This is a genomic window from Streptomyces sp. NPDC051109 (assembly GCF_044455885.1).
Classification (GTDB): domain Bacteria; phylum Actinomycetota; class Actinomycetes; order Streptomycetales; family Streptomycetaceae; genus Streptomyces.
Map to the genome: position 1 here is coordinate 1 of NZ_JBITFF010000010.1, position 57,671 is coordinate 57,671.

Sequence of the window (57,671 nt, forward strand, 5' to 3'; positions counted from 1 at the left end):
TGGCGATCAGGCCTTCCTGGATACCGACCAGCGCGGTGGCGTGGGTCAGGTTCGGGAAGTACCCGATACGGACCTCGGACGCGGAGAGCTTCTTGGTCCCGTCAGCGGCGGCGGCCGCCTTCTTGTCCTCCGGCTTGTCGGCCTGGGAGCCGTAGCCGCAGGAGGCGAGCACGCCGATCAGCAGCGGCAGGGCGGCAGCGGCGGCAACGCCGCGTCGAACGCCGGAACGGGAAAGCGCAGTAAGGGTGTTACGGGTATGGCCGGTGGCAGGCACGGGAGGACTTCCTCTCGTCGCGTCATCTCATGACGCACGTCTTCGTCTGTGCAGCAAGGACAGGTATAGCTGGTGGGGGGTGAGGGCGCGCAGGCAGTGCGCGTACGTCATCGCGCACATCGCGCCACTCCTCCCTCGCCGCTGCCGAGGCGGCCGCTGCCTACGCGGCCGCCTTCCTTGGCGAACGTGGAGTAGATGTCCGAGGAGGGCATCGGTCAGAAGTCCCATCCTTCGTCATCCGCCTGGACGGTCGTCCGGGCCTGGGAGGCGAAGGACTCGCCGGCCATGCCCGCCGCCAGGGTCGTGCCGTCCGCCGGGTCGATGAGCAGGAAGGACCCGGTGCGGCGGGAGTCGGCGTACGCGTCGAGCGCGAGCGGCTCGGCGGTCCGTACGACGACGCGGCCGATGTCGTTGGCCACCAGCTGCCCGGGGTTCGGGTGCTGGGACAGGTCGTCCAGGGTCAGCCGCGAGGGGATCTCCTTGACGATGGCCTTGACCGTGCGCGTGGTGTGCTTGAGCAGCACCCGCGCGCCGACGGCCAGCGGCTGGTCCGCGACGTGGCAGACGGTCGCGATCACGTCCTGCGTGGTGGCGGGCGGGTTCGCGGACGGCGCGATCAGGTCGCCGCGCGAGATGTCGATGTCGTCCGCGAGACGGACCGTCACCGACTGCGGTGCCCACGCGATGTCCACCGACTCGCCCAGGGCGTCGATGCCCTCGATGACCGAGGTGCGCCCCGACGGCAGGACGGTGACGGCCTCGCCGACGCGCAGCACGCCGGAGGCGATCTGGCCCGCGTAGCCGCGGTAGTCGGGGTGCTCGGCGGTCTGCGGGCGGATCACGTACTGCACCGGGAAACGCGCCGGGCAGGCGGTGAGGTCGTGGCTGACCGGGACGGTCTCCAGGTGCTCCAGCACGGTCGGGCCGCCGTACCAGTCCATGTGGGCGGAGGGTTCGACCACGTTGTCCCCGGCGAGCGCCGAGATCGGGATCGCGGTGATCTCGGGGACGCCGAGGTCGGAGGCGTACGCGGTGAACTCGGCGGCGATCTTCGCGAAGACATGCTCCTCGAAGCCCACCAGGTCCATCTTGTTCACGGCCAGCACCACGTGCGGGACCCGCAGCAGGGCCGCGACGGCGGCGTGCCGGCGGGTCTGCTCGATGACGCCGTTGCGGGCGTCGACGAGGACGACGGCGAGGTCGGCGGTGGAGGCGCCGGTGACCATGTTGCGGGTGTACTGCACGTGGCCGGGGGTGTCGGCGAGGATGAACCGGCGGCGGGCGGTGGCGAAGTAGCGGTAGGCGACGTCGATGGTGATGCCCTGCTCGCGCTCGGCGCGCAGGCCGTCGGTCAGCAGTGCCAGGTCCGGGGCGTCCTGGCCGCGCTGGGCGGAGACGGCCTCCACGGCCTCCAGCTGGTCCGTGAGAACCGACTTGGAGTCGTGCAGCAGCCGTCCGACCAGGGTGGACTTGCCGTCGTCGACGGAGCCGGCGGTCGCGAAGCGCAGCAGCGTGGTCGCTGCGAGGTCGGCGAAGCCGGCGACCTGATCAGTGGTGGGGGTCATGGCTAGAAGTACCCTTCGCGCTTGCGGTCTTCCATCGCGGCCTCGGACATCTTGTCGTCGGCGCGGGTCGCGCCCCGCTCGGTGAGCCGGGAGGCGGCGATCTCGGTGATCACGGCGTCCAGCGTGGTCGCGTCGGAGTCGACGGCGCCGGTGCAGGACATGTCACCGACGGTCCGGTAGCGGATGAGACGCGTCTGCGGCGTCTCGCCGTCCTTCGGGCCGCCCCATTCGCCGGCGGTCAGCCACATGCCGTTGCGCTGGAACACCTCGCGCTCGTGGGCGAAGTAGATCTGCGGCAGTTCGATGTCCTCGCGGGCGATGTACTGCCACACGTCCAGCTCGGTCCAGTTGGAGAGCGGGAAGACGCGGACGTGCTCGCCGGGGGCGTGGCGGCCGTTGTAGAGCTGCCACAGCTCCGGGCGCTGGCGGCGCGGGTCCCACTGGGAGAACTCGTCGCGCAGGGAGAACACGCGCTCCTTGGCGCGGGCCTTCTCCTCGTCGCGGCGCCCGCCGCCGAACACGGCGTCGAACTTCAGCTGCTGGATGGCCTCCGTCAGGGGGACGGTCTGGAGCGGGTTGCGGACCCCGTCCGGGCGCTCGCGCAGCTTGCCGGCGTCGATGTACTCCTGGACGGAGGCGATGTGCAGGCGGAGGTGGTGCTTGGCCACCGCGCGGTCGCGGTAGTCGAGGACCTCGGGGAAGTTGTGCCCGGTGTCGACGTGCAGCAGCGTGAAGGGCACCGGCGCGGGCGCGAAGGCCTTGAGCGCCAGGTGCAGCATGACGATGGAGTCCTTGCCGCCGGAGAAGAGGATCACCGGCTTCTCGAACTCGCCCGCCACCTCGCGGAAGATGTGCACGGCCTCGGATTCGAGGGCGTCGAGGTGCGACAGCGCGTAGGGCGCGGAGCCCAGGGAATCGTCCGCGGCCTCGTGGACGTGTGCGACGGTGGCCGTCATGCCAGACCCCTCTCGGTGAGCAGCGCGTGCAGGGCCGAAGCCGACTCCTGCACGGTCTGCGTGTGCGACTCGATGCGCAGGTCCGGGGAGTCCGGAGCCTCGTACGGGTCGTCGACGCCGGTCAGACCGGAGATCTCGCCCGCCGCCTGCTTGGCGTACAGGCCCTTCACGTCACGCTCGGAGCAGACCTCGACCGGGGTGGCCACGTGCACCTCCAGGTACGAGGTGCCCTCGGCGGCGTGCCGCTTGCGGACGGCCTCGCGGCTGTCCGAGAACGGCGCGATCACCGGTACGAGCGCCTTGACGCCGTTGCTCGCGAGGAGTTCGGCGACGAACCCGATCCGCTGCACGTTGGTGTGGCGGTCCTCCCGGCTGAAGCCCAGGCCGGCGGAGAGGAACTCGCGGATCTCGTCGCCGTCGAGGACCTCCACGCGGTGGCCTTCGGCGCGCAGCCGCTCGGCCAGCGCGTACGCGATGGTGGTCTTGCCCGCGCTCGGCAGCCCGGTCAGCCACACGGTGGCGCCCTGGTCGCTCACGCTCATCGTTCTCGTCTCCGTCGGTTCTGTGACAGTCGGTGCTTCGGGAGTCGCCTTTCGGGACTCGCCGCTTCGGGACTCGCTTCGGGGCCCGGTCATCAGCCGTGCAGTCCGCACTCGGTCTTGGCCCGGCCGGCCCAGCGGCCGGCCCGCGCGTCCTCGCCCTCCGCCACGCGGCGGGTGCAGGGGGCGCAGCCGACGGACGCGTAGCCGTCCATCAGCAGCGGGTTGGTCAGGACCCCGTGCTCGGCGACGTAGGCGTCGACCTCGTCCTGGGTCCAGCGGGCGATCGGGGAGACCTTGACCTTCTGCCGCTTCTCGTCCCAGCCGACCACCGGGGTGTTCGCCCGGGTGGGGGACTCGTCGCGGCGCAGGCCCGTCGCCCACGCGTCGTACGCCGTCAGGCCCTCTTCCAGCGGCCTGACCTTGCGCAGCGCGCAGCACAGGTCCGGGTCGCGGTCGTGCAGCTTCGGGCCGTACTCCGCGTCCTGCTCGGCCACCGTCTGACGGGGGGTGAGGGTGATGACGTTGACGTCCATCACGGCCTCGACCGCGTCACGGGTGCCGATGGTCTCCTCGAAGTGGTAGCCGGTGTCGAGGAAGACCACGTCCACGCCGGGAAAGGCCCGGGAGGCCAGGTGGGCGACCACCGCGTCCTCCATGGAGGAGGTGACGCAGAACTTCTTGCCGAAGGTGTCGGCCGCCCAGCGCAGGATCTCCAGCGGGGACGCGTCTTCGAGGTCGCGCCCGGCCTGCTCGGCAACGCTCTTCAGGGAGACGGCCTCGGGACTGCCGGCGTTGAGACGGTCGTCTTGAGTGGTGGTCATATCCCTTCCCCTCCCGCGGTGTCGGACGTGACTCCCCGGGCCAAGAGCCCGAGGTACTTCAGCTGGAAGGCCCGGTTGCAGGCCCTGCACTCCCAGGCGCCGTGACCCGTCTCGTTCGGAAACAGGTCCTCGTCGCCGCAGTACGGGCAGTAGAACGGGGCCGCGCGCTCGCTCACGAGAGGTCCTCGTCCTTCGCACGGGTCACCCAGGCGGCGAAGCGCTCGCCGTCCTCGCGCTGCTCCTCGAAGCGCGTGACGACCCGCTCGACGTAGTCCGGCAGGCCGGCCGAGGTGACCTTGAGGCCGCGGACCTTGCGGCCGAAGCCGGCCTCCAGGCCGAGGGCGCCGCCCAGGTGGACCTGGTACCCCTCGACCTGCTTGCCGTCGTCGTCCAGGACCAGCTGGCCCTTGAGACCGATGTCCGCCACCTGGATGCGGGCGCAGGCGTTCGGGCAGCCGTTGATGTTGATGGTCAGCGGCTCCGCGAACTCCGGCAGGCGGCGCTCCAGCTCGTCGATCAGCGAGGCGCCGCGCGCCTTCGTCTCGACGATGGCCAGCTTGCAGAACTCGATGCCGGTGCAGGCCATCGTGCCGCGGCGGAACGGGGACGGCTTGACCCGCAGGTCCAGCGCCTCCAGCGCGGCGACGACGGAGTCGACCTTGTCCGCCTCGATGTCGAGGACGATCATCTTCTGCTCGGCGGTGGTGCGCAGGCGGCCGGAGCCGTGCTGCTCGGCCACGTCCGCGATCTTGGTGAGGGTGGCGCCGTCCACGCGGCCGACGCGGGGTGCGAAGCCGACGTAGAAGCGGCCGTCCTGCTGCCGGTGGACGCCGACGTGGTCGCGCCACTGGCCGGTGGGCTGCTCGGGCGCGGGGCCGTCGGTCAGCTTGCGCTTCAGGTACTCGTCCTCCAGGACCTGGCGGAACTTGGCCGGGCCCCAGTCGGCGACGAGGAACTTCAGCCGGGCGCGGGTGCGCAGGCGGCGGTAGCCGTAGTCGCGGAAGATCGAGATGACGCCCTCGTAGACGTCCGGGACCTCGTCGAGCGAGACCCAGGTGCCCAGGCGCACGCCCAGCTTGGGGTTGGTGGAGAGGCCGCCGCCGACCCAGACGTCGAAGCCGGGGCCGTGCTCGGGGTGGTTCACGCCCACGAAGGCGATGTCGTTGATCTCGTGCGCCACGTCGAGCAGCGGCGAGCCGGAGACCGCGGACTTGAACTTGCGGGGCAGGTTGGAGAAGTCCGGGTTGCCCACGATGCGGCGGTGGATCTCGTCGATGGCGGGGGTGCCGTCGATGATCTCGTCCTGGGCGATGCCGGCGACGGGCGAGCCGAGGATGACGCGGGGCGTGTCACCGCAGGCCTCGGTGGTGGACAGCCCGACGGCCTCCAGGCGGCGCCAGATCTCCGGGACGTCCTCGATCCGGATCCAGTGGTACTGCACGTTCTGCCGGTCGGTGAGGTCGGCGGTCCCGCGCGCGAACTCCTGCGAGATCTCGCCGATGACGCGCAGCTGCTCGGTGGTCAGCCGGCCGCCGTCGATGCGGACGCGCAGCATGAAGTACTTGTCGTCCAGCTCCTCCGGCGCCAGGATCGCGGTCTTGCCGCCGTCGATCCCGGGCTTGCGCTGGGTGTACAGACCCCACCAGCGCATGCGGCCGCGCAGGTCGTTGGGGTCGATCGAGTCGAAGCCCGTCTTGGAGTAGATCGTCTCAATGCGTGTCCGCACGTTGAGACCGTCGTCGTCCCTCTTGAACTGCTCGTTGCCGTTGAGGGGGGTGTGGTGTCCAACGGCCCACTGACCCTCACCGCGGTGACGGCCGCTCTTGCGGCGCGCGGCGGCTGCGGGAGCTGCGGCTGCGGGCGTTTCGGGGGTGGCGGCCATGGCGGTACGTCCTTCTTCGGCGGCTCGTTGCAAGGGCGGGGGGAGGGGCGGCGAGTGCCCCTGTGATCAGCCCTGCCGCTGAGCAGGTGCGGCTGATCGCCGCCCGATTTCCCGGTTGTGCCGGTGGTCAGGGCGGTGTTCTGCCTTCAGGGGACTGCGGGCGGCTGCGCCCCCGCTACGACGGTGTGCGGGGCGCTGTGCCGGGGCTGCGCGGCGGTGGCTGGTTCCGTCAGCGCGCCGAACAGATGGCGCTGGACATGCGGCCGAGGTCGACGTGCCGCCGACTCACCAAGGCAATTCCAGCTCCATTCATGGCGGAAGCGTGTCATGTGCCGATTGGAGGAGTCCACTACTGTCCATTATTCGGACGATGTAGTCCCGCATACCGAGACGACGTGACGCCGGTCACGTGGTGGCGGGACGCGGGATCCAGCCGGAAGGAGTTGCTCCACGCTACTCGCCCGCGGGCGGGGCGACGGGGCGCAACGGCGTCGGCCCCGTGATCCCGTCGGCCCCCGGCCCCTCCCGGCGGAGCCTGTCGAGGGCCCGGGCCGAGGCCCTGTGAACGGGGAACGGCACCAGCGGCGGGAGTCGGAGGTCCGTCCGGGATGCGCACGCCCCGCCCCCGCGCTCCCGCAGCCACGCCCCGCGGGGCGGAGGGTTCCGGTGGGGCGTCACGCGCCCGGCCAGGGGCCCGGGGTAGGGGTGTCCTGCTTCTGCTCCGTCTCCGTCTTGAAGAGCTTGAAGCCGCGGCGCAGGTAGTTGTCCATGGCCGTCGGGCCGTCCTGGCTGCAGGTGTGGAGCCAGACCCGCGTCGTCGCCTCGCGCCCCGGCCAGCGGTCCGCCAGGGACCAGGCCGCGTCGACGCCCAGCGTCAGCAGGTGGCCTCCGATGCGGCGGCCCCGGAAGTCCGGGAGCAGCCCGAAGTACATGATCTCCACCACCCCGTCGTCCTGCGGGTCGAGCTCCACGTACCCCGCCGGCGTCCCGCGCTCGTACGCCACCCACGTCTCCACGCCGGGACGGCCCAGCTGCTCCACCCACTGCGCCCGGGTCAGGGACAGCCGGTCCGTCCAGTGGATGTCACCGCCCACCGAGGCGTAGAGGAAGCGGCTGAACTCCGGCGAGGGGACCTCCGCCCGCCGGACACTGATCTCAGGCCCTGGGACGGCCGCCCGGACCAGATCCTGAGGTGAGGCCATTTCCAGGGACCACGTGGTGAGTGTGATGGTGCTCATGCAGGTCAGGGAATCACGCCCGCCCCCGGACGGCCCAGCCGGGCCCTGATCACCGCCGGCGCCGTCGAATGCGGCAGCAGGGCCGCCGGGTCCTCGGGGCGGATCAGCTCCACCTCCACGTCGTCCGCGAAGCGGTACGGGCGGTGAGTCAGCACCCCGCCCAGGTGCCGCCGTACCCGGGACAGCTCCGCACGCACCGTCACCGTCCGTGTCGGGTCCCCGAACAGCTCCGCCGCCAGCTCCGCCGCCGACCGCCCCCGCGGGCTCGCCGCCAGCAGGAACAGCAGCTCCGCGTGGCGCGGGCTCAGCTCCTGGGACCAGCTCCCGGCGGCCCCGTACACCGTCGCCGACCACGCGCGCGGGCGGCTCAGGTCCAGGACGACCCGGCTCGCCGCCGCGGCCGCCCCCCGCGCCTCCGCGACGCGCAGCAGCCAGCCGCCCGGCAGCGGCTCCACGAGGCAGTCCCCGAGCTGCGCCACCCACACCCGGCCCGGCCCGAACCCCTTCGGCAGCGCGATCCGGTCCGCCGGGGCCAGCCCCGTCACGGCCGCCGTCCAGCCGTGCGGGTCGACCGCCAGGGCCTGCCCCGGCAGCCGGGCCAGCAGCGGCGACGCGACCGCCCGCAGCCGCTCCAGCGACTCCAGGTGCCGGACCCGAAGCTCCCGCTCCGCGAGGCGGGCCACCGAGCTCACCCACGCCAGCGTGGCCGGGTGCATGGTGGCCAGCGGCCCGCTGACGTCCACCACGCCCAGCAGCCGCCCGTCCCGCGGGTCCCGCACCGGCGCCCCCGCACAGGTCCAGTCGTGGTGGCTGGAGACGAAGTGCTCCGCCGAGAACACCTGCACGGGCTGCCGGGCCACCAGAGCCGTACCCACGCCGTTCGTGCCGACCACCGCCTCGTCCCAGTCGGCGCCCACCGCGAACCCGAGCCGGTCCGCCTTGCGCAGGATCGAGGAGGCCCCCTCCCGCCACAGCAGCCGCCCCTCCGCGTCGGCGACGACCATGATGTGCAGCGCCGTGTCCAGCGCCGGCAGCAGCCCCTCGCGCAGCACCGGCAGGACCTCCCTCAGCGGCGAGACCTGCCGCCGCTCCTCCGTCTCGGCCGCCGACAGCATCCGCGAGCGCGCGTCCCGGTCCGGGTGGACCCCGCCGGCCAGCATCCGGCGCCAGGACTCGGCGATCTCCGGGCGGGGCTCCGCCGGCGGCCGGTCCCCGGCCAGCGCCGCCGCCCGCACCCCCTTGAGCAGACGCGCGGCCTCCCGCGCGTCCATGGCCGAGATGCGTGCCACATCGACCGTGCTGCCTGCGGTGTAGGCCACCGGAACCTCCCCGTGCGGAACGAAACGCAGAGAACGCAGAGAACGCAAAGAACGCCGAGAACTCAGAGAACATCGAGAACGCCGAGAACGCCGAGAACGCCGAGAACTCGGAGGACTCGGAGGACTCAGAGGGTTGCAACGGTATGCAACTCTCGCCAAGTCCCGGTCACCCGACCGAAACTGTCGGGACGTCGCCTCGCGGCGTGACAGCTCCTCCTCGGGGCTTTCCGGATCAGGGGTGGTGCCGAGTCGGCGCGGCGCCACCCCTGATCCCGGTCAACGGGCCCGGATCCCGGCTCGGACCTGTTTGGGGACAGGTCCCGGAACCTAGCCCGCGATCCGCGCCCGTTCGACCAGCGCGCCCAGGTGCAGGCTGTGCGGCAGAGTGCCGAAGGCCGCGCCCCAGTCGCCGCCCAGGCGCGAGGCGCAGAACGCGTCCGCCACCTCGGGCGGCGCCCAGCGCACCAGCAGCGACCCCTGGAGCACCAGGGCGATGCGCTCCACCACCCGGCGCGCCCGCGCCTCGATGCCCTCCAGGTCCGCGAGTTCCGTCAGCAGCCCTTTGATGGCCGAATCCAGCCGGTGGTCGGCGCCGCGCGCCTGCCCCACTTCCTGCAGGAGCGCATTGAGCGCCATCGGCTCCCGCTGCAGCGCCCGCAGCACGTCCAGGGCCTGCACGTTGCCCGAACCCTCCCAGATCGAGTTCAGCGGGGACTCGCGCAGCAGCCTCGGCATCCCGGACTCCTCGACGTAGCCGTTGCCGCCCAGACACTCCAGTGCCTCCGCCACCATCGGCGTACACCGCTTGGTCACCCAGTACTTCGCGGCGGGCACCGCGATGCGCAGGAAGGCCCGCTCCTGCTCCGTCCCCGCGTCGTACGCGGCCGCGAGGCGCAGCCCGAGCGTCGTCGCCGCCTCCGACTCCAGCGCGAGGTCGGCCAGCACGTTGCGCATCAGCGGCTGCTCGATGAGCCGTGCTCCGAAAGCAGAGCGGTGCTCCGCATGGTGCACGGCCTGCGTCAGCGCCTGCCGCATCAGCGCCGCCGAGCCCAGCACGCAGTCCAGCCGGGTCGCCGCGACCATCCCGATGATGGTCCGCACCCCCCGCCCCTCCTCGCCGACCCGCCGCGCCCACGTCCCGTCGAACTCCACCTCGGCCGAAGCGTTCGACCGGTTGCCCAGCTTGTCCTTCAGCCGCTGGACCGCGAACGCGTTGCGCGTGCCGTCCGGCAGCACCCGCGGCACCAGGAAGCACGTCAGAGCGTCCGTTCCGGAGGAGGACGCCTGCGCCAGCACCAGGAACCCGTCCGACATCGGAGCCGAGCAGAACCACTTGTGCCCCGTCAGGAGGTACTCGCCGGCCGCGTCCAGCGGCTTCGCCGCCGTCGTGTTCGCCCGTACGTCGCTGCCGCCCTGCTTCTCCGTCATCCCCATGCCGAACAGCACCCCGGCCTTCTGCCCGGCCGGCCGCAGTCCCTCCTCGTACGCGTGCGAGGTCAGCCGCGGCTCCCATTCGGCGGCCAGCTCCGGATCCGTCCGCAGCGCCGGTACGGCCGCATGGGTCATCGACACGGGGCAGCCGTGCCCCGCCTCGGCCTGCGACCACACGAAGAATCCGGCCGCGCGGCGCAGATGCCCGGCCGGCCGGCCCCACGCGTCGGTCAGCCCGGCGCCCACCGCGTGCCCGAGCAGCCGGTGCCAGGCCGGATGGAACTCCACCTCGTCGATCCGGTTGCCGTACCGGTCGTGCGTACGCAGTTCCGGAGGGTTCTCGTTCGCCTGCGCGCCCCACGTCTGGGCCTGCGCCGAGCCCGCCGCACGCCCCAGTTCCGCGAGTTCCTCACGCACCTCGCCGAGGAGTTCGGGGGCCGCGGCCGACAGGTGCCGCTCCACGCCCTCCCGCAGCGCCCGGTCGGTGCCGTAGACGTCGTAGCCCACCAGGGGAGGGGCCTGGTTGGTGACTGTGTGGGTGGTGGCTGCCATGCGGATACCGTAAGGACGTGCAGCCAGCAAAAGAAACACCCGAGCGGGTCCACGAGCGGGTCCCCGGGCGACTCCACCGGGCCCGTGCCCTGTACCGCAACGTCTCCAAGCGCAAGATGGCGTGGCTGCTGCTGAAAGACACCGTCAATTCGTGCATCGAGTACCGGATCCTCGGCCTGGCCGCCGAGGCGGCGTTCTTCACGCTGCTCTCGCTGCCCCCGCTGTTCCTCGGCCTCCTGGGCCTCCTCGGGTACGTCGACGGCTGGACGGGCGGCACCTTCGTGGCCTCCATCGAGGAGAACATCCTCAACGCGGTCGGCACGGTCCTCTCCGACCGGGGCGTCAACGACATCGCCAAACCGATGCTCGACGACGTCACCAAGGCCGGCCGCCCGGACCTGATCTCCCTCGGCTTCGCCTTCGCCCTCTGGTCGGGCTCGCGCGCCGTGAACGTCTTCATCGACACCATCACCGTGATGTACGGGCTCGACGGCCAGCGCGGCATCGTCAAGACCCGGCTGCTCTCCTTCCTGCTGTACGTGGTCGCCCTGGTGATCGGCGCCGTCGTACTGCCGCTGATGGTGGCGGGGCCCGACGCGGTCGTCCGCTGGGTGCCCTGGAGCACCGAGGTGATCGCGGTCCTCTACTGGCCGATCGTCACCCTGCTGTCGATCGCCTTCCTGACCACGCTCTACCACGTGTCCGTACCCGTGCGCTCCCCGTGGATCGAGGACGTCCCGGGCGCGCTCGTGGCGCTCGCCATGTGGGTACTGGGCTCGTTCCTGCTGCGGATCTACCTCACGAACACCGTCGAGGGCCCGACCATCTACGGTTCGCTGGCCGCGCCCGTCGCCGTCCTGCTGTGGATCGGCGTGTCGGCCTTCGCCGTGCTCGTCGGCGCGGCGGTGAACGCCGCCATCGACCGGGTCTGGCCGTCCGTGGCGACCGCCGCGGCCCGCGAGGCCAACGAGCGGGCCCGCGAGGCGGAGGCCGCGCAGCTGATCGCGCGCGCCGCCGCGTGGCGGGCCCTGGCCGAGGGCGAGTCGGAGGACGACGAGGAGGGGGGCGGCGAGATGCCCTCCGAGTTCCCGGAGCGCTGGTCGAAGTTCCTGCCGCCCGAGGACTACTCGGCCCGGCTGCGCAAGCACTGACCGCGGGCTGCGGACTGCGAGCCGCGAGCCGCGGGCTGCGAGCCGCGGCGGCCGGCCGCGGCGTAACGTGGCGGCCGTGTACGAGGAACGGCCGTCCGCGCTGGTGCCGGGCGCGATCGTCTGGCGGCACACCGCAGCCCCCGCAGCCGCCGGCGGGCCGGTGCTGCCCGACGGCTGCATGGACCTGCTGTGGGCCGACGGGCGGCTGCTGGTCGCCGGCCCCGACACCGGGCCGCACCCCGTCGGGGAGGTGCCGGGCGGGGCCCACGGCGCGATGTCGGGGCTGAGGTTCGCCCCCGGCACGGCGCCCGCGCTGCTCGGCGTACCGGCGTACGAGCTGCGTGACCGGCGGGTCGAGCTCGCCGACCTCTGGCCCGGGCCGGAGGTGCGCGAGCTCGCCGAGCGGATGAGCGCGTACGAGGACCCCGGCTCGGGGCTGGAGCGGCTGGCCCGCGGCCGCGCGGCGCGGAGCAAGCCCCCCGACCCCCTCGCCGCACGGGTGGCGGCCGGGCTCCGCGCGGGGGAATCCGTGGCCGCCGTGGCGGGAGCCGTGGGCCTCGGCGAGCGCCAGCTGCACCGGCGCTCCCTCGACGCCTTCGGCTACGGACCCCGCACGCTCGGGCGCGTGCTGCGCCTCCAGCGGGCGCTGGAGCTGGCTCGCCGGGGGCTGCCGCAGGCCGAGGTGGCGTACCGGGCCGGGTACGCCGACCAGGCCCACCTCGCCCGCGAGGTGCGGGCGCTGGCCGGGACCACCCCGGGGGCGTATGCGGCGGCCTACGCCCCCGCGGCGGCGAACAGGGAGACCCCGCAGCCGTCCGGGTCGAGCACCACGGCGTAGCGCTGCCCCCAGAAGGCGTCCCAGGGCTTCAGGTGGCCCTCGTACCCGGCGTCCGTCAGCTCGGCGTACACCGCGTCCACCTCCGCGGGGGACCCGCACTGGAATGCGAGCCCCAGCCGGTCGCCACCGGAGGGGCGGGTCCAGGACGGGTCGAAGGAGCGGATCACCTCCTCCGTGTCCCAGCCGATCCGGAGCCCGCCGGGCAGGACGGCCTCCACGTGCGGCTGCTCCTCCGCCCCGGCCGGGACGTCCAGGCCCAGGCGGCGGTAGAAGGCGAGCGAGGCGGCCATGTCGGAGACGACGAGGCCGATCATGTCGAGTCGGGGAGTCGTTCGGGGAGTGGTTCGGGGAGTCATGCGGCCAGGCTAGGAGCGGCCCGGCCCGCCGGTCTTGAACGAATCGGACATGTACCCGGCCGAGGTGGCCGGAAAAGAATTGGCGTGCGCCGGAGCGCACTTGCTACGGTGATCGAGTTCCCGCCGAACCGCGCGGAACCGACCAGTTCGTGCATGACCCGGAGGTGAGTTCATTGATGACTGTCGTCACGCAGGGCGCCGCCCGCACTCAGAAGACCATCAATGTCACTTCCGTGGTCTCCGGCTGACCTCACACCTCTTCGCGCGCCGCTGAGCGCGCGCTGCCGGGGCCACCCTGTGAAGGGTTCCCCTTGTCTTTCTCTTCTGCCCGCCTTTCCTCCTCCTCTTCTGCGTACGCGTCCGCCCTCGCCCCCTTCGGCTGGGACGAGGCGTGGGAGGCCGAGTTCGCCCCGTACACCGGACAGGGCCTGGTGCCCGGCCGCGTGGTGCGGGTGGACCGCGGCCAGTGCGACGTCATGACGGCCGACGGCATCGTCCAAGCCGACACCGCCTTCGTCACCCCGCACGACCCGCTCCGCGTCATCTGCACCGGTGACTGGGCCGCCGTCGAGGCGTCCGGCAACCCCCGGTACGTCAAGACGTACCTGCCGCGCCGGACCGCCTTCGTACGGTCCACCTCCTCCAAGCGGTCCGAGGGGCAGATCCTCGCCGCCAACGTCGACCACGCGATCATCGCGGTCTCCCTGGCCGTCGAGCTGGACCTCGGCCGCATCGAGCGCTTCCTGGCCCTCGCCTGGGAGTCCGGGGCAGTGCCGCTGGTCGTCCTGACCAAGGCCGACCTCGTACCGGACCCGGTGACGCTCGCGCACCTGGTCCAGGACGTGGAGACCACGGCGCCGGGCGTCGACGTCCTCACCGTCTCCTCCCACACCGGGGAGGGCACGGACGTGCTGGCGGCGGTCGTCGCGGGCGGTACGAGCGTGCTGCTCGGCATCTCGGGCGCGGGCAAGTCCACCCTGGCGAACGCGCTGCTCGGCACCGACGTCATGGAGGTCCAGGCCACGCGCGACGCGGACGGCAAGGGCCGGCACACGACGACCACCCGCAACCTGCTGGCACTGCCCGGCGGGGGCGTCCTCATCGACACGCCCGGACTGCGGGGCGTCGGCCTGTGGGACGCCGGGACCGGCGTCGGCCAGGTCTTCGCGGAGATCGAGGAGTACGCGGCCGACTGCCGCTTCCACGACTGCGCGCACGAGGCCGAGCCGGGGTGCGCGGTCCTCGAAGCGCTGGAGACCGGCGAACTGCCGCAAAGGCGCCTGGAGAGCTACCGCAAGCTGCTCCGGGAGAACCAGCGGATCGTCGCCAAGACGGACGCCAGGCTGCGCAACGAGATCCGCCGGGACTGGCGGATCAAGTCGGCGGAGGGCCGGGCGAATTACGCGGCGAAGCGCAACGGCCGCTACTGAGCCCGCCCCCGGGCGCCTGCCCCCTCCCCCGAGGAGGGCAGGCGCCCGGGTCCGGCGGTCCGGGTCCGGAGGTCCGGGCGCGGCGGTCCGGGTCCGGGTCAGGCGTCGTCCAGGCCCCAGGCGAACACCCGCTCCGGGTGGATCCGGATCACCTCCGGGCTGAAGTGCGGGCCCAGCGCGTGCGGGCCCACCTCCAGCGTGGCGCGGCCTCGGATCTCGACCCCGCGGACCTTCCACGGCCGGGTGCTCGCCAGATCGTCCACCACGAGCGCGAGCCGCGGGTTGTTGCCGAGGTTCCGCCACTTCTTCGTCGACCCCATGGCCATGCCGCCCACCAGGATCGTTCCGTCCTCCTGCGGGAAGAACCCCACCGGGTTCGCCTGCGGCTGCCCGGCCGCGTCCACCGTCGCCAGCCGCCCCAGCCGCTGCGACCGGAGGTACGCCAGCTGCGCCTCGCTGAAACCCTTGAACTCCGTCATGGGACCCACCCTCGCAGCGCCCCGCACCACCCGCATCGGGCCTCCGGCCGAACAGGCGTAGACCCATGGCCCTAGGCCGCGCCTCCCGGATCCGAAAGACGCGCTTCCGGATCAGGCCCGGATCAAACGGCCCGAGTCAGCCCGCCACCACCGCCCCGAGCCAGGCGCCCGCCACCATCAGGCACGCGAGCAGTTCCACCAGCACGCTCGTGCCCACCGCCCGCATCACCGCCCGTACCGAGGCCCAGGCCTCGCCGTGCGTGCCCAGCCGCAGCCGCTCGCACACGTAGACGCCCCCCACGAACCCCGGAACCGCCCCCAGCACCGGCACCACCACGAAGCCGAGCAGCGCGCCCGCGCCCGCGTACACCGCCATCCGGCGGGTGACCCCCACGCCGCGCAGCCGCCGCGGCGGCAGCTGCCACTCGACCACCTGGACCACCAGCAGCAGGGCCGTCGCCGAGACCAGCAGGGACCACGCCAGGGTCGACCGCTCGTGCAGCGCCCACCACAGCACCCCCGCCCAGACCAGCCAGCTCCCCGGAACACCCGGGACCAGCACCCCGACCACCCCGAGCAGCAGCACCAACCCCACCAGGAGCAGCTGAGGCAGATCCATGCGCTCAGCCTGACCGACCGGGGCCCATCGGGCCACCCAGCCGCCGGGCCATCCAGCCGCCGGGCCACCCAGCCGCCGGGCGGCCCGGCTACCGGGCCACCCAGCCCCTTTCGTACGCGTGCCAGCCCAGCTGGAGCCGCGTCGTGACCCCCGACAGCTCCATCAGGCCCTTGACCCGCCGCTGCACCGTCCGCAGCCCCAGCTCCAAGTGCTTCGCCACGCTCGCGTCCGTCATCCCGGCCAGCAGCAGCGTCAGGATCTCCAGGTCGGTGGTGTCGGGCACGCCCCCCGACTCCTCCGCCGCGCCCGTCGCCCCCAGCCGCAGCGGAAGCGCCTCCCGCCACACCGCCTCGAAGAGGCCCGTCAAGGACTCCAACAGCCCCGAAGCGTGCACCACCAGCGCCGCCGGCTCCGCCCCGCGCGCCGTCAGCGGGACCATCGCCAGGGACCGGTCCGCGATCACCAGCTTCGTCGGGACGTCCCCCGTCACCCGGACCTGTTCGCCCCGGGCGAGCGCCGTCGACACCTCCCTGATCCCCGTCGGCAGGGCCAGTACCTCCCGCTCGATCACCACCCGGTACGCCACCCCCCGCACGGCGGCCCGGTCCTCCGCCTCGTTCTCCATCCCGCTGACCACCTGCGGCCGGCTGCTGACCAGGGCGCACACCTCCTCCGCCGCGCCCAGCTGGAGCTGGTGGAAGCGGTGCGCCACCGCACTCGCGCCCGTCACCACCTCCACCAGGTCGTGCACCGCCGGCTCGGCCGCCTCCGCCCGGTACTCCTGCGCCAGCAGCGCCGCCGTCAGCTCCGCCTGCTCCAGCTCGTGCCGCTGCTGCGTCAGCAGCGCCCCCAGCGCCACCCCCGGCGGGGCGGCCACCCAGCGCCCCGGCCGGGTCGAGGACTGAGCAGCCAGCCCGTGCCGCTCCAGATGCCGCAGGGCCCGCTCGGTCTGCGGCACCGGCAGCGTCAGCCGGTGCGCCAGGTCGGGCACCTCCGCCGCGCCCAGCGCCACCAGCGCGCGGTACGCCGACTCCTGGCCCTCGTCCAGGCCTATCGCGTTCAGCAACCGGTCCACCCACCCTCTCCACGGTGCTCCTGGCGGGAAGCGGCCACGGCGCAAACCCGCCGCGGACATCATCGCCGCATCCCCCGCCCCTCTGCCAAGGTGACGCCACCGCAGCACCAACATCCGCCGGTCAGACGCCACTTGCGGGCGGCTTTGCCGTGCAATGCAGCCGTTGGCCGGAATTCACCTGGGGAGAGCGATGCGCCCGATATCGCGTACGGCGGTGGGAGCGGCCACCGCGGCCGTCCTGGCCGTCACCGCCATCGGCCCGTCGGCGGCACGGCCGAGCGACGGAGCACCTGGAGGCGCGGGGAAGAGACCCGTCACGGGGAGCGAAGCGGCCGGAAAGCAGCCCACGGCCCCGGTCACCGTGACCCTCGTCACCGGCGACCGGATCCTGGTCTCCACCGACCCGGCCGGGCGCAGTGCCGCCACCGCGATGCCGCGCGAGGACGGCTCGCAGCCGCTCGTGCAGACCCGCCAGAACGGCAATGACCTCTACGTCTACCCCGAGAGCGCGGTCAGGGCCCTCGCCGCCGGCCGGGTCGACGAGGAGCTCTTCAACGTCACCGGCCTGATCCGGCAGGGCTACGACGACGCCCGCACCAAGAAGCTGCCGCTCATCGCGGTCTACGACGGCTCCGCCGACCTGGCGCGCAGCGCACCCCCGGCCCCGCGCGGCGCCGAGCGCTCCCTCGTCCTCGGCTCCATCGGGGCCGTCGCCCTCGCCGCCGACAAGCAGCAGGCCGCCGCCTTCTGGGCGGACGTCACCGACACCCGCTCCCGCGCCGCGGGCGGGATGAAGAAGCTGTGGCTCGACGGCAAGGTCCGGGCGAACCTGGAGCGGTCCACCAAGCAGGTGAACGCCACCGCCGCGTGGGCGGCCGGGTACGACGGCAAGGGCACCAAGGTCGCCGTCCTCGACACCGGCACCGACCTGGAGCACCCCGACCTCAAGGGCCGCGTCGCCGCGTCCAGGAACTTCACCGACTCCGACACCGACGCGGACCGCCAGGGCCACGGCACCCACACCATCTCCACCGTCGGCGGCTCGGGAGCCGAGAGCGGCGGCGCCAAGAAGGGCGTCGCGCCGGGCACCGGACTACTCAGCGGCAAGGTCCTCAACGACCAGGGCTACGGCCTCGATTCGTGGATCATCGCCGGCATGGAGTGGGCCGTCGAGAGCAAGGCCGACGTGGTCTCCATGAGCCTCGGCGACCCCTCGCGGACCGCTTGCGACGACCCCATGTCGGCCGCCGCCGAACACCTCGCGCAGAGCAGCGGCACCCTCTTCGTGATCGCCGCCGGCAACTCCGGCCCCGGCAACAACACGGTCTCCTCGCCCGGTTGCGCGCCCAGCGTGCTGACCGTCGGCGCCGTCGACCGCGACGACACCACGGCCTCCTTCTCCAGCCGCGGCCCCGCCGGACTCCAGCACGTCCTCAAGCCCGAGATCGCCGCCCCGGGCGTGGGGATCTCCGCCGCCGCCGCGGGCGGCCGCGGGGTGTACGCGTACCAGTCCATGTCCGGTACGTCGATGGCCACTCCGCACGTCGCCGGCGCCGCCGCGATCGTCAAGCAGCGCCACCCCGACTGGACCGCGCGGCAGGTCAAGGCGGCCCTCGTCGGATCCGCGAACTCCGCCGTCCCCGGGGACGTGCGCCAGAGCGGCGGCGGCCGCCTCGACGTCAAGGCCGCCGTCGACACCACCGTGACCGGCGCACCCGCCGTGCAGGGCGGCTCGTACCACTGGCCGCAGGAGCGCGGCGACCGGACGAGCGTCGACATCCCGTACACCAACAGCGGCGCCCGGCCCGTCACCCTGGACCTCGCCGTCGAGAAGGTCACCGGCAACGACGGCTCGGCCGTTCGCAGCCGGATCGCGGGCCTGGACCGCCGTACGGTGACCGTACCGGCCGGCGCCACCGTCAAGGTGCCGCTCGCCCTCGATCCGGCGGCCCGGCTGGAGCGCTCCCAGTACGGGGACGTCACCGGGCGCGTCGTCGCCACCGCGGACGGCGTGCACGTCTCCACGCCCTTCTCGCTGTACGTGGAGCCGGAGACCGTCACCCTGCGCGTCAAGCTGACCGACCGCGCGGGCAAGCCCGCCGCCGGACCCTCCTCCCTCGACGTCATCGGCACCGACGACGCCAGCGGGGAGCGCCGCTTCAACGACGGTGCGGCGGACCAGGTCTACCGGGTGCGCCCGGGCTCGTACTTCCTCTCCGCCTTCGTCGGCACGCCCGACACGGGCGACGGGGCCGCGCTGTTCGACTCGCTCACCTACCTCGGCCGCCCCCAGGTGGAGGTCAAGAAGGACACCGTGATCGTGCTGGACGCCCGCAAGGCCGCCCGGCTCGCGATCGCCACCGACCGGCCCGCCGAGGCCCGCAACACCACCCTCGCCTTCTCCCGGTACTGGGACGGGTCCTGGCTGCACGCGGGCACGGCGATGGGCGGACGGACGATCCGCGGCTACTACGCCTCGGTCGAAGGCCGTGCCGGCGAAGGCGAGTTCGAGTTCGGCAGCTACTGGCGCGCGGCCGCGCCGCTGATCTCCGAGCTGAAGGTCGCCGGCCCCGGCGGCCCGGCCCTGCACCCGATCACCGCCTCCACGGGCAGTGACAACCTCGACGGGACGGGCGGCGCGCCGCTGGTCAACGCGGGTTCCGGTACCCCCGAGGAGCTCGCCGCAGCCGGGGTCGAGGGCGCGATCGTCCTGGTCAAAGCGGAGGACGGCTCGCTGTACGAGGTCGCGAACCATGCCAGGGCGGCCGGCGCCAAGGCCGTCCTCGCCTTCCGCGACGCCCCCGGCCGCTGGGTCGGCTCCACCGGCTACGCGGGCGGCTCGCTCCCGGCGCTGACCATCGAGCAGCCGGAGGCGAAGGCGCTGCTGGCGCGGCTCGCGGCCGACAAGGTCACGCTGAACTGGAAGGGCAGCGCGAAGAGCCCCTACGTCTACAACCTGGCGCAGGTGGAGAAGGGCGAGGTACGGGGGGACCGGACGTACCGGGTGCGCGACCGCGACCTCGGCTCCGTCGAGTCGACGTACCACGCGATGGGCGTGGCCGCCGACTTCACCGACATGACCGGCGCCTACCGGCCGCTGGGCAGCGCCGTGTACTTCGGCGGCCTGGACACGGTGGCCGTGCCGGGCAGGCGCACCGAGTTCTACTCCGCCGGGGACACGGCCTGGGACCACCTGGTCTCCAGCAGCTTCCCCTGGGGCGAGTTCATGACCGACCAGCAGCGCACGTACGCCAAGGGAGGCAAGCGCAGCGAGAGCTGGTACGACGGGGTCATCGGCCCGGTCGCGGGCCGCGACCTCGCCGGCCGGCCGCAGCTGGCCGCCGAGCGGCAGGGCAACCTGATCGGCTTCGCCTCCGCGATGTGGGGGGACACCGGGCACTACGCGCAGGCGGGTTCCTTCGGGGACGTCGGCGGGCTGGTCCTGAAGCGGAACGGCGAGCAGATCGGCGACAGCTGGTACCCGTCGGGGGTCTTCGAGGTCCCGGCCGAGGAGGCCGCGTACGAACTGACCCAGCAGATCGAGAAGTTCGGTGCCCCGGCGCGGACCTGGCAGCGCTCGCAGGCGGTGGCGACGACGTGGACCTTCCGGTCGAAGCAGGACCCGGCGCAGTACTCTCAGGCCCTGCCGATCCTGTTCCCGTCGATCTCGATCCCGGCGGACGGCATGAAGACGCTGCCGGCGGCGAACGGGCAGACGATCGGGCTGGGCGTCACGGGGCACGCGGGGTACGTGCCGGGGGCCCTGAAGTCGGTGAAGCTGGCCTACTCGTATGACGGTGAGCACTGGACGCAGGCGGCCGTCGCCGAGCGGGGCGGGCGGTGGTCGGCGGTCGTGGACCACGCCGGAGCCGAGGCCGGCCGGCAGGTTTCGCTGAAGGTGGAGCTCACCGACACGAACGGCGCGGCCGTCACCCAGACGGTCGTGCGGGCGTACGACATCCGTTAGGTCGTACGAGAGATGCGAAAAGGGGTCCACCCGGGCGGCGGCCAGGTGGACCCCTTTTCGCGGATTCGGCGTTTTCTGCCGCTGCGGGGGGCCGAGAATGAGCCCATGAGTCAGCAGGGCGCGGACGACTGGTGGCAGAAGCTGTACGAAACCCCGGACCCGGACCCGGCCCCCACCCCGGACCCGGCCGACACCCTGGATTCCCGCTTCCACTCGGCATCGTCCGTCACCACCCGAGTCCCACCCCAGGGCGCGCCCGGGCCGCCGCCGACGGGTGCCTCGCCGGGCCCGGCGGTCGTGCCGCCCGTGCCCCCCGCGCCGCCCGTGCCCCCCGCGCCGCCCGTGCCCCCCGCGCCGCCGGGGCCGGACCGGGTTCCGCCCACACCCGCGGGGCCGCCCGCGACCGGGCCGGGGCCCACGCCACCGGTACCGCCGGGGCCTGCGTCCTTCGGGCCGCCGCCGGGGCCCGTGCCGCCCCCGTACGCCGTGCTGCCCAGGCCGCGCAGGGAGGCCGACCCGGAGTCGGCGCCGCCGCCCCGGGATCCGCGGGAGCCCGGGACGACGGGGTACGGCCTGGGCAGTGTGACCGTGCCGCCGGCCCTCCCCGAGGCGCCGCCCGAGCTGCCGGTCCGGCGCTGGGGCGCCCCACCCGAGCCCCCGGCCCGGGAGACACCCACCGAGCGGACCCCCGACGGGGCCACGGGTACGCCACCCTGGCCCGGATCCGGGGCCGGCGCCGGTGCCGAGCCGGGCTTCCACCCCTGGCCCGCCCCGGGCCCCGGCGCGCCGCCTTCGGCTGAGCCCGTTCCCCGGCCCGGCCGGGGCCCCGGCCCGGCGCATGCGGCCGACCCCGCACTCGCACCCGAACCCGCACCCGAACCCGGCCCGGGGAACCGGCCCGGCCGCGAGCCGTCGCCCGGCTCCGACTCCGTGCCGGATCCGCGCTCGGGTGCGGAGCCTTCGGCTCCATGGGACGTCCCCGGTGCCGGGCAGGCGGATGCCCCGCCCCCGGCCGGGTCGGGGGATCCTGTCGCCGGTGAGCCCTGGTCCGGAGCCGGAGCCGGTGCCGGTGCCGGTGCCGGGGAGGCGGCGGCGGTGTGGGACGGGGAGCGGCCCGTCGTGGAGTTCCTCGGGGACCGGGCGCCCACCTACGCCGCCGAGCCCGGGGCGCTGCCCCTCGCCGACCCCGGGGCGCTGGAGGAGCTCGTGCCCGACACCGTGCTCGAAGGCGCCCGGCACGGTGCGTACACCCTGCGCGCCACCTCCGTGCGCGGAGACTCCGCCCGGTTCCGCGGCGAGGCCCGGCGGGACTTCCTGCTGACCGCCCGCTTCGGCAGCGGCGACGACGCGCTCGTCCTCGTCGCCCTCGCCGGCGGCGACCGCGCCGCCCCCGGCGCCGCCGAAGCCGCCGCCGAGCTGTGCCGCTGGATCGCCTCGGCCGTGGGCCGGAGCCGGGAACGGCTGGCCGACGACATCCGCGCCGGCCGGCGCGACGCCCTGCGCTCGGGGCTCCAGCGCCTCACCGACCGGGGCTACGGGCGCCTGCGCGCCCGCGCCGCCGAGCTCGGGCTCCCGGAGGACGCGTACACCGCCGGCCTGCGCGTCCTGCTGCTCCCCATCGACCCCGAGTGCAAGACCCGGGTCTCCTTCGGCGCGGGCGCCGGCGGCCTGTTCCGGCTCCGGGGCGGGGCCTGGGAGGACCTGGAGCCGAAGACGCTGCCGGGCTCGGACGCGGACCCGGCCGAGACCGCCGCGGAGGGATTCCGGTTCCGCGCCGCCGTGGCGCGGCCCCGCGACACCCTGCTCCTGTGCTCCGGAGGGCTCGCCGACCCCATGCGCGAGGAGGTACTCCTTTCGGCCGAACTCGCGGCCCGCTGGGCCCGCGCCGAGCCCCCCGGCCTCGCGTCCTTCCTCGCGGACACCCAGCTCCGCCTCAAGGGCTACGCCGACGACCGGACGGCCGCCGCCGTCTGGGAGGCGTGACCGCGCAGAGTGTGGATGGATGGACGGGCGTACCCGCGGGCAACGGAAGGGCGCTTCTCCATGGGCAAGCAGAACGTGGCCGAGCAGTTCGTCGACATCCTCGTACGCGCCGGCGTGCGCCGGATGTACGGAGTCGTCGGCGACAGCCTGAACCCCGTCGTCGACGCCATCCGCCGGACCGGCGGCATCGAGTGGATCCAGGTCCGCCACGAGGAGACCGCAGCCTTCGCCGCCGGCGCCGAGGCCCAGATCACCGGCCGGCTCGCCGCCTGCGCGGGCTCCTGCGGCCCCGGCAACCTGCACCTGATCAACGGCCTCTACGACGCCCACCGCTCCATGGCCCCGGTCCTCGCGCTCGCCTCCCACATCCCCTCCGGCGAGATCGGCCTCGGCTACTTCCAGGAGACCCACCCCGACCGGCTGTTCACCGAGTGCAGCCACTACTGCGAGCTGATCTCCAATCCGCAGCAGATGCCCCGCGTGCTCCAGACAGCCATCCAGCACGCCATCGGCCGCAGCGGCGTCGGCGTGGTCGCGCTGCCCGGAGACATCGCCTCCCTCCCCGCCCCGGAGAAGAGCATCGAGCACGCGCTCGTGACCGCGCGGCCGTCCGTGCGCCCCGGCGACGGGGAGATCGAGAAGCTGGTCCGGCTGATCGACGAGGCCGACAAGGTCACCCTGTTCTGCGGCAGCGGCACCGCCGGGGCGCACGCCGAGGTCATGGAGTTCGCGGGCCGGGTCAAGGCGCCCGTCGGGCACGCCCTGCGCGGCAAGGAGTGGATCCAGTACGACAACCCGTACGACGTGGGCATGAGCGGGCTGCTCGGCTACGGCGCCGCCTACGAGGCCACGCACGAGTGCGATCTGCTGATCCTGCTCGGCACGGACTTCCCCTACAACGCCTTCCTGCCCGACGACGTGAAGATCGTCCAGGTGGACATCCGCCCCGAACACCTCGGCCGACGCTCGCAGTTGGACCTCGGCGTCTGGGGAGACGTACGGGAGACCCTGCGCGCCCTCAACACCCGGGTCAAGACGAAGACGGACCGCCGCTTCCTCGACCGGATGCTGAAGAAGCACGCGGACGCCCTGGAAGGCGTGGTGAAGGCGTACACCCGCAAGGTGGAGAAGCACACCCCGATCCATCCCGAGTACGTGGCCTCCGTCCTCGATGAACTGGCGGACGAGGACGCCGTGTTCACTGTCGACACGGGCATGTGCAACGTGTGGGCGGCGCGCTATCTTTCCCCGAACGGCAAGCGGCGCATCATCGGCTCCTTCAGCCACGGCTCCATGGCCAACGCCCTCCCGCAGGCCATCGGGGCGCAGTTCACCGACCGCGGCCGTCAAGTGGTGTCGATGTCGGGCGACGGCGGTTTCTCGATGCTGATGGGAGATTTCCTCACCCTGGTGCAGTACGACCTGCCCGTCAAAGTGGTCCTCTTCAACAACTCATCGCTCGGAATGGTCGAGTTGGAAATGCTGGTTTCCGGCCTTCCTTCGTACGGAACGACCAACCGCAACCCGGATTTCGCGGCGATCGCCCGCGCGGCGGGTGCGTTCGGGGTCCGCGTCGAGAAGCCCAAGCAGCTCGCGGGGGCTTTGAAGGACGCGTTCCGGCACAAGGGACCCGCATTGGTGGACGTGGTGACCGATCCCAACGCCCTGTCCATTCCACCCAGGATCAGCGCCGAGATGGTGACCGGTTTCGCACTTTCCGCCAGCAAGATCGTGCTGGACGGTGGCGTGGGGAGAATGATCCAGATGGCTCGATCCAACCTGCGCAACGTGCCGCTCCCGTAAGCCCGCAGGAGTGCGGATTGCCCCGGCGGGCATGCATCCCCGTAGACCAGTTCGAGATCCACGGGAACTTGCGGGGGAGGGGCATCGCCGTGCGGGTGGGGGCGAAGACCGGGAAGCAGTGGAGGAGAGGGCGGCCCGAACCGCGTGAACCGTCCGTCGAGGACGGGAGAGTGGTGGACGCGGTGCAGATCACCCGAAGCATACGCCGGGCGGATCTCAAGGCCGTGGGCGAAGTACGCCGAGCCTTACGGGAGTTGATGCGCCACCGGTGCCCGGCCGACACCGCCGAGGTGGCGGAGCTGCTGATCACCGAGCTCGTCACCAACGCCCTCGTCCACACCGACCAGGGGGCGGAGGTGTCCGCGAGGCTCGCCGCGGACCGGCTGAGGGTGGAGGTCCGGGACTACGCCACGCGCCGGCCCCGACCGTACGTACCGACCGCCGACGACGGTACGCACGGCCGCGGACTGGTGCTGGTGCAGGCCCTCGCCGACGCCTGGGGCGTGGACGCGCCCGTCCAGGCCGGCGGCAAGGTGGTCTGGTTCGAGTTGGACGGGGCCCTGGGCGGCCGGGCCTACGGCGGTACGTACGGCGGTACCTACGACGGTGCGTACGACGGGGGACCCGCCTGAGCGGCGGGCCCCCCGGGGTCGGTCCTGTGCGCAGCCGTCAGCCGAACTGCTGCTCCAGGTCCTTGAGTTTGCGTTCGAGCGAGTCGAGGCGGGGGATCGTCTGGGTGTCGTCCTCGGCGGTGAGGTCCACCGTCCGAGTGCCGGTCACCTCAGCGCTCTCGGGTCCGTGCACGGCCTGCAGGGAGGGCCGGCGGCGCGGTGCGGGCAGCTGTCCCGTTTCCGCTATGGCCGGCTCCGCGCCGACCGGCGCGGAGCCCGATCCGGGGGCCAGCCCCGGTACGTCGACCTGGCGGGCGCGGGAGCGCCCGAACGCCCGGTTCTGCCTGCCCAGGGCCTTGATGCGGGCCCGGTCCAGCCGGTTCTGATCGCGCCGGCGGTGGCGGTCCTGCTCCCGCTCGCGCTTGTCCTCGCGTACCTCGTCGACGGCCTCGTCGAGGGTGCGGACCCCCTCCAGCAGCATGAGGGACCAGGCGCCGAAGGTCTCCCGGGGCGCCCGCAGCCAGCGGACCATCCGGATCTGCGGCAACGGCCTCGGGATCAGGCCCTGTTCGCGCAGCGCGGCCCGGCGGGTCTGCTTGAGGGCGCGGTCGAAGAGGACGGCCGCCGAGAGCGACATCCCGGCGAAGAACTGCGGGGCGCCGTCGTGGCCCATGCCGCGCGGCGCGTGCACCCAGTTGAACCAGGCGGCCGCGCCCGCGAACAGCCAGACCAGCATGCGGGAGCCGAGGGCGGCGTCACCGTGGCTCGCCTCGCGGACGGCGAGCACCGAGCAGAACATGGCGGCGCCGTCGAGACCGAAGGGGACGAGGTACTCCCAGCCGCCGGAGAGGTTCAGGTTCTGCCGGCCGAAGCCGACCAGTCCGTGGAAGGAGAGCGCGGCGGCGACCGCCGCACAGCAGAACAGCAGGACGTAGGAGGCGGTTCCGTAGACGGCTTCCTTGCGCCGCCGCCGCTCTTCGCTGCGCTCCCAGGTGTCTTCGGCCGCGGCCTTTTCGCCTTCCCGCTTGCCCCGGGCCAGTACCGCAACTGCCGCAAGTACGCCCAGGATCAGCAGGCTGCCGGGCAGCAGCCAGTCCAGCGATATGTCGGTCAGTCTCATGCGGATGTCCCTTGCCTCTGCCTCGCGTGTGCGGCCTTCCGGGAGCCATGGTGACCCAGGAGATCGGCCCGGCATGCGGGTTTCGGGGCAAGTGGACGCCATCGGGGGGCGGGGCCCGCCGGATAGGGTGTTGTCACTCGAACTACCGCTCGCACGACCAGAGTTGTGTTCGATAACGGTCAGTCGTACGAGTGGGTTCAGAGGTCAGGCGGCAGTCGTGAGGCGGACGATGCGCTCCGCGTCGCAGGTGCGGGGACAGGTGGTGCAGGTGTCCTCGGGCCGGATCGTGTAGAAGAGGCAGCAGCTGGCCCGGTCCCGGGTGGGGAGCTGTTCGCCGCGCGGGCCGGAGAGCGTGCGGAACGCCGCGCCGGCGGTGTACGGGGCCGTCCGGCCGGGCAGCAGCGCCTCCAGCTCGGCCATGGCCCGGTGCTCCTCGTCCACGAGCTTCCCGAGGTGCCAGACGCCGGAGACGATCTCGTCGGTCACCATGCCCCACAGGGCGCGGCGGCCGCGCCGCGTGCGCGGGCCGAAGGCCTCCAGCAGCGGTTCGAGGTGGTGGGCCACCGCAGCCCGCACCTCGGCGCGCAGCGCCTCCTCGTCGGGCACGACACGGGCCCCGGGGAGCGCGGCCGCCGGATCGTCCGGCAGGCAGGAGAAGGACTCGACGCGCACGCTCATGCGCCCCTGGGTCCGGTGGAACGCCACGTCCCGCGCCGCGAGGCGGGGCACCCGGCGGTCGAGGAACCAGGGGGCCGTGATGAGCAGGCACGCGGGCCACGCGTACCGGTGCAGCCCGAAGGTGGCCACCACGTCGGGGCGGGCCTGGCGGCCGTAGTCCCGCAGGACCTGGGCGTCGTCCCAGGCGAGGTAGCCGTCCACCTCGGCCCCGCCGGCCGCGAGCGCGTCCGCGCCGATCCACCCCACACCGCGAGGGGCGGGTTCGTGCGCCGCGCGCTCGGTGACCTGCAGGCGGGCGTACACCTGCGACAGGCGTGCGTACGCGTCCGCCACCGGGGAGCCGGCCGGGGGCAGGGCGACGACGGAGCTGTCGGGCATGGCGGGACCACCGATTCGCACGGTCGGAAACAGGAGAGGTAAGCCTTACCTTATCTGATCTAGGACGGCCGTACCAGCACCTGCGGGACCGATTCGCCTATTCTCGGGAGTGCGCAGGTCAGGTCGAGACCCCGAGGAGGACCGAGTGCACGAGGCGGCCCACGGCAGGGTGGCGGCGCTGATCCCGGCGCAGAAGGTGCTGCGGTACTCGGTGCGCGGGCAGGTGCTCGACGCGCTGCGCGCCGCGCTCGTCGACGGGGACCTGGTGCCCGGCGAGATCTACTCCGGGCCTGCCCTGGGGGAGCGCTTCGGGGTCTCCGCGACGCCCGTGCGCGAGGCGATGCAGCAGCTCGCGCTGGAGGGGGCGGTGGAGTGCCTCCCGAACCGGGGCTTCCGGGTGCTGTCGCGTACGCCGCGGGCCCTGGCGGAGCTGGCGGAGGTACGGGCGCTGCTGGAGGTGCCCGTGGTGCTGGGCCTCGCCCGTACGGTCCCCGCGGAGGCCTGGGTGGCGCTGCGGCCGGTGGCGGCCGCAGCCGCCGGGTCCGCCGAGGCCGGTGACCTGGCGGGGTACGCGGACGCGGACCGCGCTTTCCACCGGGAGGTGCTCTCGCTGGGCGGGAACGAGCAGCTGGTCTCGGTGGCGCAGGAACTGCACCGCAGGTCCCAGTGGCCGCTCCCGGGGGCCCCGCGCACCCGCCGGGCGGAGCTCGTCGCGGACGCGGCGGAGCACACGGCCCTCCTGGAGGCCCTGATCGCGGGTGACCACTCCCTGATCGAACCCCTGCTCCGCGCCCACTTCACCGCCCGCTGAGCGGAAGCGGCCGGGGCCCCCGGGAGTCGCCTCAAGCCGCCGGCTGCCAGCCGCCGCCGGCCGCCGCCGGGAGTCACCGGGGCCGCCGCAGGGCCGCCCTCACACGCCGGCGGGGCTGGGTTTGTCCGGGTGGAGCTGGTCGGCCAGCCAGGTGGGGATGCCGCCCAGGAGGTGGAACAGGCGGCGTGCCTCCGCCCGCAGGCGGGCCGCCTCCGGTTCCGGCTCGGCCTCAGCCAGCGCCGCCAGCGCGGGGGCCGTTCCGATCAGGAAGCCGAGGTCCTCCCGGATGCGCAGGGACTCGGCGAAGCCCTTGCGGGCCTCCGCCACCTCCCCGTCCCGCAGGGACAGCGCCGCCAGGTGGCGCCAGGTGAAGGACAGCAACAGCGTGTCCCCGTGCGCCAGCGCCCCGGCATGGGCCCGGCGGTACGCCGGGCGGGCCGACTGCGGGGCGTCCGCGAGGTGTTCCGCGACCAGCCCCCGCCGGAAGTCCAGCAGCGGGCGCGTCCGGGACCCGGGGGACAGCAGCGCCGCCGCCCGGCCCAGGGCGGAGCGGGCCTCGTCCGAGCGGTCGCGTACCCCGAGCACGGTCGCCGCGTACGCCAGCTGCCCCCGCTCGCAGGCCGCCGCACCCCGCTCGTCGTCGTCGCGGGCCACCGCCTCCGCGACCCGCAGCGCGTCCTCCGCCTCCGCCCAGCCCTGCCCGGTGAACAGGCACCGCTCGACCAGCAGCGCGGTCCGCTGCACGGCCGCGCCGGCGTCGTGCAGATGGGGCGTCAGCAGCGCTGCCGCATCGCTCCAACAGCCGCGCGAGCGCAGCCGCCATATCGCCCGCTGGAGGGGGTCGTCTCCCCCCGTAGTTCCGGCACCGGACATGGCGGTATCCGCCACATTGCCCTCCCCAAAGCAACCAAGCAGCACGACGTTGAGCCCTGGGGCGAAATGAGAGCACGGATCGGAGCCTTCGGCCAAGGGGTCGGGTGAACTCTTTCACAAAGTCCGGACGACGTGTCAGGCGCACGGTCGTCACGGCTCGTCACCGCCTGCCGCCCGTCGGCCCGGCGGGGGCGGCCCCGGTCGGATCCGCTCAGCTCATCCGCAGTGCGAGGAAGAAGTCGAGCTTGTCCTCCAGCCGCGAGAGGTCACGCCCCGTCAACTGCTCGATTCGCCCGACCCGGTAGCGCAGCGTGTTGACGTGCAGGTGCAGCCGCGTCGCGCAGCGCGTCCACGAGCCGTCGCAGTCCAAGAACGCCTCCAGCGTCGGGATGAGCTCCGCGCGGTGGCGGCGGTCGTAGTCCCGCAGCGGGTCCAGCAGGCGCGCCGTGAAGGCGCGGCGCACGTCGTCCGGGACGAACGGCAGCAGCAGCACGTGCGAGGCCAGTTCGTGGTGGCCCGCCGCGCAGACCCGGCCCGGGCGCGCCGCGGCGACCCGGCGGGCGTGCCGGGCCTCCTCCAGCGCCCCGCGCAGCCCCTCCGCGGAGTGCACGGCCGCGCTGACGCCCAGGGTGAGCCGGCCGTCGTCGGCGAGACCCGCCTGCAGGGGCTCCCGTACGGCGGAGAGCAGCTCGTCGGCGTGCAGGGCGCGGTCCGGGCCCTTCTCCTCGCCGGGCTCCGCGGGGAGCGCGGGCAGCGGTACGAGGGCGATGGCCTCGTCGCCCGCGTGGGCGACGGCGATCCGGTCCGAGGGCTCGGGGCCCGAGACGGACGGGTCGACCAGGATCTCCTCCAGCAGCGACTGTGCCACCGGGCCGCCGGGGATGTCCCCGCCGTCCCAGTCGACCCGCGCCACGACGACCTGCCAGTGCGGGGCGGTGCCCAGCCCGGGGAGCAGCACCGGCGCCGCGACCCGCAGGCGGGCGGCGATCTCGGCGGGCGGGGCGCCCGTCTGGACCAGCTCCAGCACCTCCTGCGCGAGGCGGCGGCGCACCGTACGGGCCGCGTCGCGCCGGTCGCGCTCGACGGCGATCAGCTGGGTGACGCCCTGGAGCAGGTCGAGCCGCTCGGCGGGCCAGTCCCCGGCGTCCGCCTCGACGGCCAGCAGCCAGTCCGAGAGCACGCTTTCGCGCACGTCGCGGGCCCCGGGGCCGCCCGGACCCCGGCCCGCTCCCCTGATCGGGAAGAGGGAGTACGTAATACCCTGGATGGAGATCCGGTGCGGGCCCCTGCGCCCGGTGCGGACCGCCGCCAGGTGCTCGCCGGCCAGGGCCGCGCAGACGCCCGGTGCCAGCGGTTCTCCCGCGCCGGCGATCTGCCGGCCCGTGGGGGAGAGCACCCAGGCGCGCAGATCGAGGTCGGTGGTGAGCAGATCGAGCACCACATCGGGTCCACCGCCCGCGGGGCCCGACGTCATCAGGCGGCGGTGCCGGTCCACGACGGCCGCGAGATCGCCGGCGCGCTCTCCGGAGACCTGCCGCACCACGTACTCCGTGATCGTGGCGAATGCAACGTCTTCGTTCACGGCGAACAACGGCAGCCGGTTGCGCCGACAGGCTGAAACGAGATCGTCGGGGATGTCCCCGAGCTCCGCCTCGCCGGCCGCGAGGCCCGCGACGCCCGCGCTCGCGAGGATTCGTACGAACGGCTCGGAATCGGCTGAATTTCTTCGCCAGGCCAGGCCGGTGAGGACGAGTTCGCCCCCGGTGAGGTATCGGCTGGGATCCCGTAGGTCGGTCGTCATGACGCCGCGGACCGTCCGGTCGAGTTCGTCCTCGCCGCCCAGCAGCCGCAGCCCCAGCGCCTCGGTTTCCAGCAGTGCGCGCAGCCGCATGGTGTCGCCGCCGATCTGTCTCGAATGTTGCCGTTGGAAATCGGGCAGGTCGTTGCATCCTGCCTTTCATACGAATCTACAAGACGAGGGAGGCCGCCAGCCAACTCCTTCATGGTTTCGGTGACTGCACCCGAAGGACGCGCGGCTTGTGTACTGACTCCACACCGCGTTAACAGCACGTGAACGACCAGTCGAGGGCCCGAGGGCCTCCTGGCTTGAAGTGAACGACACGATGAAGAAGAAGAGAGCCGCACATGGACTTCCTTCGCCCCGCCAGCTGGGAGGAGGCACTCGCCGCTAAGGCCGAGTACCCCACAGCTGTGCCGATTGCGGGTGGCACCGACATCATGGTCGAGATCAACTTCGACCACCGTCGGCCGGAGTACCTCCTGGACCTGAACCGCATCGGCCTGCTGCGGGAGTGGGAGGTCGGCGAGGACGTGGTCCGGCTGGGCGCCTCCGTTCCGTACACGCAGATCATGGAGAACCTCCGCACGGAGCTGCCGGGCCTCGCGCTCGCCTCGCACACGGTCGCGTCCCCGCAGATCCGCAACCGCGGCGGCGTCGGCGGCAACCTCGGTTGCGCCTCGCCGGCCGGCGACTCCCACCCCGCGCTGCTCGCGGCGGGCGCCGAGGTCGAGGTGGAGTCCGTACGCGGCTCCCGCCTGATCCCGATCGACGAGTTCTACACCGGCGTGAAGCGCAACGCGCTCGCCGCCGACGAGCTCATCAAGACCATCCACGTGAAGAAGGCGGACGGTCCCCAGCAGTACTCCAAGGTCGGCTCCCGCAACGCGATGGTCATCGCCGTCTGCGCGTTCGGCCTGGCGCTGCACCCCGAGACCCGCACGGTCCGCACCGGCATCGGGTCGGCCGCGCCGACCCCGATCCGTGCGAAGGCCGCCGAGGAGTTCTTGAACGCCGCCCTCGAAGAGGGCGGCTTCTGGGAGTCCCGCAAGGTCATCACCCCGTCGATCGCCAAGCAGTTCGGTGACCTCGCCACCGGCGCGGCCAACCCGATCGACGACGTCCGCGGCACGGCGAAGTACCGCCGTCACGCGGTCGGCATCATGGCTCGCCGCCAGCTCGTCTGGACCTGGGAGCAGTACCGCGGAACCGGCCACGGCCGCTCGCTCGAAGGGGCTGCGTAATCATGCGCGTCAATTTCACTGTCAACGGCCGTCAGCAGGAAGCCGACGACGTCTGGGAGGGCGAGTCCCTTCTCTACGTGCTGCGCGAGCGGCTCGGCTTGCCGGGCTCGAAGAACGCCTGTGAGCAGGGCGAGTGCGGTTCCTGCACCGTCCGTCTCGACGGGGTGCCGGTCTGTTCCTGTCTGGTCGCCGCCGGCCAGGTCGAGGGCCGCGACGTCGTGACCGTCGAGGGGCTGGCGGAGTTCGCCAAGCAGCGCGAGGAGCACGGCCACGGCGGTGCCTGCGGTACCGGCGGCGGCTGCGGCTCGAAGGGCGGCGTCACCCTGGACGCGGCCAAGCAGTGGAAGGCGCACGGGCCCCACAGCGAGCTCCGCTCGCGGGCGGCCGACTCGCAGACCGGTGAGGGCGTGGAGCTCTCCAACATCCAGCAGGCGTTCATCGACGCCGGCGCCGTGCAGTGCGGTTTCTGCACCCCCGGTCTGCTGGTGCAGGCCGACGCACTGCTCGAACAGAACAGCTCCCCGTCCGACCAGGACATCCGCGAGGCCCTGTCCGGCAACCTCTGCCGCTGCACGGGCTACGAGAAGATCCTCGACGCGGTCCGCCTGGCGGCCGCACGTCAGGGAGAGGCGGTCTGACCATGGCTCAGAACACCCGCACGGTACCGGCCGGCACGCCGACCAACGTCACCCAGAAGCACAACAAGGGCGGCATCGGCGAGTCCACGCTCCGCCCGGACGGCACCCTCAAGGTCACCGGCGAGTTCGCGTACTCCTCGGACATGTGGCACGAGGACATGCTGTGGGGCCAGACCCTGCGCAGCACCGTCGCGCACGCCGAGATCGCCTCGATCGACATCTCCGAGGCCCTCGCGATGCCGGGCGTCTACTCGGTGCTCACGTACGACGACCTGCCGGCCGAGATGAAGAACTACGGCCTGGAGATCCAGGACACCCCGGTCCTCGCCAACGGCCGGGTGCGCCACCACGGTGAGCCGGTCGCCCTCGTGGCCGCCGACCACCCGGAGACCGCGCGCCGCGCGGCCGCCAAGATCAAGATCGACTACCGCGAGCTGCCGGTCGTCACGGACGAGGCCTCCGCCCTCGCCGCGGACGCCCCGCTGATCCACCCGGGCCGCGACGACCACCACTCCGGTCACGTCCCGCACCCGAACATCGTGCACCGCCAGCCGATCATCCGCGGCAACGTGGAGGAGGCCCGCAAGCGCGCCGACGTCATCGTCGAGGGCGAGTACACCTTCGGCATGCAGGACCAGGCCTTCCTCGGCCCGGAGTCCGGCCTCGCCGTACCCTCCGAGGACGGCGGCGTCGACCTCTACGTCGCCACCCAGTGGCTGCACTCGGACCTCAAGCAGATCGCCCCGGTCCTCGGTCTCCCCGAGGAGAAGGTCCGCATGACGCTCTCGGGCGTCGGCGGTGCCTTCGGCGGCCGCGAGGACATCTCGATGCAGATCCACGCCTGCCTCCTGGCCCTGGCCACGAACAAGCCGGTCAAGATCGTCTACAACCGGTTCGAGTCCTTCTTCGGCCACGTGCACCGCCACCCGGCGAAGCTGTACTACGAGCACGGCGCCACCAAGGACGGCAAGCTCACGCACATGAAGTGCAAGATCGTCCTGGACGGCGGCGCGTACGCGTCGGCCTCCCCGGCGGTCGTGGGCAACGCCTCCTCCCTGTCGGTCGGCCCGTACGTCCTGGAGGACGTGGACATCGAGGCGATCGCGCTCTACACGAACAACCCGCCCTGCGGCGCGATGCGCGGCTTCGGCGCCGTCCAGGCCTGCTTCGCGTACGAGGCCCAGATGGACAAGCTCGCGGCGAAGCTGGGCATGGACCCGGTCGAGTTCCGCCAGCTGAACGCCATGGAGATGGGCACGATCATGCCCACCGGCCAGGTCGTGGACTCCCCGGCGCCCGTCGCCGAGCTGCTGCGCCGGGTCAAGGCCCGCCCGCTGCCGCCGGAGCGCCAGTGGGAGACCGCCGGCGAGGGCGCGGACGTCCGCGCGCTGCCCGGAGGCCTCTCCAACACCACCCACGGCGAGGGCGTCGTACGGGGTGTCGGCTACGCGGTCGGCATCAAGAACGTCGGCTTCTCCGAGGGCTTCGACGACTACTCCACCGCCCGCGTGCGCCTGGAGGTCATCAACGGCGAGCCCGTCGCGATGGTCCACACGGCCATGGCGGAGGTCGGCCAGGGCGGTGTCACCGTCCACGCGCAGATCGCCCGTACGGAGCTGGGCGTCACGCAGGTGACCATCCACCCGGCCGACACGCAGGTCGGCTCCGCCGGCTCCACGTCCGCCTCGCGGCAGACGTACATGACCGGCGGCGCCGTGAAGAACACCTGCGAGGCCGTCCGCGAGGCCGTCCTGGAGATCGGCCGACGCAAGAACGGCTCCTACCACCCCGCGTGGGCGACCGCCGAGCTGCTCCTCGAAGGCGGCAAGGTCGTCACCGACGGCGGCGAGGTCCTCGCGGACATCGCCGACATCCTGGAGGGCGAGGACGCGATCGACCTGGAGCTGGAGTTCCGGCACCGGCCGACCGTCGCCTTCGACCTGAAGACCGGCCAGGGCGACGGCCACGTCCAGTACACCTTCGCCGCACACCGCGCGGTGGTCGAGGTGGACACCGAGCTCGGCCTGGTCAAGGTCGTCGAGCTGGCGACCGCGCAGGACGTCGGCAAGGCCCTGAACATGCTCTCCGTGGTCGGCCAGATCCAGGGTGGCACCACCCAGGGCCTGGGCGTCGCGATCATGGAAGAGATCATCGTGGACCCGAAGACCGCGAAGGTGCGCAACCCCTCCTTCACGGACTACCTGATCCCGACCATCCTCGACACCCCGACCATCCCGGTCGACGTCCTGGAGCTCGCCGACCCGAACGCGCCGTACGGCCTTCGCGGTATGGGCGAGGCCCCCACCCTGTCGTCCACCCCGGCCGTCCTCGCGGCGATCCGGGCGGCGACCGGTCTGGAGCTCAACAAGACGCCGATCCGCCCGGAAGCCCTCACCGGCACCCTCTAGGACGGCCCGGTCCGGGGGCCGCGAGGCCCCGCCGCAAGGCCCCCGGACCCCCACAGACTCTCCGGGCGGTGTGACACCGGGAACGTCACACTTCCTGTCGCACCGCCTGGAGCCAGAAGTCCGGAGTACGAGAAGACCGCACCGCTCGCGGTCCGTTCCCCCGGCAGTACCCCCACGAAACACCCGGTGGCCCCGGCACCCCGGAGCCGCCACCAGCACCACACCAGTACCGCAGAACCCCCGCAGTACCCGCAGTACACGCAGTGCATTTCGCGTCGCCTCGGGCCGTCACCCCGGGTCGTGCAGCCAAACGGAGTTTCCCAAATCCCGCGTCTTCAATCTCCATGCGGGTGCCCCTTTGAACCTTGGGAGTTAGGCACCATGACCCAGTCGTCTGTGGAGCCCAAGACCAGCGCGGAAGAGGCCGGCGACGGCTCTCGCAACCCCGCCGGGCGTTCTTGGCTCGACCGGTACTTTCACATCACGCACAGAGGTTCCAACGTCGGCAATGAGATTCGTGGCGGCGTCACGACCTTCATGGCCATGGCGTACATCCTCCTGCTCAACCCGCTGATCCTCTCCGGCAAGGACGCCGCCGGAGACACCATGAGCCAGAAGGCTCTCATCACCGCCACGGCCTTCGCCGCGGCCCTGACCACGCTCCTCATGGGCTTCGTCGGAAAGGTCCCGCTGGCCCTGGCCGCGGGCCTGTCGGTCTCCGGCGTGCTCTCCTCGCAGGTCGCCCCCCAGATGACCTGGCCGCAGGCCATGGGCATGTGCGTGATGTACGGCGTCGTGATCTGTCTCCTGGTCGTCACCGGCCTCCGTGAGATGATCATGAACGCCATCCCCCTCGCGCTCAAGCACGCGATCACCATGGGCATCGGCATGTTCGTCGCCCTGATCGGCCTCGTGAAGGCCGGCTTCGTCGGCAACGGCGGGGAGTTCGCCCCGCCGGTCCAGCTGGGCCCGGTCGGCCAGCTCGCCGGATGGCCCGTCCTGATCTTCTGCATCACCCTGCTCGCCATCTTCATGCTGCAGGCCCGCAAGGTCCGCGGTGCGATCCTCATCGGCATCATCGGCGGCACCGTGATCGCCGCGATCGTCAACGCCGTCGCCGACGTCGACCCGAAGGCCTGGCGCAACGGTCCGCCCAGCCTGGACGGCTCCGCCGTCTCGATGCCGGACTTCTCGCTCTTCGGCCAGGTCTCCTTCGGCGGCTGGGGCGAGGTCGGCGCCATGACGATCGGCATGATCGTCTTCACCCTCGTGCTCGCCGGCTTCTTCGACGCGATGGCCACCATCATCGGCGTCGGCACCGAGGCCAAGCTGGCCGACGACAAGGGCCGCATGCCGGGCCTGTCGAAGGCGCTGTTCATCGACGGTGCCGGCGGTGCCATCGGCGGCCTGGCCGGAGGTTCCGGCCAGACGGTGTTCGTCGAGTCCGCCACCGGCGTCGGCGAGGGAGCCCGTACGGGCCTCGCCTCCGTCGTCACCGGCCTCTTCTTCGCCGCCTGCCTCTTCTTCACCCCGATCACGCAGATCGTGCCGGGTGAGGTCGCCTCCGCGGCCCTGGTCGTCATCGGCGCGATGATGATGCAGAACGCCCGCCACGTGGACTGGGCCGACAGCGCGACCGCCATCCCGGTCTTCCTGACCGTGGCGCTCATGCCCTTCACGTACTCGATCACCGCAGGTGTCGCCGCCGGTGTGATCTCGTACGTGGCCATCAAGATCGCACAGGGCAAGGCCCGTGAGATCGGCGCCTTCATGTGGGCTCTGACCGTGATCTTCGTGATCTTCTTCGCGGAGCACCCCATCGAGGCATGGCTCGGGGTGAAGTAAGGCGGGGCCGGTGATCCGGCCCCGACCCTCCACGCATCCGATACTGGTAACCGAACCCCTCCGAGGAGGCCGCAATGCTGGACATCGCCGAAGAACTGAACCGGTGGGTCGAGCAGGGACGTGACTTCGCCGTCGCCACCGTGGTGGCGGTCGGCGGGAGTGCGCCCCGGCAGCCCGGAGCCGCACTCGCCGTCGACAGCGAGGGCACGGCCATCGGATCGGTCTCCGGCGGATGCGTGGAGGGCGCGGTGTACGAGCTGTGCCAGCAGGCGCTGGAGGACGGCGAGACCGTCCGGGAGCGCTTCGGCTACAGCGACGACGATGCCTTCGCCTTGGGCCTGACCTGCGGCGGGATCATCGACATCCTCATCACCCCGGTGCCGGTGGGATCCCCCGGGCGGGAGGTGTTCGCGGCCGCGCTGGCGGCGGCCTCCCGCGGGGAGGCCGCGGCCGTGGCCCGGATCGCGGAAGGTCCGGCCGAGCTCCTGGGCCGCGCCGTGCTCGTCCGGGGCGAGGGCGGCCACGAGGGCGGTTTCGGGGGCCACCCCGAGCTGGACCGCACCATCGCCGAAGAGGCCCGCGCCATGCTCGACGCCGGCCGCACGGGCGTGCTGGAGATCGGCGCCGACGGCCGGCTCTGCGGAGAGCCCCTGAAGGTGCTCGTCGAGTCCAGCGTCCCGCCGCCGCGGATGATCGTCTTCGGTGCGATCGACTTCGCGTCCGCCCTGGTGCGGATCGGAAAGTTCCTCGGCTACCACGTGACCCTGTGTGACGCCCGGCCCGTCTTCGCGACGAAGAACCGTTTCCCCGAGGCGGACGAGATCGTCGTCGAATGGCCGCACCGCTACCTGGAGGCCCAGTCCTCGGCGGGCTCGCTCGACGGCCGGACCGTCCTGTGCGTGCTCACCCACGATGCCAAGTTCGACGTGCCGCTCCTGGAGCTCGCCCTCAAACTGCCCGTCGCCTACGTCGGCGCCATGGGTTCCCGCCGCACCCACGAGGACCGCAACAAGCGGCTCCGGGACGTCGGTGTGACCGAGCTGGAGCTGGCCCGGCTGCGCTCCCCGATCGGCCTGGACCTCGGCGCCCGCTCCCCGGAGGAGACCGCGCTGTCCATCGCCGCCGAGATCGTCGCCAACCGCCGCGGCGGTTCGGGCGCGGCCCTCACCGGAGCGCACATACCGATCCACCCGGACACCTCGAAGAGCGTGATCGGCCGGATCGGCTCAGTGGCCTGAAGAGGAGAGGCGTAGGGCGCAACCCCCGTGAGGGTTGCGCCCTTTTGTTGTTCCGCTTATTTTACCGGCCGGTAACAGCGCCTTTCTGCAACGGAGTTGAGCGGATGTCCCGGACCGAACGCACCGCCCGTACGGCACGCACCGCCCGCACCCCCGTCCGTACGCTCCTCGCCGGCTGCGCGCTGGCCGCGGCCTCGCTGGCGGGAGGCCCGGCATCGGCGTCGGCGTCCGCCCCGGCCGCGGGTGCCGCCGGCGTCGGCGCGAACGCCCGCGAGGTGCTGTTCGTCGGGAACAACTGGGAGGGCACCGCCGATGTGCTCGCCTCCACCGGCGACCTCGCGAGAGTCGGCCGGCTCAACATGATCCCCGACAAGGAGGAGCGGCTGCGGGAGATCTACCTCAACCCGATCAAGCTCGCCTTCTTCCTCGGCATCCGGGCCGGCGCGGGCGAGGGCCACGACCAGTTCGTGGACGACATGTACACCACCCCCGACGGATCCGCCGTGGTCGCCTCCCGCCCCAGTTTCGCCGACGTCGTCTCGATCGACGTGCGCACGGGCCGGATCAACTGGCGCTTCCCCGTCGCCGGCTACCGCTCCGACCACATGGCGGTCTCGCCGGACGGGACCCGCGTCGCCGTCTCCGCCTCCACCGCCAACACCGTGCACGTCCTCGACATCGCCACCGGACGGCAGCTCGGCTCCTTCCCCACCGGTGACAAGCCGCACGAGAACGCCTTCAGCCGAGACGGCCGCTTCCTGTGGAACAGCTCCATCGGGGACGTGACCTCCGCCCTCGACGCGCCGTGGCTGGACTGGACGAAGGGCGACCGGAAGATCACCGTCGTCGACGCGCAGACCTTCCGCACGGTCCGCGTGATCGACATGCGCGAGCGGTTGGACGCCTTCGGCCGCCCGGACCTGTCCGACGCCGTCCGGCCGATGTCCTTCAGCCCCGACGAGTCGAAGCTCTACTTCCAGGTCTCCTTCTTCAACGGGGTCGTCGAGTACGACGTGCCCACCGACCGGATCACCCGGATCAAGGAGCTCCCGCGCAATCCCGCCACCAACACGGACCGCACGACCTGGGTCAACGACTCCCGCCACCACGGCATGTCCATGAGCCCGGACGGGACCAAGCTCTGCGTCGCGGGCACCATGGACGACTACGCCACCGTCGTGGACCGCGCCTCCCTCGCCGAGGGGCCGCTGGTGCCCGCCGACAAGCCGTACTGGGCCACCGTCGACGGGGACGGCACGGCGTGCGTGATCTCCGAGAGCGGCGCCGACCGGGTCACCGCCATCGACTTCGCCACCGGGACCAAGCGGGTGTCCGTCCCCGTCGGCGACCATCCGCAGCGCGTCCGCCTCGGCCACGTCCCGACGGGCTGGACGGGCCCGCAGTAGCGGCGCCCGCCGGCCACCCCGGCCCATATGGGGTGACCGGTCCGCGATGACCGATTAGTCTCCCGATCATGGCGGACATCCGTGAGGTACCCGAAGCCGACATCGACCGCGCTCTGGAGCTCGCGTACCTGGTCTTCCACGACCGCCCCGAGCCGGAGGGCCGCGAACGCCACCACGCCCTCCTGCGCCACTGCGCACGGCTGGGCGCCTACGACGGGGACGCGCTGGTCGGGTTCATGGCCGCGCACGACTTCCGGCTCTCGGTGCCCGGGGCGGATCTGCCCTGCCCCGGGCTCACCTTCGTCAGCGTCGCCCCCACCCACCGCCGCCGCGGCGTGCTCACCGCGCTGATGGACGAGCAGCTGCGGCGGACGGGGGCCGCGGGCAGCCCGGTCGCCGCCCTGTGGGCCTCCGAATCCGCCATCTACGGCCGCTTCGGCTACGGTTCGGCCACCCAGGGCGCCACCATCGAGATCGACTCGACACGGCCGCTGGCCCTGCGCATCGCCCCGGATGCGCGCCCGCTGCGCCTGGTCGACCCGCAGGACGCGCTCGCGGTGATCGGGCCGTACCACGAGGCCGCCCGCGCCGGGCGGCCCGGCCGCCCGACCCGCGACGCGGAGCGCTGGAACGAGTCCTGGCTCTGCGAACAGGACGAGGAGGACGAGGAGTTGAGCCCGCCGCGGATCATCGTCCTCGGCGATCCGGGCGAGCCGATCGCGGGGTACGTGCTCTACCGAACGAAGCACGAGGCCGACGGCGCCTCCGCCCGCAGTCCCGGCCTGGTCCGCGTCGACGAACTGGAGGCGGACACCCCGGCGGTGGCCGCCGCCCTGTGGGACTGCATGGCCGGCCTCGACCTGACCGGCAAGGTCTCCGCGTGGGGCCGGCCGCTGGACGACCCGCTGCTCCGGTTCGCCGCCGACCGGGACCAGGTCAGGGTCACCGCCCAGTTCCCGGCGCTCTGGCTGCGCCTGGTCGACGTACGGGCGGCGATGGCCCGGCGGTCCTGGGCCGCGCCGGTTGAGGTGGTGCTGGAGGTCGCCGACGTACGGCTGCCGGCGAACGCCGGGCGGTTCCTGCTGAAGGCCGGGCGGGGCGGGGCGACGTATGAGCGCGCCGCGGCCCCCGCCGACCTGGAGCTCGACGTACGGGACCTGGCGGCCTGCTACCTGGGCGGGACCCGGGTCGCCGAGCTGGTCGCCGCCGGGCTGGTGGCGGAACGGACCCCCGGCGCGGCGGCGGCCCTGGACGCGGCCCTGCACACCCCCCTGCTGCCGCACACGGCGGACGAGTTCTGAGGCGCAGGCGTAAGGGGCCGCGTGGCGGGGCCGCGTGGTGGGGGCGGGGGCGGGCGAGCGGACCGCCCCGCCCCCGCCCCGGCCGCCGGGCGCCGCGCGATCAGGCGGGCAGCGAGATCCGGGCCGCCGCCATGCCGAACGAGGAGCTCCAGCCGAGCCGGGGCCCGGGGCCCCGGCCGCCGGACTTCGGGTGCAGGTCCTCGTCGCGATAACGGCGCACGCTCTGGTGCCAGTTGAGAACCGCTGCCATCCAGTCCTGCAGCTCCCGCACGTACGCGTCCAGCGAGGCCCGGGCCTCATGGCCGAGGCCGTAGTCCTCGTACAGCACCGGCAGTTGGTGGTCGCGGATGTGCTCGAACTCCTTCGTGCGCTGCACCATCAGGTCGGCGACGATCGCGAACGCCTGCGGGTAGTCGATGTCGAAGAAGTTCTGGGTGACGAGGACGTGGTTGTGCACCTCCCCCTCGACCTCGATCTCCTTCTGGTACGAGAACAGGTCGTTGGTGATGCACCCGACGTCCGCCGCCGCGCTCTCCAGCGCGCGCATCACCCCGTCCCGGTAGACCTCGGGCGGGACCCCGTCGCCCTCGTGGCCGAGTTTGGCCAGGAACATGGTCATGTACGAGCCGAAGGTGAAGCGGCGCATCTCCGCGTAGTCGACCGGATCCGGGATCCGGTTCACGGCGGCGTTGCCGATCTCCCAGACCCAGCTGTCCAGCATCCCGATGACGTGCCCGCGGAACTCCGCGCGCATCGCGGGAATCATCCCGGCGACGGTCCGGGCCCACAGGTCCTTCAGGCTCCGCTCCATCGCGGTGACCGGCTCAGGGGCCTCGGCCGGGTCGACCGGGATCATGGAGATCAGCCGGTCCGTCGCCGCCCGGGCCGCGCCCGGGGACTTCGAGCCGGCGAACACCCTGGGGTAGTAGTCGTCGGCGTACGTGCCCCAGGTCAGCCACTGCGCGCTCAGGCACAGGGCCTCGGCCGTGGCGTCGGGGTCGATGCCCGCCGAGCACAGGGCGAAGTCCATGCCGACCAGCTTGTCCTCGTCCCAGATGTCGGAGCCGGGATCGCCGGGCTGCGCCTGGAGCAGGCCCATCTCCCGCGACCAGAGCACCAGTTCGCGGCGGGCCCGGTCCAGGTGCGGGCTGAGGGTGAGAGGGAAGGGCATGTAGAAGTCGGGCAGCAGCGAAGGGCCCACCTTCCGGAACGGCACGTGCGTGAAGCTGCGGTGGCGCAGCTCCATGGCGCGGGGGGCGAACAGGGAGCGCAGGTCGAGGGCGGCGGTGCCCGGCCCGGTCGGCAGGAAGGGCAGGGTGAGCGGGGACGCGGCCGCCCCCTTGGCCTCCTCGTTCATGTAGCGGCTGGAGACCATGTGCCACTCGTGACCGCCGGACTGCCAGTCCTGCAGGCCCTTCGCGTACGCGAGTACGGACGCCGTCTCGACGGGGTCGAGGCCGTGCCGGGCGGCGAGCGCGGGGACCTCGGCGAGGGCCGTGTACTCGAATTGCTGGAGCCGCGAGGTCAGCAGGTCGTTCGACAGGTCGGCGGCCTCCTGGGTGGTGCAGTCCAGGAAGGTCTCCAGGACCAGGACGGCGTTGGAGAGTTCGCCCTCCTGCTCCACCTCGCGCTGGTACGAGAAGATGTCGTTGCGGATGTGCACCGCGTCGGAGAACGCGTCGCGGAGCACTTCGAGCGGGCGCGCGTGCGCCACCCGGGCCGGCACCTCCGCGGACACGTACTCGACCAGCCCGGCCGACCAGGGTGCGCCGCCGACCTTGCGGCGCATCTCGATGTATTCGAGCGGGTTGGCCACGCGACCGATGTTGATGTTGTGGAGCTCCCACATCGACTCGTTGAGGAGGTTCCGCGTCGACTCGGAGAACCGTTCCCTCCAGTCCATCGACATCGCGGGCACGGTGCGCGACCACAGGTCCTTCAGGCCCGCCTCGACCGGGTTCGCCGGCTCGGGGAACCCGTCGGCGAGGTCCATCGGCATGAAGGCGGCCAGCCCGTCGAGGTACTTCTTGGCGCCCTCGCGGTCCTGGGTGCGCTTGTAGACCTCCAGGAAGTGATCGTCGAAGAAGAAGACCCACACGTACCAGTCGGTGACCAGGTCCAGAGCGTCGCCGCCGCAGTCGGGGTGGGTGTACGAGCACAGCAGTGCGTAGTCGTGCGAGTCGAGGTCCCGCTCGTCCCAGACGCCCGACCCCTCCAGCATCCCGAAGCCGCGGGCCCACTGCTTGGTGTGCGCCCGCGCGGCCTCCAGATGGGGATTCAGGCGAGCCGGATACGGCACATAGAAATCCGGCAGTTGAAACGGCTGTGTCACGACGGGCTGGACCTTTCGTCCGAGGGCGCGGGGGCGGCCCTTGCCTGCGGCCCCCCGCACGAGATCAGCATCCCTCTACCCCGTTCTCGGCCGGGACAGGTGACAGTTCACCGCTTCAGGTGACGGATGGGCCGTTCCGGGGCGCAGGTGCCTCGTGTGGGATACGCACCCGGTCCCGCCGTACGCGTACGGCACATGACGAAGGGGTGAGGCCCCGGGACGGGACCTCACCCCTCGATGTCAACGGTCGCGCGTCAGAGGATGACGTCGTAGCCGTTCCAGCCGCTACCGATCAGGACGCGGCCCTGGTTCGGCAGGAAATCGTAGAGCTCCCCGTTGTTGAGCACGCCGACGTGCTCCGGGGCGCCGTCGCTGTTGAGGTCGCTGGGGTACGGGGTCCATCCGCCGACCCACCAGCCGTTGCCCTCGAAGGTCCGGGCACCGAAGGAGATCTTGCCGTCCGCACCGGTGGCGTTGGGGAAGAGGTACACGTCCCCCTGGTCGGTGCGGCCCACGATGTCGATCTTGCTGTCCCCGTTCATGTCGGCGTACCGCAGGGTCTCCCAACCACCGGGCCAGAAGCCGTTGCCGATGAACTGGCGTCCACTGAGGGTGCTGGTGCCGGTTCCGCCCGCGCCGGCGTAGACCCACAGGTCGGCGTTGGCGTCACGGGCGAAGACGTCGGTGCGGCCGTCGAGGTTGACGTCACCGAAGCCGAGGTCGTAGCCGTTCCAGCCGACACCGATGAGGTAGCGCGGAGCGAAGGAGTTGGTGTCGGTTCCGCCGGTACCCGGGAAGAGGTAGAGGTCGCCCTCCTTGGTGCGGCCGACGATGTCCGTACGGCCGTCGTTGTTGAGGTCGGCGGTGTAGAGGTTGGTCCAGTAGTCGCGCCAGAACCCGTTGCCGACGAAGTAGTGGCTGCCGAGCGTGCCGGTACCGGTTCCACCGGTTCCCTGGTAGACCCACACGTCGCCGTGAGGATCGCGGGCGAGGACGTCGGTGAATCCGTCGCCGTTGTAGTCGGGCCGGCTCTGCGAGCCGCTCGTCCACAGGCTCTGGCCGGAGCCGTTGTAGATCGCCAGCACACCGCGGCTCTGCAGCACGGCGTAGGAGTAGGGGGTGCCGGTCTTGCTGCTCCACAGGGCGGTGGTGCCGTTGGCGGCGTAGACGACGAAGTTCCCGTCGTTCTGCATACGGGCCAGGGCGCCGTTGTTGCCGCCGGTGTTCGTGGACCAGATCTGCTTGTTGTCCTTGGTGGTCAGGACCAGGTTGCCGTCGGCCCGCATGACGAGCTTGGCGTTGCCGGAGTTGAACTCCTCGCCGGAGGCCAGGGTGGTGCCGGCCGGGATCTTCGCTCCGGGCACGGAGTCGATCTGGTAGGAGCCGGAGAACGACGTGACGGTGCCGCCCGAGGCGACCGCGTTCCAGCCGAGGACCGTGTTGTCCGTCTGACGGGCCCACAGGTCGCTCACGCCGTCACCGGAGACGTCGCCGACCGAGCCGATCTGCGGGAAGGCCGCCTGGGCCACACCGCTGCCGATCTTGGTGCGGGTCTGGGTACCCCAGGTGGCGAGGTCGACGGTGGTCGTGCCGTCCAGGCTCTTCTTGCCGTAGGTGCGCAGGACGTCGCCGGTGGCGTTGTCCCGGAGCCAGAGGTCGGGAACCTTGTCCCCGTTGACGTCGCCGGGGGCGACGACGGTGTACTTGTCCCAGTCGGTGTTGCCGACGAGCACCGGCTTCCCGTTGTCGTCGAGGGTGCCGAAAATGCTGCCGTAGTACGCCCAGAGCTGCTTGCCCTGCTTGACCAGCAGGTCGGGGACCTGGTCCCCGTTCAGGTCGCCGGGCGCGAGGACCTGCTCGGCGTTGTACCAGTGGTCGTCACCGTTCCAGTCCGGACCGTAGTCGCATCTGGCGCCGGGATTCTTCACGGGGCACGCCACCGTCATCTCGACGGGGTCGCCGACCGCGCCCTGACCGTCGTTGGCGTAGCTGAAGAGCTTCTTGGCCGTCATCCCGGCCGGCTGTTCGAGGGAGACGAGGTCGTTGTACCCGTCGCCGGTCCAGTCGCCGAGCGCGTCGACGCGGGCGCCGCTGAAGTTCTTGCCGGCCCTGGTCCCGGGGGTGAACTTGCCGTTGCCCTGGCCGGCGTAGGTGAGCAGGTTGCCGAAGGAATCGCTGCTCCAGATGTCGCGGTTCCCGTCACCGTTGAGGTCTCCGGGGGCGTCCACGGCGGCCGAGCGGGTGGCGTAGAAGAGGTACGCCGTGGTGTCGGAGCGGTTGCCGGCCGCGTCCTGGCTGAAGGCGTAGACCAGGTGCGGGCCGGCGCCGGGCGGGGTCAGCTGGACGCTGACCGAGGCACCGGGGGCCACGGTGGAGCTCTTCAGCTCGGGATTCCAGTCGGTGTAGTACCCGTACCAGGTGACGTCCTGCACGCCGTTGGCGGCGAGGGTGAACGAGCCCGGCGTACGGGCCTTGCCGGTGGTGGCGGGCCAGCCGTTCCTACCGTCGGGGAAGACGGTCGAGCTGATCTTCGGCGCCTTGGTCGGCCGGTTGCGGTCGACCGAGAACTTACAGGTCTGTGACCAGCCGGAAGCGGCGTTGTCCTGATCGGTCGCGCGGACCTTCCAGGTGTAGTCGCCGTTCGGCAGGCTGGCGTCGGGGACGTTCCACGTGGCGACCTTGCCGTTGTTGGCGGGGACGGTCTGCGTGGCGACGGGAGTGCTCTGGCCGGCCTTGAAGATCTGGTACTCGGCGCTCAGGTTCCCGGCGTCGGGGTCCGAGATCGTCGAGTAGAGGCTGATCGTGGTGTTGCCGATCTTGCCGCCCTCGACGCAGGGCACCCAGGGCGACGTCCCCGGGTCGGCGGGGGTCCGGGGCGGGTTGTTGTACTCCGTCTCCAGGGTGATCGTCTTCGGGTCGAAGCGCTTCCACTGGTACTGGTCGCTCTCGTTGGACGCGTACAGGCCCAGCGTCACGCTGGACCAGCCCTTGGACGCGGACTCCTTGGCGGCCGCGGTGGCGTCGAACTCGAGGTTGCCGGCGCCGCAGTCGGGGCGGCCCTTGGCGGCGGAGACGGTCGCCAGCTTGGTGCCCTTGCCGGGCTGGCTGTTCCACGTCGTAGCCGACGAGATGGGGTCGGTGGTCCACAGCTCCACGGGGGTGGGCGTGCAGGACCAGGACCACGTCTCCTTGATGCGGAACGTGGACTTGGTGACCTGGGCGCCCTTCAGGTTGGCGGTGTCGAGCTGGAAGAAGGAACGCGAGAGCCCGTTCGTGTCGCTCTCGTAGCCGACGCGGACGTCCTGCTTGGTGTTCCAGTACGAGTTCTTCGGCCAGCTCCGGTACGCCCAGGCCCAGTTCTGGCGCTCGCCCCAGGCGACCGAGGGGTCGATGAACACGGGGTACTTGGTGGCGGCGCCGGCCAGGAGGGCCTGATCGGGCTTGATCTCCAGGTTGCCGCCGGCCACGGTGGTCGGCATCTGCGCGTCCTTGGCGCCGGACGGTGCGACGAACGCATCGGCGGGCGCAGCGGGTTCGGTCCCGTCGGCCGCGGCGGCGAGTGACCGGGCCGCCGTCTTGGCCTGGGGAGCGGCGGCTCCGGTGGTGGTGGAGTCCCACATCATGGGCGCGGAGGCGGTGAACACGGTCTGGCCCGCGGGATTGACCGCGCTCAGCAGGCCGGTGGTGGCATTGCCGGAGACGTTGAGGCCGACGGTGTCGAGCTTGAACTTCAGCGTGGCGAGGTCGGGGTGCTTGGCCGCCTCGGCCGTCTTGACGACGAGGAGCTCGGAGAAGCCCTCGACATCGGCCTTCAGCTGGAGGTCCACGTCGGGCAGCACGTTGGCGTACGTCGCCACGTTCGCGGCCAGCGTCGGCTTGGGCAGCGCCTTCGGCCAGGTCAGCGACAGCGTGCGGCCGTCCTTGACCCCGGTCAGCAGGGGCCCGGTGCCACCGCCGGAGAAGGCGATGCTGACGGCCGACGCCTTGGGAGCCACCGTGCCGTCCGCCGCGAACGCCAGCGTCGGATCGGTAGCCACCCACGCGCCGGCCCGCCGTACGCGCACGGTCGTGCCGTAGCGCTTGACGGTCCACTTGCCCGTCGGCAGCGCCCAGGTGTCCGAGGTCTCGGTGCGCGCCGAGGTCAGCTCGTACGGCTGCCCCGTTTCCTTCGCCTTGGCGAGGGCGAAGTCGGCCGGGCTCATGGAACCGTCGGCGACCGGGTCGGTCGCGGCGACCGCACTCTCCGACGGGTGTATTACCCCCAGACCGGTAGCAGCTATTCCGGTTATGAGGGCCACGGAAATAACCCGTGAAATCCCCCGCCCGCCCGGCGTACCGGGGAGGGCCTCTCTTCTTCTCACGCACACTCCAACAGTCCGATTATTCGTGGCAACCCTACGCTGCAAATGAGGCTGTTACCGCTCTGACCTGCGCTCTTTATGTCCAATTTAGGCGCACCACCCGAATTGATCCACTAGATCCACTTGGTCGGATCCATGCAGGGCGGTATGTCGGTTTGGTGAATTCGCCCTGTTAGTCTGCGCCAGTAATTTTTCATGGAAGCATGGGGTGGGGTGTGAGAAGATTTCGCATGCGAGGGCTTTCTGTGGCGTTGGCCGCAGCGGTCCTCTCGGGCATGTTGCCGGGTGCGGTTGCCGTGGCGGACAGCAAATCCAAACCGTCGTTGCCGGAGTTGAAGCAGCCGAAGGCGGTGCCGGTCAAGCCGGTCCGTGCGGGTGGGGCGAAGAAGGCCGATGAAGCGGCGGCGCCGTGGAAGGCCCCGAAGGTCTCCTGGCCGGCGGCGGGTTCGGCGGAGGTGGACCTGGCTCCTGCTCCCGGTCCGGTGGGGAAGTCGTTCCTTACCGGCGCGGCGCAGTCTCCGGCCATCGGCTCGGGTGCGCAGCAGGCGGGCAAGCTCCCGGTCGCGGTCTACGCCGCTCCGGGCAAGGCGGCCGAGGCGCCGTCGAGGGTGAAGGTCTCCGTCGCGGCCAAGGACGCGGCGCGCAAGGCCGGTATCGACGGCGTGCTGCTGTCGGTGGGCCGTGCTGACGGCTCGGCGCGGTCCGCGTCGGCCAAGGTCGAGGTGGACTACAACTCCTTCCGCGGTGCCTACGGAGGCGACTACGTCTCCCGCCTGCACCTGGTGGAACTCCCGGCCTGTGCGCTGACCACTCCCGACCGCGCGGAGTGCCGTACGCAGAAGCCGCTGCAGACGCAGAACGACACGCGCGCGGGCAAGCTGTCCGCGCAGGTCTCGACGCCCGGCCTGAGCGCGAAGGCGGCGGGAGCCCAGGCTGCCCCGGCGGCGTCCGGGGCCGCGGGGGCCATGGTCCTGGCGGCGACGGCGGACGACTCAGGTCCGACGGGTGACTACAAGGCGACGTCCTTGCAGCCGTCCGGCTCCTGGTCCTCGGGTGGTTCGACCGGGGGTTTCAGCTGGTCGTACGGGATCAATGTCCCGCCCGTGCCCGGTGGGCAGGCGCCGCAGATCGGGCTGGGCTACAGCTCGCAGTCGGTCGACGGCCGGATGAGCGCGTCGAACAGCCAGGCGTCGTGGATCGGTGACGGCTGGAACTGGGAGCCGGGGTTCATCGAGCGGCGGTACAAGTCCTGCGAGGACGACAAGGCCGGCGGCACGAACACCACCAAGGTGGGTGACCAGTGCTGGTTCAACGACAACGCCACGCTCTCCCTGGGCGGCAAGTCGACCGAGCTGGTCTACGAGGCGGGCAAGGGCTGGCACCCGGCGTCCGACTCGGGCGAGAAGGTCGAGAAGCTCACCGGCGCCAGCAACGGGGACAACGACGGCGAGCACTGGAAGGTCACCACGACCGACGGCACGCAGTACTTCTTCGGTCTGAACCGGCTGCCCGGGTGGAAGGACGCCTCCACGCCGACGACGAACTCGGCATGGACGGTCCCTGTGTTCGGCAACCAGGCGGGCGAGCCCTGCTACAACGCCTCCTTCGCGAGCGGCTGGTGCCAGCAGGCCTGGCGCTGGCAGCTCGACTACGTGGTCGCTCCCGGCGGCAGCGCGATGGCGTACTACTGGAAGACCGAGACCAACAACTACGGCCGCAACGTCTCGGCAACCACCGGTAAGGGCACGGTCACCCCGTACGTTCGCGGCGGCTGGCTGGACCACATCGACTACGGCCTGCGCTCGGACTCGGTCTACTCGGCCAAGGCGATGGGCCAGGTCACCTTCGACGTCTCCGAGCGCTGCCTGAGCACCTGCGGCACCTTTGACGAGACCAACGCCAAGAACTGGCCCGACGCCCCGTTCGACCTCTTCTGCAAGGACGGGTCCACCGAGTGCAAGAACCAGTTCTCGCCGACCTTCTGGTCCCGCAAGCGCCTGACCGGCATCAACACCAAGGTCCTCACCGGTGGTGCGTACCAGGATGTCGACTCCTGGGCCCTGGATCAGAACTTCCCGCCGGCGGGCGACGGCATCTCCACCCCGATGTGGCTGAAGTCCATCACCCGAACGGCGAAGTCGGGTGCCGCGACCGACATCCCGCTTCCCCCGGTCACGTTCGCCGGTGAGCAGCGGCCCAACCGCGTGGATGCCACCGGTGACGGTCTCGCGCCGTTCATCCGGCTGCGCATGTACCAGGTGACCACGGAGAGCGGCGGCACCATCGGTGTGACGTACTCCCAGCCCGATTGCACACCCACCACGCTGCCGAAGCCGGACGAGACGAACACGACCCGCTGCTACCCGGTCAAGTGGGCCTGGGAGGGCGAGACCTCCAAGGTCGACTGGTTCAACAGCTACGTGGTGACCCAGATCGTGGAGGGTGACAACCTCGCCTCGACGCCGGACAAGGTGACCTCGTACGCCTACCTCGGTGGGGCGGCGTGGGACAAGGACACCAGTGAGTTCACCAAGGCAGATGACCGTGTGCACTCGGTCTCCCGCGGCTATGAGCTCGTGCAGACGCGCACCGGTGCCGCAAGCGACGCCAAGATGCTCTCCGAGACCCGGTACTTCCGTGGCCTGGACGGCAAGGACGTCAAGGACTCCGGGGGTACCGGGGTCACCGACCGGCCCGAGTTCGCCGGCATGGTGCGCGAGTCGGCCGCCTTCGAGGGCGACGACACGACGAAGCTGATCAACGCCAAGTCCAGCACGCCTTGGCGCTCGGGTGTCGTGGCCAAGCGAGTTCGTTCGGGCTTGCCTGACCTGGTCTCGTACAAGACGGGTACGGAGAAGGAGGCCACCCGGACCACCGTCACCGGAGGTACCCGGACCACTGAGACCTCCCGTCACTTCGACGAGTACGGCATGGTCGACTGGGAGTCGAGTGCCGGCGACGCTGCCAAGACCGGCGACGAGACCTGCACCACGACCACGTACGCGCGCAACACCGGGACCTGGATCCTGGACAAGCACAGCCGCGTCGAGACGGTGGGCGTGCCCTGCGGTACGGTCGCCAGCCGCCCCGTCGACGTGATCTCCGACACCCGTACCTACTTCGACAACGGTGCGCTGGGCACTGTGCCCGGTTCGGGCCTGGTGACGAAGACCGAGAAGATCAATGGCAAGGGCGACGGCTACGACGCCATCTTCACCGTGCCGTTGACGTGCGGTGCCGCGAAGAACGAGCTGTGCTTCGACGCCTACGGTCGGGCGCTCGCCACGGCGGACGCTTACGGCAAGGTCACCACGACGGCCTACAGCCCGGCCGCGGGCGAGGCACCGTCTTCGATGACGGTGACGAACCCCCTGGGTCACACCACGACGTCCAACCTCGACCCGCTGCACTCGCAGCCGACCATGGTCACTGACGCCAACGGCAAGGTCACGAGCACCGAGTACGACGCCCTCGGGCGGCTGGTGAAGGTCTGGCTGCCGAACTGGACGGCCGCCGACAACCCCAACTCGCCCAGCCGCGTGTTCGACTACACGGTCCGCAATGACGGTCCGAACGTCGTCACCTCGAAGACGCTGACGCACGACTACAAGTACTCCACCGTCTACTCCATCCGGGACGGCCTGCTGCGCGAGCGCCAGACGCAGACGCAGTCGCCCGACCTGTCCGGGCGTCTGGTCACCGAGACGTTCTACGACACCCGCGGCCTGGCCTGGCGCAACTCCGGCACCTACTACGCCGACGGCGCGCCCTCACCCGACCTGGTCACGGGACAGGAGCTCAACTACCCGGCCTCCACCGACACCGTCTTCGACGGTGCCGGACGGCCCACCGCGGTGATCTCCAAGAAGTTCGGCACCGAGACCAAGCGCGCCACCACCAGCTACACCGGTGACACCACCACCGTCATCCCGCCCCAGGGCGGCACAGCGACCACCACGGTCGTCGACGCGCTGGGCCGCACCATCGAGGTGAGGCAGTACACCAACGCCGCGCGCACGACCTCGCAATCGACGCTGTACACCTTCAACAAGCTGGGCCAGCTGGCGCAGGTCACCGACCCGGCCAACGCGAAGTGGACGTACACCTACGACGTCCGTGGCCGCCGGATCGAGGACAGCGACCCGGACAAGGGCGTCACCAAGACGGCCTACGACGGCGGCGACCGCGCAACCGATGTAACCGACGCCCGCGGCATCACCGTGCACACCGACTACGACGACCTCGGCCGCCCCTCCACGGTGAAGCAGGGCACGACGACCCTGACGGCTCAGGTTTACGACACGGTTGCCAAGGGGCAGGTGGCGAAGTCCACGCGCTACGTCGACGGCAAGGCGTACGAGTCGGAGGTCCTCTCCTACAACAACCTCTACCAGCCGCTCGTCTCAAAGGTGACCATCCCGGCCACCCCCGACACGGGAGCGCTGGCCGGCACCTACCAGTGGACGAACACCTACAACATCGCCGGCCAGGTCCTGACGACCAGGCATCCGGCCATGGGCGACTTGCCCGCCGAAACGGTCGGCAGCACTTACAAGTCGGTCTCGGGCCTCCTCAACACCATGGGAGCCGGCAGTAGCCGCCTCGTCTCGGCGATGACCTACGACCACTACGGCCGTAGCACCCGCCAGGAGCTCGGAGCCCTCGGCCAGCGCCTGTACCGCTCGACCGAGTACGACGAGCACACCGGTGCCGTCAGCCGTGCCTACACCGACCGTGACCTCGCACCCCAGCGGATCGAGGACACCAAGTACACCAGCGACCCCGCGGGCAACCTCACCTCCATCGCCACCGCATTCGGCCAGGACGCCACCCGCACCACCGACACCCAGTGCGTCAACCTCGACGCGCTGCGCCGCATCACCGAGGTCTGGACCAACACGGGCGAGGCTTGTGCGAGCTCCCCGTCGGCGACGGTCATCGGCGGCGAAGACCCGTACTGGACGACGTACACCTACGATGCGGTCGGCAACCGCAAGACCGAGACCAAGCACAAGACCGCCTCGGGCCCGACCACGGACACGGTCCGCACCTACACCCAGCCGACGGTCGGCAAGCACGACCTCACCAAGGTCACCCAGACCGGCACCGACCCCCACGAGGAGGCCTTCACCTACGACGAGAGCGGCAACACCAAGACCCGCAAGAGCGGCACGGGTGAAACCCAGTACCTCGACTGGGACGTCGAAGGCCACCTGAAGACCCTCAACCAGGGCACCACCGGAAACTCCTTCCTCTACGACGCCGCAGGCCAACGTCTGCTCCGCAAGGACACCAAGGGCACCACGCTCTACCTCCCCAGCGGCAACGAACTCCACCTGGACCAGACCGGAAAGGTCACCGGCACCCGCTATTACGACGGCGTCGCCATGCGCGAGGGCGGCAAGCTCACCTTCACCCTCACCGACCACCACGGGACCGGCACCAGTCAGATCAGCGCGGACGCCACTCAGGCCGTCACCCGTCGCAAGACCGGACTCTTCGGTGAAGCCCGCGGCAGCCAGCCGACCGGCTGGGTCGGAGACAAGGCGTTCGTCGGCGGAACCAAGGACGCCTACACCGGCCTCACCCACATCGGTGCCCGCGAATACGACCCCCTGACCGGGCGGTTCATCTCCGTCGACCCGATCATGGACCTGAAGGACTCGCAGCAGCTCCACGGATACACCTACTCCAACCAGAACCCCTTCACATTCTGGGACCCCACCGGCAAGCAACTCGAAGAGTGCGCCAGCGGCATGTACAAGTGCCACAACGGCAACGACCCGTACGACTACGGAAACCGCTACGAGACCATCGTGGAATCCGTCGGCGGAACCCTCGACCCCGAGTACGTCCGCCAGAAGCACTACGGCTGCCAGAACCTGGCTTGCACCAGTTCGAGCGGCTCCGGACGCTCCGGCGGTTCGACCAGCCGGCCCGGCAAGGGCACCCAGGCGCCGCCTCCGCCGCCGCCCCCTGTAGTGGTGCTCGCGGCCTCCGAGCCGCATCCGCAGAGCGACAGCCGAAGTCTGTGGGAGAAGGCAACGGATTGGGTCGGTGACAAATGGGACAAGTACGTCCTGCCTCTTGAGGCGAATGACACCAGCGGGGTATGTCTGGGCGGTTCGCTCGGGCTCGGTGGAGGTGTCAACGCCTCGGTCTGTCTGCTTGCGACCGACCGTCCGGACGGCAAGACCGAGTACGGTGTCAGCTTCAGCAAGGGCACCGAGGCCGTCTCATTCGGGGGGAACCTGCAGCTTTCGGGTATGCGCAGCAATGCGACGGACTTCGAGCAGCTGCGAGGCGACGGCTGGGGCGGTACCGCAACGGCGTCCTATGGGTTGTCGGTCTCGACGGCCCATGAGAGGTCGATCGGCTCCAGAAACATCAGGAACGAGCCCGTAGGAACCACCAGCTTCAGCGCGGGTGTCGGTGTCGGTGCGGAGGTCGGCCTCAGTCAGACCTACGGCACCAGGATCGGGCACCTGTTCACCGTGGACTGGAGGTGAAAGTAAAGTGGCATATATGACAAGCGAGGCTCACGTGGTGATGATCACAGCAGGACGGGTGTCTTCCGAGGCGAGCGTGCCCTCCATTGTTTTCATGGCGCTGTTCGCGGCGATCGGACTCCTACTGGCGCTCAATGTCAAGGGAATCGCAGACCGGTTCAGTGACGTGATTGCCACTGTGACGTTTGGTGTCTTCGACGCTTACCAGACTGGTGTGTACCGGTTCATCGGAGCTGGACTGGCGTTGTTCGGATGCATCGGAGTCGCGGTCGAGGTGACCGTCGGGCTCAGCTGACGCGGCAGGGGCGTGGCATCCCAGCCACGGAAAAGGCCGTCCTCCCCACCTTTCAGAGGTGGGGAGGACGGCCTCTTTCAGGATGCGGTTACTCCGAGTCGGCTTCCAGGTTGCCTTCCGTGTCCAGGTAGACCTGGCGGAGGGATTCGAGGATCTGGGGGTCCGGCTTTTCCCACATGCCGCGGGATTCGGCCTCCAGGAGGCGTTCCGCGATGCCGTGCAGGGCCCAGGGGTTGGCCTCCTCCAGGAAGGCGCGGTTCTCCGGGTCCAGGACGTACGTCTCGGTCAGCTTGTCGTACATCCAGTCCGCCACCACGCCCGTCGTGGCGTCGTAGCCGAAGAGGTAGTCGACCGTCGCCGCCAGCTCGAAGGCGCCCTTGTAGCCGTGGCGGCGCATCGCCTCGATCCACTTCGGGTTCACCACGCGGGCTCGGAAGACGCGGGAGGTCTCCTCGACCAGCGTGCGGGTCTTGACCGTCTCCGGGCGCGTCGAGTCGCCGATGTACGCCTCCGGGGCCGTGCCGCGCAGGGCGCGGACCGTGGCCACCATGCCGCCGTGGTACTGGAAGTAGTCGTCCGAGTCGGCGATGTCGTGCTCGCGGGTGTCCGTGTTCTTCGCGGCCACCGTGATCCGCTTGTACGCGGTCTCCATCTCCTCGCGCGCCGCCCGGCCCTCCAGGCCGCGGCCGTACGCGTAGCCGCCCCAGACCGTGTAGACCTCCGCGAGGTCGGCGTCCGTACGCCAGTCGCGGGAGTCGATCAGCTGGAGGATGCCGGCGCCGTACGTGCCCGGGCGCGAGCCGAAGATGCGGGTCGTCGCACGGCGCTCGTCACCGTGGACGGCCAGGTCGGCCTGGGCGTGGGCCCGGACGTGGTTGCGGTCCGCGGGCTCGTCCAGCCCCGCCGCCAGCCGGACCGCGTCGTCCAGCAGGCCGATGACGTGCGGGAAGGCGTCGCGGAAGAAGCCCGAGATGCGGAGGGTGACATCGATGCGGGGGCGGCCCAGCTCGTCGAGCGGGATCGGCTCCAGCCCCGTGACGCGGCGCGAGGCCTCGTCCCAGACCGGGCGGACGCCGAGCAGGGCGAGGGCCTCGGCGACGTCGTCGCCGGAGGTGCGCATCGCGCTCGTGCCCCACAGGGACAGGCCCACGGAGGCCGGCCACTCGCCGTTGTCCGTGCGGTAGCGGGTGAGGAGGGAGTCGGCCAGGGCCTGGCCCGTCTCCCACGCGAGGCGGGAGGGGACGGCCTTCGGGTCCACGGAGTAGAAGTTCCGGCCCGTGGGGAGGACGTTCACCAGGCCCCGGAGGGGGGAACCCGAGGGGCCCGCCGGGACGAAGCGGCCGTCCAGGGCCGAGACCACGTGCGCGATCTCGTCCGTCGTGCCGGCCAGCCGCGGGACGACCTCGCGCGCGGCGAAGTCCAGTACGGCCGTCACGTCCGCCGAATGGCCGGCGGCGACCGAAGCCACCGCCTCCGGCGCCCAGTTCGCGTCCTCCATCGCCTGGACCAGCGCGCGGGCCGCCTCCTCCGCCTCGTCGGCGGTCGTCCGGGTGGCCGCGGACTCGTCCAGGCCGAGCGCCTCGCGCAGGCCGGGCAGGGCCGTCGTACCGCCCCAGATCTGGCGGGCGCGCAGGATCGCCAGGACCAGGTTGACCCGGGCCCCACCGGTCGGCGCGCCGCCCAGGACGTGCAGTCCGTCGCGGATCTGGGCGTCCTTGACCTCGCACAGCCAGCCGTCGACGTGCAGCAGGAAGTCGTCGAAGCCCTCGTCGTCGGGGCGCTCCTCCAGCCCCAGGTCGTGGTCGAGCTTCGCGGCCTGGATCAGCGTCCAGATCTGGGCGCGGATGGCCGGCAGCTTCGCCGGGTCCATCGCGGAGATCTGCGCGTACTCGTCGAGGTGCTGCTCCAGGCGCGCGATGTCGCCGTACGACTCCGCGCGCGCCATCGGCGGCACCAGGTGGTCGACCAGGGTGGCGTGCACGCGGCGCTTGGCCTGGGTGCCCTCGCCGGGGTCGTTGACCAGGAAGGGGTAGATGAGGGGGAGGTCGCCGAGCGCGGCGTCCGGGGCGCAGGCCGCGGACAGGCCGGCGTTCTTGCCCGGCAGCCACTCCAGGTTGCCGTGCTTGCCCAGGTGGATCATCGCGTCGGCGCCGAAGCCGCCGTCCTGCGCGCGGGCCTGGATCCAGCGGTACGCGGCCAGGTAGTGGTGCGAGGGCGGCAGGTCCGGGTCGTGGTAGATCGCGATCGGGTTCTCGCCGAAGCCGCGCGGCGGCTGGATCAGGATGAGCAGGTTCCCGCGGCGCAGGGCCGCGAGGACGATGTCGCCCTCCGGGTTGGCCGAGCGGTCCACGAACATGTTGCCCGGGGCCTCGCCCCAGTGCTGCTCGACGCTGTCCCGCAGCTCGGCCGGGAGCTCGGCGAACCACCGCTTGTAGTCGGCGGCCGGGATCCGGACCGGGTTGCGGGCCAGCTGCTCCTCGGTCAGCCAGTCCTGGTCGTGGCCGCCGGCCTCGATCAGGGCGCGGATCAGCTCGTCGCCGTCGCCGGAGACCAGGCCCGGGATGTCCTCGACGGGCCCGAAGTCGTAACCGCCCGCGATGAGGGTGCGCAGCAGTTCCACGGCGCTGGCCGGGGTGTCGAGGCCGACCGCGTTGCCGATGCGGGAGTGCTTGGTCGGGTACGCGGAGAGGACGAGCGCGACCTTCTTGTCGCGGCGCGCGATGTGCCGCAGCCGGGCGTGCCGTACGGCGATGCCGGCGACGCGGGCGGCGCGCTCGGGGTCGGCGACGTACGCCGGCAGCCCGTCCTCGTCGAGCTCCTTGAAGGAGAACGGGACGGTGATCAGGCGGCCGTCGAACTCGGGCACGGCGACCTGCGTCGCGGCGTCGAGCGGGGACAGGCCCTCGTCGTTCTCCTCCCAGGCGCTGCGCGAGCCGGTCAGGCACAGGGCCTGGAGGATCGGGACGCCGAGCGCGGCCAGCGCGCCCGCGTCCCAGGACTCGTCGTCGCCGCCGGCGGAGGCCGTGGCGGGCTTGGTGCCGCCGGCCGCGAGCACGGTGGTGACGACCGCGTCGACGGACTCCAGCTCGGCGATCAGCTCCGGTTCGGGGGTGCGCAGGGAGGACACGTACAGCGGTACGGGGGTGCCGCCGGTCTCCACGATCGCGTCGCACAGGGCGTGCACGAAGGCGGTGTTGCCGCTCATCTGGTGTGCGCGGTAGTAGAGCACCGCGATGCGCGGGCCGTACGGGCGCACCGGGGTGCGCTCCAGCGGGCCCCAGGTGGGAGCGGCGGCGGGCGGCTCGAAGCCGTGGCCGGTGAGCAGCACGGTGTCGGACAGGAACCGGGCCAGCTGGTCCAGGTTGGCGGGACCGCCGTGGGCGAGGTAGCCGTGCGCCTCGGCCGCGATGCCGATGGGGACCGTCGAGGCCTCCATCAGCTGGGCGTCCGGGGCCTGTTCGCCGGTGAGGACGACCACCGGGCGGGTCTGGGTCGGCGCCAGGAGCAGGTCGAGGCCTTCCTGCCAGGCGCGCAGGCCGCCGAG

The 57,671-nt window shown here is 71.6% G+C and carries 38 protein-coding genes and 1 pseudogene (1 of these 39 running past the window's edge); 17 read left to right on the plus strand and 22 right to left on the minus strand.

Annotated elements, in window-relative coordinates; all coding sequences use genetic code 11:
• The 11 genes and pseudogenes from ACIBAD_RS19645 to ACIBAD_RS19695 all read right to left on the minus strand — a co-directional run.
• Positions 1-274: pseudogene (locus tag ACIBAD_RS19645) on the minus strand (sulfate ABC transporter substrate-binding protein); the annotation flags it as partial.
• A gap of 215 nt (positions 275-489) precedes the next feature.
• The gene (locus ACIBAD_RS19650; RefSeq protein WP_134070200.1) at positions 490-1,839 is read right to left on the minus strand and encodes a GTP-binding protein; all 1,350 of its coding nucleotides are present in this window, start codon (positions 1,837-1,839) and stop codon (positions 490-492) included.
• Positions 1,840-1,841: 2 nt separating this feature from the next.
• Complete coding sequence (cysD, locus tag ACIBAD_RS19655) at positions 1,842-2,795, minus strand: sulfate adenylyltransferase subunit CysD (protein WP_398907871.1); 954 nt, start codon at positions 2,793-2,795, stop codon at positions 1,842-1,844.
• Positions 2,792-3,337 (minus strand): adenylyl-sulfate kinase, encoded by a 546-nt coding sequence (gene cysC / locus ACIBAD_RS19660; RefSeq protein WP_134070196.1) that lies wholly within the window; start codon positions 3,335-3,337, stop codon positions 2,792-2,794. The genes cysD and cysC overlap by 4 nt, the downstream gene beginning before the upstream one ends.
• A gap of 92 nt (positions 3,338-3,429) precedes the next feature.
• Positions 3,430-4,158, minus strand: coding sequence for a phosphoadenylyl-sulfate reductase (locus tag ACIBAD_RS19665; protein ID WP_398907872.1), 729 nt, complete (start codon positions 4,156-4,158; stop codon positions 3,430-3,432).
• Positions 4,155-4,334: a hypothetical protein gene (locus ACIBAD_RS19670; RefSeq protein ID WP_134070194.1), complete on the minus strand. Its 180-nt coding sequence runs from the start codon at positions 4,332-4,334 to the stop codon at positions 4,155-4,157. Before ACIBAD_RS19670 ends, ACIBAD_RS19665 begins: the two co-directional genes overlap by 4 nt.
• Positions 4,331-6,040 carry a nitrite/sulfite reductase gene (locus ACIBAD_RS19675; protein ID WP_134070192.1) on the minus strand — a complete coding sequence of 570 codons (1,710 nt, stop codon included), beginning with the start codon at positions 6,038-6,040 and terminating at the stop codon, positions 4,331-4,333. Before ACIBAD_RS19675 ends, ACIBAD_RS19670 begins: the two co-directional genes overlap by 4 nt.
• A gap of 229 nt (positions 6,041-6,269) precedes the next feature.
• Positions 6,270-6,353 (minus strand): putative leader peptide, encoded by an 84-nt coding sequence (locus ACIBAD_RS19680; protein WP_351782709.1) that lies wholly within the window; start codon positions 6,351-6,353, stop codon positions 6,270-6,272.
• A gap of 361 nt (positions 6,354-6,714) precedes the next feature.
• Positions 6,715-7,278: a GNAT family N-acetyltransferase gene (locus ACIBAD_RS19685; protein ID WP_134070190.1), complete on the minus strand. Its 564-nt coding sequence runs from the start codon at positions 7,276-7,278 to the stop codon at positions 6,715-6,717.
• Between the two features lie 5 nt (positions 7,279-7,283).
• A complete protein-coding gene (locus tag ACIBAD_RS19690) occupies positions 7,284-8,549 on the minus strand; it encodes a GAF domain-containing protein (RefSeq protein ID WP_134074323.1) in 1,266 nt (421 codons plus the stop codon).
• 375 nt (positions 8,550-8,924) lie between these two features.
• The gene (locus tag ACIBAD_RS19695) at positions 8,925-10,580 is read right to left on the minus strand and encodes an acyl-CoA dehydrogenase family protein (RefSeq protein ID WP_398907873.1); all 1,656 of its coding nucleotides are present in this window, start codon (positions 10,578-10,580) and stop codon (positions 8,925-8,927) included.
• A gap of 17 nt (positions 10,581-10,597) precedes the next feature.
• On the opposite strand from ACIBAD_RS19695, the gene ACIBAD_RS19700 reads away from it, so the two are divergent.
• A complete protein-coding gene (locus ACIBAD_RS19700) occupies positions 10,598-11,731 on the plus strand; it encodes a YihY/virulence factor BrkB family protein (protein WP_134070186.1) in 1,134 nt (377 codons plus the stop codon).
• Positions 11,732-11,807: 76 nt separating this feature from the next.
• The gene (locus ACIBAD_RS19705) at positions 11,808-12,569 is read left to right on the plus strand and encodes a helix-turn-helix domain-containing protein (RefSeq protein WP_398907874.1); all 762 of its coding nucleotides are present in this window, start codon (positions 11,808-11,810) and stop codon (positions 12,567-12,569) included.
• Here the strand turns inward: ACIBAD_RS19705 and ACIBAD_RS19710 are convergent.
• A complete protein-coding gene (locus ACIBAD_RS19710; protein ID WP_166682026.1) occupies positions 12,506-12,925 on the minus strand; it encodes a VOC family protein in 420 nt (139 codons plus the stop codon). The genes ACIBAD_RS19705 and ACIBAD_RS19710 overlap by 64 nt on opposite strands.
• Positions 12,926-13,236: 311 nt before the next feature.
• Between ACIBAD_RS19710 and rsgA the strand changes: the two genes are divergently transcribed.
• Positions 13,237-14,355, plus strand: coding sequence for a ribosome small subunit-dependent GTPase A (gene rsgA, locus ACIBAD_RS19715; protein ID WP_134070184.1), 1,119 nt, complete (start codon positions 13,237-13,239; stop codon positions 14,353-14,355).
• Positions 14,356-14,453: 98 nt separating this feature from the next.
• Here the strand turns inward: rsgA and ACIBAD_RS19720 are convergent, their stop codons facing one another.
• From ACIBAD_RS19720 to ACIBAD_RS19730, 3 genes are all read right to left on the minus strand, one after another.
• A complete protein-coding gene (locus tag ACIBAD_RS19720) occupies positions 14,454-14,834 on the minus strand; it encodes a PPOX class F420-dependent oxidoreductase (RefSeq protein WP_134070182.1) in 381 nt (126 codons plus the stop codon).
• A 136-nt stretch (positions 14,835-14,970) separates the two neighbouring features.
• Positions 14,971-15,453 (minus strand): DUF456 domain-containing protein, encoded by a 483-nt coding sequence (locus ACIBAD_RS19725; protein ID WP_134070180.1) that lies wholly within the window; start codon positions 15,451-15,453, stop codon positions 14,971-14,973.
• A gap of 88 nt (positions 15,454-15,541) precedes the next feature.
• The gene (locus tag ACIBAD_RS19730) at positions 15,542-16,519 is read right to left on the minus strand and encodes a helix-turn-helix domain-containing protein (protein ID WP_134074321.1); all 978 of its coding nucleotides are present in this window, start codon (positions 16,517-16,519) and stop codon (positions 15,542-15,544) included.
• Positions 16,520-16,718: 199 nt separating this feature from the next.
• On the opposite strand from ACIBAD_RS19730, the gene ACIBAD_RS19735 reads away from it, so the two are divergent.
• The 4 genes from ACIBAD_RS19735 to ACIBAD_RS19750 all read left to right on the plus strand — a co-directional run bounded on the left by ACIBAD_RS19735 (position 16,719) and on the right by ACIBAD_RS19750 (position 24,913).
• Positions 16,719-20,495 (plus strand): S8 family peptidase, encoded by a 3,777-nt coding sequence (locus ACIBAD_RS19735; protein WP_398907875.1) that lies wholly within the window; start codon positions 16,719-16,721, stop codon positions 20,493-20,495.
• A gap of 105 nt (positions 20,496-20,600) precedes the next feature.
• The gene (locus ACIBAD_RS19740) at positions 20,601-22,478 is read left to right on the plus strand and encodes a protein phosphatase 2C domain-containing protein (protein WP_398907876.1); all 1,878 of its coding nucleotides are present in this window, start codon (positions 20,601-20,603) and stop codon (positions 22,476-22,478) included.
• Between the two features lie 60 nt (positions 22,479-22,538).
• On the plus strand, positions 22,539-24,281 hold the full coding sequence (locus tag ACIBAD_RS19745; RefSeq protein WP_398907877.1) for a pyruvate dehydrogenase: 1,743 nt from the start codon (positions 22,539-22,541) through the stop codon (positions 24,279-24,281).
• Between the two features lie 200 nt (positions 24,282-24,481).
• Positions 24,482-24,913 (plus strand): ATP-binding protein, encoded by a 432-nt coding sequence (locus tag ACIBAD_RS19750; protein WP_134074319.1) that lies wholly within the window; start codon positions 24,482-24,484, stop codon positions 24,911-24,913.
• A gap of 37 nt (positions 24,914-24,950) precedes the next feature.
• Here ACIBAD_RS19750 and ACIBAD_RS19755 read toward each other — a convergent pair whose 3' ends face one another.
• Together ACIBAD_RS19755 and ACIBAD_RS19760 are read right to left on the minus strand one after the other, a co-directional pair.
• On the minus strand, positions 24,951-26,012 hold the full coding sequence (locus ACIBAD_RS19755; RefSeq protein WP_134070174.1) for a DUF2637 domain-containing protein: 1,062 nt from the start codon (positions 26,010-26,012) through the stop codon (positions 24,951-24,953).
• Positions 26,013-26,216: 204 nt separating this feature from the next.
• Complete coding sequence (locus tag ACIBAD_RS19760; RefSeq protein WP_134070172.1) at positions 26,217-27,068, minus strand: (2Fe-2S)-binding protein; 852 nt, start codon at positions 27,066-27,068, stop codon at positions 26,217-26,219.
• Positions 27,069-27,159: 91 nt separating this feature from the next.
• Between ACIBAD_RS19760 and ACIBAD_RS19765 the strand changes: the two genes are divergently transcribed.
• Positions 27,160-27,879, plus strand: a complete 720-nt coding sequence (locus ACIBAD_RS19765) for a GntR family transcriptional regulator (RefSeq protein ID WP_398907993.1) — start codon at positions 27,160-27,162, stop codon at positions 27,877-27,879.
• Between the two features lie 99 nt (positions 27,880-27,978).
• Here the strand turns inward: ACIBAD_RS19765 and ACIBAD_RS19770 are convergent, their stop codons facing one another.
• Positions 27,979-28,767 (minus strand): hypothetical protein, encoded by a 789-nt coding sequence (locus tag ACIBAD_RS19770; protein WP_134070167.1) that lies wholly within the window; start codon positions 28,765-28,767, stop codon positions 27,979-27,981.
• A gap of 196 nt (positions 28,768-28,963) precedes the next feature.
• Complete coding sequence (locus ACIBAD_RS19775) at positions 28,964-30,643, minus strand: PucR family transcriptional regulator (RefSeq protein ID WP_134070165.1); 1,680 nt, start codon at positions 30,641-30,643, stop codon at positions 28,964-28,966.
• Positions 30,644-30,897: 254 nt separating this feature from the next.
• On the opposite strand from ACIBAD_RS19775, the gene ACIBAD_RS19780 reads away from it, so the two are divergent.
• The 7 genes from ACIBAD_RS19780 to ACIBAD_RS19810 all read left to right on the plus strand — a co-directional run bounded on the left by ACIBAD_RS19780 (position 30,898) and on the right by ACIBAD_RS19810 (position 40,630).
• Positions 30,898-31,794, plus strand: coding sequence for a xanthine dehydrogenase family protein subunit M (locus tag ACIBAD_RS19780; protein WP_134070163.1), 897 nt, complete (start codon positions 30,898-30,900; stop codon positions 31,792-31,794).
• A gap of 2 nt (positions 31,795-31,796) precedes the next feature.
• The gene (locus ACIBAD_RS19785; RefSeq protein WP_134070161.1) at positions 31,797-32,432 is read left to right on the plus strand and encodes a (2Fe-2S)-binding protein; all 636 of its coding nucleotides are present in this window, start codon (positions 31,797-31,799) and stop codon (positions 32,430-32,432) included.
• Between the two features lie 2 nt (positions 32,433-32,434).
• Positions 32,435-34,840 (plus strand): xanthine dehydrogenase family protein molybdopterin-binding subunit, encoded by a 2,406-nt coding sequence (locus ACIBAD_RS19790; RefSeq protein WP_398907878.1) that lies wholly within the window; start codon positions 32,435-32,437, stop codon positions 34,838-34,840.
• A 381-nt stretch (positions 34,841-35,221) separates the two neighbouring features.
• On the plus strand, positions 35,222-36,685 hold the full coding sequence (locus ACIBAD_RS19795) for an NCS2 family permease (protein WP_134070157.1): 1,464 nt from the start codon (positions 35,222-35,224) through the stop codon (positions 36,683-36,685).
• Positions 36,686-36,759: 74 nt separating this feature from the next.
• Entirely contained in the window at positions 36,760-37,923 is a 1,164-nt protein-coding gene (locus ACIBAD_RS19800) for an XdhC family protein (protein ID WP_398907879.1), read from the plus strand.
• A 104-nt stretch (positions 37,924-38,027) separates the two neighbouring features.
• On the plus strand, positions 38,028-39,329 hold the full coding sequence (locus ACIBAD_RS19805; RefSeq protein WP_398907881.1) for a YncE family protein: 1,302 nt from the start codon (positions 38,028-38,030) through the stop codon (positions 39,327-39,329).
• 68 nt (positions 39,330-39,397) lie between these two features.
• Positions 39,398-40,630, plus strand: a complete 1,233-nt coding sequence (locus ACIBAD_RS19810) for a GNAT family N-acetyltransferase (RefSeq protein WP_398907882.1) — start codon at positions 39,398-39,400, stop codon at positions 40,628-40,630.
• 100 nt (positions 40,631-40,730) lie between these two features.
• On the opposite strand, the gene ACIBAD_RS19815 is transcribed toward ACIBAD_RS19810, so the two are convergent.
• Positions 40,731-42,962: a germacradienol/geosmin synthase gene (locus ACIBAD_RS19815; protein ID WP_398907883.1), complete on the minus strand. Its 2,232-nt coding sequence runs from the start codon at positions 42,960-42,962 to the stop codon at positions 40,731-40,733.
• A gap of 254 nt (positions 42,963-43,216) precedes the next feature.
• The gene (locus ACIBAD_RS19820; RefSeq protein WP_398907884.1) at positions 43,217-47,164 is read right to left on the minus strand and encodes an FG-GAP-like repeat-containing protein; all 3,948 of its coding nucleotides are present in this window, start codon (positions 47,162-47,164) and stop codon (positions 43,217-43,219) included.
• Positions 47,165-47,619: 455 nt separating this feature from the next.
• On the opposite strand from ACIBAD_RS19820, the gene ACIBAD_RS19825 reads away from it, so the two are divergent.
• Both ACIBAD_RS19825 and ACIBAD_RS19830 read left to right on the plus strand, forming a co-directional pair.
• Positions 47,620-53,832 (plus strand): RHS repeat-associated core domain-containing protein, encoded by a 6,213-nt coding sequence (locus ACIBAD_RS19825; protein WP_398907885.1) that lies wholly within the window; start codon positions 47,620-47,622, stop codon positions 53,830-53,832.
• A gap of 16 nt (positions 53,833-53,848) precedes the next feature.
• Entirely contained in the window at positions 53,849-54,127 is a 279-nt protein-coding gene (locus tag ACIBAD_RS19830; RefSeq protein WP_134070147.1) for a hypothetical protein, read from the plus strand.
• 88 nt (positions 54,128-54,215) lie between these two features.
• On the opposite strand, the gene cobN is transcribed toward ACIBAD_RS19830, so the two are convergent.
• Positions 54,216-57,671, minus strand: partial view of a cobaltochelatase subunit CobN gene (cobN, locus tag ACIBAD_RS19835; protein WP_398907886.1) — the 3' portion only. Its footprint extends 156 nt past the window's final position; only the last 3,456 of its 3,612 coding nucleotides appear in the window; the start codon falls outside the window, past its right edge; it ends in the stop codon at positions 54,216-54,218.

What these genes read in the sequence shown, in the direction of transcription:
- ACIBAD_RS19805 (WP_398907881.1), top strand. Translation starts at nt 38,028, where the DNA reads ATGTCCCGGACCGAACGCACCGCCCGTACGGCACGCACCGCCCGCACC.
- ACIBAD_RS19830 (WP_134070147.1), top strand. Translation starts at nt 53,849, where the DNA reads ATGACAAGCGAGGCTCACGTGGTGATGATCACAGCAGGACGGGTGTCT.
- ACIBAD_RS19690 (WP_134074323.1), bottom strand. Translation starts at nt 8,549, where the DNA reads ATGGACGCGCGGGAGGCCGCGCGTCTGCTCAAGGGGGTGCGGGCGGCG.
- ACIBAD_RS19755 (WP_134070174.1), bottom strand. Translation starts at nt 26,012, where the DNA reads ATGAGACTGACCGACATATCGCTGGACTGGCTGCTGCCCGGCAGCCTG.
- ACIBAD_RS19740 (WP_398907876.1), top strand. Translation starts at nt 20,601, where the DNA reads ATGAGTCAGCAGGGCGCGGACGACTGGTGGCAGAAGCTGTACGAAACC.
- ACIBAD_RS19785 (WP_134070161.1), top strand. Translation starts at nt 31,797, where the DNA reads ATGCGCGTCAATTTCACTGTCAACGGCCGTCAGCAGGAAGCCGACGAC.
- ACIBAD_RS19800 (WP_398907879.1), top strand. Translation starts at nt 36,760, where the DNA reads ATGCTGGACATCGCCGAAGAACTGAACCGGTGGGTCGAGCAGGGACGT.
- cysC (WP_134070196.1), bottom strand. Translation starts at nt 3,337, where the DNA reads ATGAGCGTGAGCGACCAGGGCGCCACCGTGTGGCTGACCGGGCTGCCG.
- ACIBAD_RS19725 (WP_134070180.1), bottom strand. Translation starts at nt 15,453, where the DNA reads ATGGATCTGCCTCAGCTGCTCCTGGTGGGGTTGGTGCTGCTGCTCGGG.
- ACIBAD_RS19745 (WP_398907877.1), top strand. Translation starts at nt 22,539, where the DNA reads ATGGGCAAGCAGAACGTGGCCGAGCAGTTCGTCGACATCCTCGTACGC.
- ACIBAD_RS19780 (WP_134070163.1), top strand. Translation starts at nt 30,898, where the DNA reads ATGGACTTCCTTCGCCCCGCCAGCTGGGAGGAGGCACTCGCCGCTAAG.
- ACIBAD_RS19810 (WP_398907882.1), top strand. Translation starts at nt 39,398, where the DNA reads ATGGCGGACATCCGTGAGGTACCCGAAGCCGACATCGACCGCGCTCTG.
- ACIBAD_RS19695 (WP_398907873.1), bottom strand. Translation starts at nt 10,580, where the DNA reads ATGGCAGCCACCACCCACACAGTCACCAACCAGGCCCCTCCCCTGGTG.
- ACIBAD_RS19685 (WP_134070190.1), bottom strand. Translation starts at nt 7,278, where the DNA reads ATGAGCACCATCACACTCACCACGTGGTCCCTGGAAATGGCCTCACCT.
- ACIBAD_RS19650 (WP_134070200.1), bottom strand. Translation starts at nt 1,839, where the DNA reads ATGACCCCCACCACTGATCAGGTCGCCGGCTTCGCCGACCTCGCAGCG.
- ACIBAD_RS19720 (WP_134070182.1), bottom strand. Translation starts at nt 14,834, where the DNA reads ATGACGGAGTTCAAGGGTTTCAGCGAGGCGCAGCTGGCGTACCTCCGG.
- ACIBAD_RS19820 (WP_398907884.1), bottom strand. Translation starts at nt 47,164, where the DNA reads ATGAGCCCGGCCGACTTCGCCCTCGCCAAGGCGAAGGAAACGGGGCAG.
- ACIBAD_RS19795 (WP_134070157.1), top strand. Translation starts at nt 35,222, where the DNA reads ATGACCCAGTCGTCTGTGGAGCCCAAGACCAGCGCGGAAGAGGCCGGC.
- ACIBAD_RS19760 (WP_134070172.1), bottom strand. Translation starts at nt 27,068, where the DNA reads ATGCCCGACAGCTCCGTCGTCGCCCTGCCCCCGGCCGGCTCCCCGGTG.
- ACIBAD_RS19775 (WP_134070165.1), bottom strand. Translation starts at nt 30,643, where the DNA reads ATGCGGCTGCGCGCACTGCTGGAAACCGAGGCGCTGGGGCTGCGGCTG.
- ACIBAD_RS19665 (WP_398907872.1), bottom strand. Translation starts at nt 4,158, where the DNA reads ATGACCACCACTCAAGACGACCGTCTCAACGCCGGCAGTCCCGAGGCC.
- cysD (WP_398907871.1), bottom strand. Translation starts at nt 2,795, where the DNA reads ATGACGGCCACCGTCGCACACGTCCACGAGGCCGCGGACGATTCCCTG.
- ACIBAD_RS19735 (WP_398907875.1), top strand. Translation starts at nt 16,719, where the DNA reads ATGCGCCCGATATCGCGTACGGCGGTGGGAGCGGCCACCGCGGCCGTC.
- ACIBAD_RS19790 (WP_398907878.1), top strand. Translation starts at nt 32,435, where the DNA reads ATGGCTCAGAACACCCGCACGGTACCGGCCGGCACGCCGACCAACGTC.
- ACIBAD_RS19675 (WP_134070192.1), bottom strand. Translation starts at nt 6,040, where the DNA reads ATGGCCGCCACCCCCGAAACGCCCGCAGCCGCAGCTCCCGCAGCCGCC.
- ACIBAD_RS19680 (WP_351782709.1), bottom strand. Translation starts at nt 6,353, where the DNA reads ATGAATGGAGCTGGAATTGCCTTGGTGAGTCGGCGGCACGTCGACCTC.
- ACIBAD_RS19710 (WP_166682026.1), bottom strand. Translation starts at nt 12,925, where the DNA reads ATGACTCCCCGAACCACTCCCCGAACGACTCCCCGACTCGACATGATC.